At 68.4% G+C, this 55801-nt stretch carries 58 protein-coding genes, 1 tRNA gene and 2 pseudogenes (1 of these 61 cut by a window edge); 26 read left to right on the forward strand and 35 right to left on the reverse strand.

Translation table 11 applies throughout. The annotated features are described in order from the left end of the window. Window position 1 precedes the first annotated feature (1 nt). A pseudogene (locus IJ15_RS24810) lies at window positions 2-1976 on the forward strand (MMPL family transporter). A gap of 276 nt (window positions 1977-2252) precedes the next feature. After that, entirely contained in the window at window positions 2253-3773 is a 1521-nt protein-coding gene (locus tag IJ15_RS0102080) for a catalase (protein ID WP_031936690.1), read from the forward strand. A 95-nt stretch (window positions 3774-3868) separates the two neighbouring features. On the opposite strand, the gene IJ15_RS0102085 is transcribed toward IJ15_RS0102080, so the two are convergent. Further along, a complete protein-coding gene (locus tag IJ15_RS0102085; RefSeq protein ID WP_031936691.1) occupies window positions 3869-4726 on the reverse strand; it encodes a DNA-3-methyladenine glycosylase family protein in 858 nt (285 codons plus the stop codon). A 559-nt stretch (window positions 4727-5285) separates the two neighbouring features. On the opposite strand from IJ15_RS0102085, the gene IJ15_RS0102095 reads away from it, so the two are divergent. From IJ15_RS0102095 to IJ15_RS0102110, 4 genes are read left to right on the forward strand one after another with little or no spacing between them, the layout of a single operon-like run. Next, window positions 5286-7580 carry a sensor histidine kinase gene (locus IJ15_RS0102095; protein WP_231569389.1) on the forward strand — a complete coding sequence of 765 codons (2295 nt, stop codon included), beginning with the start codon at window positions 5286-5288 and terminating at the stop codon, window positions 7578-7580. Between the two features lie 2 nt (window positions 7581-7582). Then, the gene (locus IJ15_RS0102100) at window positions 7583-7996 is read left to right on the forward strand and encodes a roadblock/LC7 domain-containing protein (RefSeq protein WP_031936693.1); all 414 of its coding nucleotides are present in this window, start codon (window positions 7583-7585) and stop codon (window positions 7994-7996) included. Window positions 7997-8002: 6 nt separating this feature from the next. Beyond that, a complete protein-coding gene (locus IJ15_RS0102105; RefSeq protein ID WP_031936694.1) occupies window positions 8003-8392 on the forward strand; it encodes a DUF742 domain-containing protein in 390 nt (129 codons plus the stop codon). Window positions 8393-8398: 6 nt separating this feature from the next. Next, the gene (locus IJ15_RS0102110) at window positions 8399-8980 is read left to right on the forward strand and encodes a GTP-binding protein (protein ID WP_051918449.1); all 582 of its coding nucleotides are present in this window, start codon (window positions 8399-8401) and stop codon (window positions 8978-8980) included. A 61-nt stretch (window positions 8981-9041) separates the two neighbouring features. Here the strand turns inward: IJ15_RS0102110 and IJ15_RS0102115 are convergent, their stop codons facing one another. The 5 genes from IJ15_RS0102115 to IJ15_RS0102135 are packed head-to-tail and all read right to left on the reverse strand — an operon-like array spanning window position 9042 to window position 12117. Next, entirely contained in the window at window positions 9042-9716 is a 675-nt protein-coding gene (locus tag IJ15_RS0102115) for an alpha-ketoglutarate-dependent dioxygenase AlkB family protein (protein ID WP_031936696.1), read from the reverse strand. 29 nt (window positions 9717-9745) lie between these two features. Then, a complete protein-coding gene (locus IJ15_RS0102120) occupies window positions 9746-10465 on the reverse strand; it encodes a 2OG-Fe(II) oxygenase (RefSeq protein WP_031936697.1) in 720 nt (239 codons plus the stop codon). After that, window positions 10462-11061, reverse strand: a complete 600-nt coding sequence (locus tag IJ15_RS0102125; protein ID WP_031936698.1) for a methylated-DNA--[protein]-cysteine S-methyltransferase — start codon at window positions 11059-11061, stop codon at window positions 10462-10464. The genes IJ15_RS0102120 and IJ15_RS0102125 overlap by 4 nt, the downstream gene beginning before the upstream one ends. Then, window positions 11058-11567 carry an RNA polymerase sigma factor gene (locus IJ15_RS0102130; RefSeq protein WP_031936699.1) on the reverse strand — a complete coding sequence of 170 codons (510 nt, stop codon included), beginning with the start codon at window positions 11565-11567 and terminating at the stop codon, window positions 11058-11060. The genes IJ15_RS0102125 and IJ15_RS0102130 overlap by 4 nt, the downstream gene beginning before the upstream one ends. 46 nt (window positions 11568-11613) lie before the next feature. Beyond that, window positions 11614-12117: a methylated-DNA--[protein]-cysteine S-methyltransferase gene (locus tag IJ15_RS0102135; protein WP_081880537.1), complete on the reverse strand. Its 504-nt coding sequence runs from the start codon at window positions 12115-12117 to the stop codon at window positions 11614-11616. Between the two features lie 57 nt (window positions 12118-12174). On the opposite strand from IJ15_RS0102135, the gene IJ15_RS0102140 reads away from it, so the two are divergent. Both IJ15_RS0102140 and IJ15_RS0102145 read left to right on the forward strand, forming a co-directional pair. Further along, window positions 12175-12768, forward strand: a complete 594-nt coding sequence (locus IJ15_RS0102140) for a hypothetical protein (protein WP_031936701.1) — start codon at window positions 12175-12177, stop codon at window positions 12766-12768. A 111-nt stretch (window positions 12769-12879) separates the two neighbouring features. Beyond that, window positions 12880-13383, forward strand: coding sequence for an SRPBCC family protein (locus IJ15_RS0102145; protein ID WP_031936702.1), 504 nt, complete (start codon window positions 12880-12882; stop codon window positions 13381-13383). Here the strand turns inward: IJ15_RS0102145 and IJ15_RS0102150 are convergent. From IJ15_RS0102150 to IJ15_RS26890, 6 genes are all read right to left on the reverse strand, one after another. Next, complete coding sequence (locus IJ15_RS0102150; protein ID WP_031936703.1) at window positions 13380-14195, reverse strand: polysaccharide deacetylase family protein; 816 nt, start codon at window positions 14193-14195, stop codon at window positions 13380-13382. The two genes, IJ15_RS0102145 and IJ15_RS0102150, sit on opposite strands and share 4 nt — an antisense overlap. Before the next feature lie 36 nt (window positions 14196-14231). Next, on the reverse strand, window positions 14232-14747 hold the full coding sequence (locus tag IJ15_RS0102155; RefSeq protein WP_031936704.1) for an Lrp/AsnC family transcriptional regulator: 516 nt from the start codon (window positions 14745-14747) through the stop codon (window positions 14232-14234). A 7-nt stretch (window positions 14748-14754) separates the two neighbouring features. After that, a complete protein-coding gene (locus IJ15_RS0102160; protein WP_031936705.1) occupies window positions 14755-15606 on the reverse strand; it encodes a universal stress protein in 852 nt (283 codons plus the stop codon). A 99-nt stretch (window positions 15607-15705) separates the two neighbouring features. Continuing rightward, entirely contained in the window at window positions 15706-17166 is a 1461-nt protein-coding gene (locus tag IJ15_RS0102165) for a wax ester/triacylglycerol synthase domain-containing protein (protein ID WP_031936706.1), read from the reverse strand. Window positions 17167-17856: 690 nt separating this feature from the next. After that, complete coding sequence (locus tag IJ15_RS25945) at window positions 17857-17994, reverse strand: hypothetical protein (RefSeq protein WP_156111990.1); 138 nt, start codon at window positions 17992-17994, stop codon at window positions 17857-17859. Between the two features lie 61 nt (window positions 17995-18055). Further along, window positions 18056-18187 carry a hypothetical protein gene (locus IJ15_RS26890; RefSeq protein ID WP_269321464.1) on the reverse strand — a complete coding sequence of 44 codons (132 nt, stop codon included), beginning with the start codon at window positions 18185-18187 and terminating at the stop codon, window positions 18056-18058. Window positions 18188-18725: 538 nt separating this feature from the next. On the opposite strand from IJ15_RS26890, the gene hppD reads away from it, so the two are divergent. Continuing rightward, the gene (hppD, locus tag IJ15_RS0102195; protein ID WP_031936707.1) at window positions 18726-19901 is read left to right on the forward strand and encodes a 4-hydroxyphenylpyruvate dioxygenase; all 1176 of its coding nucleotides are present in this window, start codon (window positions 18726-18728) and stop codon (window positions 19899-19901) included. Between the two features lie 21 nt (window positions 19902-19922). Here the strand turns inward: hppD and IJ15_RS0102200 are convergent, their stop codons facing one another. Further along, on the reverse strand, window positions 19923-20735 hold the full coding sequence (locus IJ15_RS0102200) for a mycofactocin-coupled SDR family oxidoreductase (protein WP_031936708.1): 813 nt from the start codon (window positions 20733-20735) through the stop codon (window positions 19923-19925). Window positions 20736-20889: 154 nt separating this feature from the next. Here IJ15_RS0102200 and IJ15_RS0102205 point away from each other — a divergent pair. Then, window positions 20890-20963: transfer RNA gene (locus IJ15_RS0102205), tRNA-Met, on the forward strand. A gap of 80 nt (window positions 20964-21043) precedes the next feature. Here IJ15_RS0102205 and IJ15_RS0102210 read toward each other — a convergent pair. Beyond that, window positions 21044-21943 (reverse strand): hypothetical protein, encoded by a 900-nt coding sequence (locus tag IJ15_RS0102210; protein ID WP_156111991.1) that lies wholly within the window; start codon window positions 21941-21943, stop codon window positions 21044-21046. Window positions 21944-22208: 265 nt separating this feature from the next. Between IJ15_RS0102210 and IJ15_RS0102215 the strand changes: the two genes are divergently transcribed. The 3 genes from IJ15_RS0102215 (at window position 22209) to IJ15_RS0102225 (ending at window position 23855) form a co-directional block, all read left to right on the forward strand. Further along, a complete protein-coding gene (locus tag IJ15_RS0102215; RefSeq protein WP_031936710.1) occupies window positions 22209-22682 on the forward strand; it encodes a DUF309 domain-containing protein in 474 nt (157 codons plus the stop codon). A gap of 17 nt (window positions 22683-22699) precedes the next feature. Then, on the forward strand, window positions 22700-23344 hold the full coding sequence (locus IJ15_RS0102220; protein WP_031936711.1) for an LON peptidase substrate-binding domain-containing protein: 645 nt from the start codon (window positions 22700-22702) through the stop codon (window positions 23342-23344). 64 nt (window positions 23345-23408) lie between these two features. Beyond that, a complete protein-coding gene (locus IJ15_RS0102225; protein ID WP_031936712.1) occupies window positions 23409-23855 on the forward strand; it encodes an SRPBCC family protein in 447 nt (148 codons plus the stop codon). A gap of 1 nt (window position 23856) precedes the next feature. Here the strand turns inward: IJ15_RS0102225 and IJ15_RS0102230 are convergent, their stop codons facing one another. The 3 genes from IJ15_RS0102230 to IJ15_RS0102240 form a co-directional block, all read right to left on the reverse strand. Then, window positions 23857-24831, reverse strand: a complete 975-nt coding sequence (locus IJ15_RS0102230) for an alpha/beta hydrolase (RefSeq protein ID WP_031936713.1) — start codon at window positions 24829-24831, stop codon at window positions 23857-23859. Between the two features lie 86 nt (window positions 24832-24917). Further along, the gene (locus tag IJ15_RS0102235; RefSeq protein WP_031936714.1) at window positions 24918-26063 is read right to left on the reverse strand and encodes an alkaline phosphatase family protein; all 1146 of its coding nucleotides are present in this window, start codon (window positions 26061-26063) and stop codon (window positions 24918-24920) included. Between the two features lie 203 nt (window positions 26064-26266). Continuing rightward, window positions 26267-26908: a ScbR family autoregulator-binding transcription factor gene (locus IJ15_RS0102240; protein WP_081880539.1), complete on the reverse strand. Its 642-nt coding sequence runs from the start codon at window positions 26906-26908 to the stop codon at window positions 26267-26269. Window positions 26909-27178: 270 nt separating this feature from the next. Here IJ15_RS0102240 and IJ15_RS0102245 point away from each other — a divergent pair, with 270 nt between their 5' ends. The 3 genes from IJ15_RS0102245 (at window position 27179) to IJ15_RS0102255 (ending at window position 30731) form a co-directional block, all read left to right on the forward strand. Beyond that, entirely contained in the window at window positions 27179-28186 is a 1008-nt protein-coding gene (locus IJ15_RS0102245) for an NAD(P)H-dependent glycerol-3-phosphate dehydrogenase (RefSeq protein ID WP_031936716.1), read from the forward strand. A gap of 102 nt (window positions 28187-28288) precedes the next feature. After that, complete coding sequence (locus IJ15_RS0102250; protein WP_031936717.1) at window positions 28289-29773, forward strand: flavin-containing monooxygenase; 1485 nt, start codon at window positions 28289-28291, stop codon at window positions 29771-29773. 190 nt (window positions 29774-29963) lie between these two features. After that, window positions 29964-30731 (forward strand): dienelactone hydrolase family protein, encoded by a 768-nt coding sequence (locus tag IJ15_RS0102255; RefSeq protein ID WP_031936718.1) that lies wholly within the window; start codon window positions 29964-29966, stop codon window positions 30729-30731. An 83-nt stretch (window positions 30732-30814) separates the two neighbouring features. On the opposite strand, the gene IJ15_RS0102260 is transcribed toward IJ15_RS0102255, so the two are convergent. Next, a complete protein-coding gene (locus tag IJ15_RS0102260; RefSeq protein ID WP_051918450.1) occupies window positions 30815-32155 on the reverse strand; it encodes a M23 family metallopeptidase in 1341 nt (446 codons plus the stop codon). 194 nt (window positions 32156-32349) lie between these two features. On the opposite strand from IJ15_RS0102260, the gene aztD reads away from it, so the two are divergent. From aztD to IJ15_RS0102275, 3 genes are all read left to right on the forward strand, one after another. Then, window positions 32350-33591, forward strand: a complete 1242-nt coding sequence (aztD, locus tag IJ15_RS0102265; protein WP_031936720.1) for a zinc metallochaperone AztD — start codon at window positions 32350-32352, stop codon at window positions 33589-33591. Window positions 33592-33767: 176 nt separating this feature from the next. Next, window positions 33768-34247, forward strand: a complete 480-nt coding sequence (locus IJ15_RS0102270) for a 2-isopropylmalate synthase (protein ID WP_031936721.1) — start codon at window positions 33768-33770, stop codon at window positions 34245-34247. Between the two features lie 80 nt (window positions 34248-34327). Continuing rightward, window positions 34328-34945, forward strand: coding sequence for a lipocalin family protein (locus tag IJ15_RS0102275; protein WP_031936722.1), 618 nt, complete (start codon window positions 34328-34330; stop codon window positions 34943-34945). A gap of 131 nt (window positions 34946-35076) precedes the next feature. Here the strand turns inward: IJ15_RS0102275 and IJ15_RS0102280 are convergent, their stop codons facing one another. Further along, window positions 35077-36558: an SDR family oxidoreductase gene (locus IJ15_RS0102280; protein ID WP_031936723.1), complete on the reverse strand. Its 1482-nt coding sequence runs from the start codon at window positions 36556-36558 to the stop codon at window positions 35077-35079. A gap of 24 nt (window positions 36559-36582) precedes the next feature. On the opposite strand from IJ15_RS0102280, the gene IJ15_RS0102285 reads away from it, so the two are divergent. Both IJ15_RS0102285 and IJ15_RS0102290 read left to right on the forward strand, forming a co-directional pair. Next, entirely contained in the window at window positions 36583-37236 is a 654-nt protein-coding gene (locus IJ15_RS0102285; protein ID WP_031936724.1) for an alpha/beta hydrolase family protein, read from the forward strand. 137 nt (window positions 37237-37373) lie between these two features. Beyond that, complete coding sequence (locus tag IJ15_RS0102290; protein ID WP_031936725.1) at window positions 37374-38552, forward strand: baeRF11 domain-containing protein; 1179 nt, start codon at window positions 37374-37376, stop codon at window positions 38550-38552. Between the two features lie 13 nt (window positions 38553-38565). Here the strand turns inward: IJ15_RS0102290 and IJ15_RS0102295 are convergent, their stop codons facing one another. Next, window positions 38566-39309, reverse strand: a complete 744-nt coding sequence (locus IJ15_RS0102295) for a Clp protease N-terminal domain-containing protein (protein ID WP_231569390.1) — start codon at window positions 39307-39309, stop codon at window positions 38566-38568. Window positions 39310-39433: 124 nt separating this feature from the next. Between IJ15_RS0102295 and IJ15_RS0102300 the strand changes: the two genes are divergently transcribed. After that, on the forward strand, window positions 39434-40288 hold the full coding sequence (locus tag IJ15_RS0102300; protein WP_031936727.1) for an LLM class flavin-dependent oxidoreductase: 855 nt from the start codon (window positions 39434-39436) through the stop codon (window positions 40286-40288). A gap of 37 nt (window positions 40289-40325) precedes the next feature. Here IJ15_RS0102300 and IJ15_RS0102305 read toward each other — a convergent pair whose 3' ends face one another. Genes IJ15_RS0102305 through IJ15_RS0102340 form a run of 8 tightly spaced genes read right to left on the reverse strand, consistent with a single transcriptional unit; the run spans window position 40326 to window position 46861 of the window. Next, a complete protein-coding gene (locus tag IJ15_RS0102305; protein ID WP_031936728.1) occupies window positions 40326-41177 on the reverse strand; it encodes a hypothetical protein in 852 nt (283 codons plus the stop codon). Window positions 41178-41223: 46 nt separating this feature from the next. Beyond that, window positions 41224-41550 carry a cupredoxin domain-containing protein gene (locus tag IJ15_RS0102310; protein WP_031936729.1) on the reverse strand — a complete coding sequence of 109 codons (327 nt, stop codon included), beginning with the start codon at window positions 41548-41550 and terminating at the stop codon, window positions 41224-41226. Next, window positions 41547-41903, reverse strand: a complete 357-nt coding sequence (locus IJ15_RS0102315; protein ID WP_031936730.1) for a cupredoxin domain-containing protein — start codon at window positions 41901-41903, stop codon at window positions 41547-41549. Before IJ15_RS0102315 ends, IJ15_RS0102310 begins: the two co-directional genes overlap by 4 nt. 11 nt (window positions 41904-41914) lie before the next feature. Next, window positions 41915-43525, reverse strand: coding sequence for a multicopper oxidase family protein (locus IJ15_RS0102320; protein WP_031936731.1), 1611 nt, complete (start codon window positions 43523-43525; stop codon window positions 41915-41917). Further along, window positions 43522-44844 (reverse strand): hypothetical protein, encoded by a 1323-nt coding sequence (locus tag IJ15_RS0102325; RefSeq protein ID WP_031936732.1) that lies wholly within the window; start codon window positions 44842-44844, stop codon window positions 43522-43524. The genes IJ15_RS0102320 and IJ15_RS0102325 overlap by 4 nt, the downstream gene beginning before the upstream one ends. After that, window positions 44841-45515: a methylamine dehydrogenase light chain gene (locus IJ15_RS0102330; protein WP_197059719.1), complete on the reverse strand. Its 675-nt coding sequence runs from the start codon at window positions 45513-45515 to the stop codon at window positions 44841-44843. Before IJ15_RS0102330 ends, IJ15_RS0102325 begins: the two co-directional genes overlap by 4 nt. Before the next feature lie 58 nt (window positions 45516-45573). After that, entirely contained in the window at window positions 45574-46188 is a 615-nt protein-coding gene (locus IJ15_RS0102335) for a redoxin domain-containing protein (RefSeq protein ID WP_031936734.1), read from the reverse strand. 52 nt (window positions 46189-46240) lie between these two features. Further along, window positions 46241-46861, reverse strand: a complete 621-nt coding sequence (locus IJ15_RS0102340; protein WP_407983973.1) for a MauE/DoxX family redox-associated membrane protein — start codon at window positions 46859-46861, stop codon at window positions 46241-46243. Window positions 46862-47106: 245 nt separating this feature from the next. Between IJ15_RS0102340 and IJ15_RS0102345 the strand changes: the two genes are divergently transcribed. Together IJ15_RS0102345 and IJ15_RS0102350 are read left to right on the forward strand one after the other, a co-directional pair. Beyond that, window positions 47107-48576, forward strand: a complete 1470-nt coding sequence (locus IJ15_RS0102345) for an APC family permease (RefSeq protein ID WP_231569391.1) — start codon at window positions 47107-47109, stop codon at window positions 48574-48576. Then, entirely contained in the window at window positions 48576-49337 is a 762-nt protein-coding gene (locus IJ15_RS0102350; RefSeq protein WP_031936737.1) for an IclR family transcriptional regulator, read from the forward strand. The genes IJ15_RS0102345 and IJ15_RS0102350 overlap by 1 nt, the downstream gene beginning before the upstream one ends. 2 nt (window positions 49338-49339) lie before the next feature. Here the strand turns inward: IJ15_RS0102350 and IJ15_RS0102355 are convergent, their stop codons facing one another. From IJ15_RS0102355 to IJ15_RS0102370, 4 genes are read right to left on the reverse strand one after another with little or no spacing between them, the layout of a single operon-like run. Beyond that, window positions 49340-50326: a glycine betaine ABC transporter substrate-binding protein gene (locus IJ15_RS0102355; protein ID WP_031936738.1), complete on the reverse strand. Its 987-nt coding sequence runs from the start codon at window positions 50324-50326 to the stop codon at window positions 49340-49342. A gap of 1 nt (window position 50327) precedes the next feature. Beyond that, window positions 50328-51086: an ABC transporter permease gene (locus IJ15_RS0102360; RefSeq protein ID WP_031936739.1), complete on the reverse strand. Its 759-nt coding sequence runs from the start codon at window positions 51084-51086 to the stop codon at window positions 50328-50330. Continuing rightward, window positions 51083-52276, reverse strand: a complete 1194-nt coding sequence (locus IJ15_RS0102365) for an ABC transporter ATP-binding protein (protein WP_031936740.1) — start codon at window positions 52274-52276, stop codon at window positions 51083-51085. Before IJ15_RS0102365 ends, IJ15_RS0102360 begins: the two co-directional genes overlap by 4 nt. Next, window positions 52269-52925: an ABC transporter permease gene (locus IJ15_RS0102370; RefSeq protein WP_031936741.1), complete on the reverse strand. Its 657-nt coding sequence runs from the start codon at window positions 52923-52925 to the stop codon at window positions 52269-52271. Before IJ15_RS0102370 ends, IJ15_RS0102365 begins: the two co-directional genes overlap by 8 nt. A gap of 241 nt (window positions 52926-53166) precedes the next feature. Here IJ15_RS0102370 and IJ15_RS25440 point away from each other — a divergent pair. Beyond that, window positions 53167-53355, forward strand: a pseudogene (locus IJ15_RS25440) (transcriptional regulator); the annotation flags it as partial. Here the strand turns inward: IJ15_RS25440 and IJ15_RS0102380 are convergent. The 3 genes from IJ15_RS0102380 to IJ15_RS0102390 all read right to left on the reverse strand — a co-directional run bounded on the left by IJ15_RS0102380 (window position 53352) and on the right by IJ15_RS0102390 (window position 55305). Further along, window positions 53352-53747 (reverse strand): RNHCP domain-containing protein, encoded by a 396-nt coding sequence (locus tag IJ15_RS0102380; RefSeq protein ID WP_156111992.1) that lies wholly within the window; start codon window positions 53745-53747, stop codon window positions 53352-53354. The pseudogene IJ15_RS25440 and the gene IJ15_RS0102380 overlap by 4 nt on opposite strands. A 15-nt stretch (window positions 53748-53762) precedes the next feature. Next, a complete protein-coding gene (locus IJ15_RS0102385; protein ID WP_031936743.1) occupies window positions 53763-54113 on the reverse strand; it encodes an RNHCP domain-containing protein in 351 nt (116 codons plus the stop codon). Window positions 54114-54357: 244 nt separating this feature from the next. Further along, window positions 54358-55305 (reverse strand): NAD-dependent epimerase/dehydratase family protein, encoded by a 948-nt coding sequence (locus IJ15_RS0102390; RefSeq protein ID WP_031936744.1) that lies wholly within the window; start codon window positions 55303-55305, stop codon window positions 54358-54360. Between the two features lie 73 nt (window positions 55306-55378). Between IJ15_RS0102390 and IJ15_RS0102395 the strand changes: the two genes are divergently transcribed. Beyond that, window positions 55379-55801: the 5' portion of a TetR/AcrR family transcriptional regulator gene (locus IJ15_RS0102395; protein WP_031936745.1), read on the forward strand. The gene runs 177 nt beyond the window's last position; 423 of the gene's 600 nt are visible here — the first part of the coding sequence; the start codon lies at window positions 55379-55381; the stop codon falls past the right edge of the window.

Raw genomic sequence — 55801 nt, forward strand, 5'->3', positions numbered from 1 at the left:
AGTGGAGTCCTCCGGTGGCACCCCACCCGGCACGGCGTCGCGTCGCGGCTGGCCGGTCTTCACCGTCGTCGCGATTGCGATCGTCGCGTTCTTCCTGGGCGGGTTGGGTGGGTCGTTCCAGGGCAAGCTCGCCGAGGTCCAGAAGAACGACAACGCCTCCTACCTGCCGGGCTCGGCGGAGTCGACGATCGTCGCGAACGAGAGCGCGAAATTCCTGAACGTGGAGACCATTCCGGGCGCGGTGGTGTTCCACCGGGACGGTGGGCTGACGGACGCCGACCGGACCGCGATCGAGCAGGCGCGGATCTCGATGGCGTCGGTCGAGGGCGTCGACGGGGACGGCGTGACGCCCACCCAGATCTCCACCGACGGCACCACCGCATCGGTGTTCGTACCGTTGATCGCCAAACAGGACGGGACGGCCGTCCAGGGCAACGACCTGGCCGCCGCCGAGCAGGACGTCATCGCGGCCGCGCAGCACCCCCCTCACCGGCCAGAGTCAGGGCATCCTGTTCGTTCTCGTGATCGGTGCCGGCACCGACTACGCCCTGCTGCTGATTGCGCGCTACCGGGAGGAACTGCACTTCCACGACAACCGGTTCGACGCGATGATCAAGGCTTGGCGCGAGTCCGCGCCCGCGATCACGGCGTCGGCGGTGACCGTCATTCTCGGTCTGCTGTGTCTCGGCTTCTCCCAACTGAACTCGAACAAGAGCCTGGGCCCGGTCGCGGCCATCGGCATCGCGTGCACGTATCTGGTGATGATGACCTTCCTGCCGGTCACACTGTCGGCGGTGGGGCGGTGGGTGTTCTGGCCGCGGAAGCCGAAGACCGATGGTGCGACAGACCTTGCTACACACGGACTGTGGGGCAGGATCGCCGACGTCGTGGGGCGTCGCGACCGGACCGCGTGGATCGGCGCCGCGGCTCTCCTGGCGGCGCTGTTCGCGGTCGGCATCGGCAGCCTGCAGACCGACGGTCTCACTGCCACCGAGAACTTCACCAACGAACCCGACGCCGTCCGGGGACAGGCGCTGTACGACGCCAACTTCGATCAGGGCGCCGGCGCTCCGGCGGTGGTCACGACGAATGCGTCGGCCGTCGGCTCGGTCATCGCGGCCGCCGAAGGGGTCGAGGGAGTGCGCCAGGGTCCGGGATCGGTGTGTGTGCAGGTCGACCTCGGGAAGGTCAAGGCACTGCTGCAGAACTCGGGGGGCACCGTCGCACAGCAACTGCCGCCGGGGTGCCCACCGTCGCTGTTGAACGTCGTACCGATCGACGGGCGGACCGTTGTCAATGTGGCACTCGCCGATTCGTACGATTCGCCCGAGGCGCTGCGGACCGTCGAACGCCTGCGCGACACGCTGCACGCGGTACCCGGCGCCGACGCTCTGGTCGGCGGCAGTTCCGCCGCGACTCTCGACGTGCAGACCGCGTCGGTGCACGACCGGAACCTGATCATCCCGATCGTGCTGGTGGTGATCTTCATCGTGCTGGCGGTGCTGCTGCGGGCACTGCTGACACCACTCATCCTCATCGGGACGGTGGTACTGAGCTTCGCGGCGACCCTCGGGGTGTGCGGATTCTTCTTCACCCACGTCTTCCACTTTGCCGGAGCAGACCAGTCGTTCCCGTTGTTCGCGTTCGTGTTCCTCGTCGCCCTCGGCATCGACTACAACATCTTCCTCATGACCCGCGTCCGCGAGGAGACCCGCAAGCACGGCACCCGCTCGGGGGTGCTGCGCGGACTGGCCGTCACCGGCGGCGTCATCACCTCGGCGGGCGTGGTGCTGGCCGGTACCTTCGCGGTCCTCGGCGTGCTGCCACTGGTGTTCCTCGCCGAGGTGGGCTTCGCCGTCGCATTCGGTGTCCTGCTCGACACGATCATCGTCCGCAGCGTGCTGGTCCCGGCACTGTCGCACGACATCGGCAAGCCGATCTGGTGGCCGTCGAGGCTGGCGCGGGCCGAGGACTGAGCGGTTCGTGGCCGGCGTCGGCACGCCGGCCACATTTGCGCATCGGTTGACGGATCGGCGCGGAAGTGGTCGGGTGGTAATTGATGGAAGGCGCGCTCGGTACGCGCCGCGCGGGAGTGCGGTGGCCAATCCACGACACCGCACCAGCCCTTCTGCGCGCTCCGCCTCACCGGGAGCCCCTCCACCGGCGATGCCGTGCAGCCCAGGCAATTTCAAGGCATCGTCAGTACTGCAGCCTCTACTGCACGTCACCGTGACTCGTAGGGAAGGAATGAGATGTCCGATCCGAACTACACCACCGACGACTCCGGAATCCCGGTGCCCAGCGACGAGCATTCGCTGACCGTCGGACCCGACGGGCCGATCCTGCTCCAGGACTACTACCTGATCGAGAAGATGGCCCAGTTCAATCGTGAGCGGGTGCCGGAAAGGCAGCCACATGCCAAGGGCGCCGGTGCATTCGGCACCTTCGAGGTCACGAACGATGTGAGCGCCTACACCAAGGCCGATCTGTTCCAGCCCGGTAAGAAGACGGAGATGCTCGCCCGGTTCTCCACCGTCGCGGGCGAGCGGGGCAGCCCGGACACGTGGCGCGATCCGCGCGGATTCGCGCTCAAGTTCTACACCGAGCAGGGCAATTTCGACATGGTCGGCAACAACACCCCGGTGTTCTTCATGCGGGATCCGATGAAGTTCCAGGACTTCATCCGCTCGCAGAAGCGGCGGGCCGACACCAACCTGCGCGATCACGACATGCAGTGGGACTTCTGGACGCTGTCCCCCGAATCGGCGCACCAGGTGACGTGGCTGATGGGCGACCGCGGCATCCCGCGCTCGTGGCGGCACATGAACGGCTATTCGAGCCACACCTACATGTGGGTCAATGCCGAGGGCGAACGATTCTGGGTGAAGTACCACTTCAAGACCGACCAGGGCATCGAGTTCTTCACACAGGACGAGGGCGACCAGATGGCCGCCATCGACACCGACTATCACATGCGTGACCTGTGGGAACACATCGACGGCGGCGACTACCCCACGTGGACGTTGAAGATGCAGATCATGCCGTACGAGGAGGCCAAGACCTATCGGTTCAATCCGTTCGATCTGACGAAGGTGTGGCCGCACGCCGACTACCCGCTGATCGACGTCGGGACGATGAAGCTCGACCGCAACCCGGCGGACTATCACTGCGAGATCGAACAGGCGGCATTCGAACCCAGCAGTTCCGTGCCGGGCACCGGGCCCAGCCCCGACAAGATGCTGCTGGGCCGCTGGTTCTCGTACCCGGACGCGCACCGGTACCGGATCGGCTCCAATTACAAGGAACTGCCGGTCAATTCGCCGCACGCGGCGCCGCTGGGCTCGTACACCAAGGACGGGCACATGCGGCACCACAATCCGGGTGACCCGGTGTACGTGCCGAACTCCAAGGGCGGACCGCACGCCGACATCTCCGTCTCCGGCGAATCCCCGGGCTGGTACGCGGACGGCGAGATGGTGCACCAGGCGTACACGCTCCGCAAGGACGACGACGACTGGAGTCAGGCCGGCACGATGGTCCGCGACGTGCTCGACGACGCCGCCCGCGAGCGGCTGGTATCGAACATCGTCGGCCATCTGCTCAACGGGGTGACCGAACCGGTCCTGGTGCGGGCATTCGACTACTGGCGCAACGTCGACAAGACGCTCGGCGACCGCGTCGAGGACGGTGTCCGCGCGAAGCAGGGTGAGAAGGATCCTAAGGCCGCGGGGCAGTCGAATCCCGCGCGGTCGTCGGCCCAGGCGAAGGCTTGAGTGTCCGAGCGCCGGAACCCGAACTACTCGAGTAGTCCTACGTCACGCTGTCGGCGCTACCGGACCACCGGTTCGGACGCCATCGATCGTGACGGTCACAGGAACGCCTGGCTCGTCCACAGGTGGAACAGGGCGTAGGCCCGCCACGGCCGCCACGGCTCCGATGCCGCGGCGGCCTCGCGCGGCGTCTTCACCCCCAGCGCCCGCCGCAGCACCAGATCGCCGGACGGGTAGGCGTCACGGTCACCGAGGACGCGCACGGACAGGTAGTCGACGGTCCACGGCCCGATGCCGGGCAGCGCGAGCAGGCGGGCGCGGAACTCGTGCGGATCGACGCCCGGATGAAGCTCGAGTCCGTCGGCCGCGGCGGCGGCGAGCGCCTGCACGGTACGTGCCCGGGCGCCCGTGAGTCCGACGGCCTTCCGGATGACGAGCGGGTCGAGCTCTGCCAGTTCGTCGGGTGCCGGGAAGGCGACGAACCCGTCGAGGCCGGTCGGGGTGCCGAACGCCGCCACGAGGCGGGATCCGAATGTTCTTGCTGCCGAGAGCGATACCTGCTGACCCAGCACGGTGAGCACCGAGGTCTCGAAGCCGTCGACGGAGCCGAGCACCCGCAGTCCGGGCCGGGCGGCGACGTGCGGCGCGAGCAGCGCGTGAGCGGAGAGGGCCGCGTCGACGGTGTCGGGATCGGCGTCGAGATCGAGCCAGCGGCGGACCGCCAGTTCGACGTGCGAGACGTCGTCGGGGTGCGCCGCGTGGATCGTGGCGGCGACGTGGTCGGGGCCGTCGAACCGGACGCTCACCACCGCCGGCCCGTGCGGCGCGGGGACCACTCGTGTGTGTGTCCCGGTCTCGGCGTCGTGGCGTTCGAGCCCGTCCACCGCGTGCGCGGCGAGGGCGCCGCGCATGGGCGCCGTCGTGAAAGGTGGACGGAACGGAAGACGTCGCGTCACCGTTTTCACCGCCTCGCCGATCGGGGACGCAAAGAAGTGCGCGAGAACTACGACGCGTCTGATGCTCTTTCACACCAGAATCGTCAATTTCACTCCACATCTCGCACAGAAAGCTAGACTAATGCGCTGCCCCCGCCTCCGCCAGTGGCGTTCGGCCACCGAAACATGGAAGGCGTCGATCGCACACTTCGTGATCGACAATTCAGCCGTCTCCGCGAATGAACTGCTTCAGGACAGCATGGCGATCACCGCCGGCCTGTCCGACGCACGCAGCGCCGGCGCAACACGAAGTTGATGTCCAAACCCCAAGGGGCCGACCGGATCGAGAGAGAATCGCGACTGTGAGACCGAGGTATACATCTGAAATTCAGTCAGCTATATTGCCCCGATGTTGAAAGTGCGCCTCGGCATCCGAGCACGGATCCTGGCCATCGCATTGGTGCCTAGCCTGGCGTTGCTCGGAATTGGTGTAGGAACGGCGAGTTACCTGATTCGTGAGGGACAGCATTCCGAGCAATGGGCGGCAGCGAACCAAGAAGCTGTGAGTCATGCTCGCGATGTGGTTGCCTGGGTTGAACAAGAGCGGATGCTGTCGCTGTGGCAGTTGGCCGGTGAACAGGGCGATCCGGCCGCGCTCGAAGCGACTCGGAACAAACTCGATACCGCATTCGCGGAGTTGGCTCGCTACTCACCAAAGTTGGAGACCCTGTCGAAGGGCGCCATGGGTACCGACACGGGTGGGTTCGACACCCTGAGCGCCAGCCTGCCTCAGATTCGCGGTCAGATCGACGCGGGACGAATGTCGATCGAGGACACATTCGCCATCTACAACCGCATTCTCGATGCGGTTGCGCTCGGCAGCAACCTCATCACCTCCAACGCGCCCACCGCCGAGGTCGGCGTCACGCTTCTCAATGCTGTGCGCACCCTCTACGCGATGGAGGGAATGTCACGGTCCGCCGCGCTCACCGCTGCAGAGCTGAACGGACGGCTGGGCGACGGTCCGCTGAGCAGCGACTACCGAAACCTGGTCGGGTCCTATCGGATCGCACTTCCGCAGCTCGTCGCCGACCTGGGCGCGGATCCGGCCGCTGCGAAGATCCGGGCGGCACTCGAATCGCCCGGCTGGCAGCAGGTGGCCGCGATGGAGGACTACCTCATCAACCCGCCGAAGCCGGACAAGTACGGTGACGTCCCGTCACCGCCGATGACCTTCGCCGAGTGGAATGCCGCGCAGGAACAGATGTCTGCACCGGTGATCGACGCATGGAGCGAGCTGAACGACCGTGCGAACGAGATCGCTGCCGCCGACGGCAAGCGCACGGCGACCAACTCACTGTGGGCGGGTGCGGGTGTGCTCGGGATCGCGCTCGTAGCCTTCCTGCTGTCGCTGTGGCTGGCCAACCGGTTGATCGGGCGGCTCAAGCGCCTGCGCAACGAAACGCTGGACCTGGCAGAGGTCGAGCTGCCCGAGACCATGCGCAAGCTGGCCGCGGGCGAGCAGGTCGATCCCCAAGCTGCGCACCTCGATTTCGGCAACGACGAGATCGGCTCGGTGGCGAATGCTTTCAACCGCGCACACACGGCCGCCGTGTCTGCCGCGGTCACCGAGGCCCGTACCCGCGAGGGTGTGCGCGCGGTGTTCCTCAACATCGCCCACCGAAGCCAGATGGTGGTGCACCGGCAACTCGAGGTCCTCGACGAGGCGGAGCGAAACCAGGAGGATCCCGCCATGCTGGAGGCGTTCTTCCGACTCGACCACCTGGCGACCCGCGAACGCCGCAACGCCGAGAACCTCGTCATCCTCGGTGGCGGCCAGCCCGGCCGCCAGTGGCGGACTCCGGTGCCCCTGGTCGATCTGGTGCGTAGCGCGATCGGCGAGAGCCTCGACTACACGCGGGTGCACAACCGCCGCATGCCTCAGGTGTTCATCGTCGGCAACGTGGTCGCCGACCTCATCCACCTTCTCGCAGAACTGCTCGACAACGCGACGGCGTTCTCTCCCCCGCAGTCACGTGTCGAAGTGAGCGGCAACGTGGTCGGCAAGGGTGTCGTGATCGAGATCAGCGATCAGGGCATGGGAATGCCCGCGGAGGAACTCGCCCGCGTCAACGAGATGCTGCGCAATCCACCGGATTTCGGTGTCGAGACACTCTCGGAGACGTCGCGCCTGGGCTTGTTCATCGTTTCGCAACTGGGGATGCGACACGGAATCAGTGTGCAGCTGAGCGAATCCGAGTACGGCGGCATTCGCGCCATCGTGCTGGTGCCGAACTCGGTCGTCGCCCCCGATCCGACGCCTGCGGTCAGCGATGTGCCGGATCGGTTCGCCGACCACCGGCCGGAGGTGCGGGCTGCCGGCGGGCTGCCGGCCCTCGACTCTGCCGAATCAACCTCGGCTGCAGTCGGTGTTGCAACACTGGCACCCCCCATCTCGGCGCCCGCCGTCGAGCAGTCGGAGCAGCCGGGCGCCCCGGAGCGGGCGTGGGCGCACCTCGACCGCGTCGACAGCGCGCCGCAGTCCGAGCACACGAACTACTCCGCGACGACCGCGTGGCACGAAGCGCCGGCCCAGGCTGCCGAACCGGCGCCCCTCACCCCGCAGCCGTTGTCCGACAACGGCGGTGACGGTCGTCGGAGCCTTCCCCGCCGTCGCCGGCAGGCCAGTCTGGCACCGGAGTTGGCGTACGATCCTCGACCCGAGCCCGAAACGGAAGCGCAGCAGCCGCAGCGATCGGCTGAGCAGGCGCGAGATCTGTTGTCCGCCATCACGTACGGTACCCAGCAGGCTCGGCACTCGGCGCCCTCGCCCGAGTATCCAATCTGGGACGAAATGAAAGGTGATGGACGGTGAACGTGACGACTTCCAACTCAGGCGATCTGAACTGGCTTCTCGACGATCTGGTCAATCGTCTCGCCGGGGTGCGCTACGCGGTCGTGCTTTCCACCGACGGACTGCTGCTGGGTCGATCCACGACCATGAGCCGTGAGGACGCCGAGCACTTCGGCGCCATGTCGGCGACTCTGTACGGGCTGGCACGCAGCGCGGGACATCGCTTTCAAGGCGGCGGTGTTCGCCAAGCCGTCATCGAACTCGAGCAGGCGGTGCTGTTCGTGACGGCGGCCGGACGCAATGCATGTATTGCATTGCAGGCCAACGACACCGCGAACCTGGGCATGGTCGCGTACGAAATGAACATGACCGTGCAGCGTGTAGGTCGCTATCTGTCCACCGATCCTCGCCACAGCGCGACAGAGCGTGGAGCATAGATTGCCGTGACAGGTATTGGTCAACCGTTGTTCGACGATGCGGCCGGGCCTCTGGTCCGCCCATACACCGTCACGCGGGGTCGCACGATGGGTGGGGGACACGATCTCGACATGCTCACGCTCGTGGTGACCGTGTCCCCCACTCCGCGACTGCGGCACATCGAATCGGAGTACGCGGAGATCATTCAGCTGTGCCGTCTCGCGCAGTCGGTGGCCGAAGTCTCTGCGCACCTGAATCTGCCACTCGCGGTGACCAAGATCCTGGTCGGTGATCTCATCGCCGAGGGAGTACTGAACTTCCGTGCTCCCGCCAGCGCTGACTCCTACAACGACATCGCCGGGATCGGCGACGTGAACATTCTGCAAGCAGTGCTCGATGGAATCCGAAAGCTGTAGACAACCATGCATGACAATGCGTCCTCAGCCGACCTGGCTGCTTCGGTCAAGATCCTCGTAGCCGGCGGCTTCGGAGTCGGTAAGACCACGATGGTGTCCTCCGTGAGCGAGATCGCGCCACTGCGCACCGAGGAGACAATCTCCGAATTGTCCACCGGTATCGACGATTTGTCGGGCGTGGAAGGTAAGACCACGACCACGGTGGCCCTGGACTTCGGTCGTATCACCATCGATGAAAGCCTCGTGCTGTACCTGTTCGGCACGCCTGGACAGGACCGATTCTGGTTCCTTTGGGACGAACTGGTGCGTGGAGCTCTCGGCGCCGTCGTTCTCGCCGATACCCGCCGGCTGGAGAACTCGTTCGCTGCCATCGACTACTTCGAACGGCGCGGAGTCTTGTTCACGGTCGCGGTGAACTGCTTCGACAGTTCCCAGGCCTACACGATTGACGAGGTTCGCGAGGCACTCGACCTCGACGCCACGACCCCCATCGTGCTGTGCGACGCGCGCGACCGCGAATCGTGCAAGTCCGTACTGATCACGCTCGTCGAGCACCTGATTTTCCAGGCCAGCACCTCGGTGGCCTGAACCCACTCGACCCGACGAGTCAACCGAAGCGGGGCAGTGCCGGACGTGACGATCGGGTTCGTCAGCCCGTCGTCCGTCCGTTGTCCTCCAGACCGGTGACCCGCAGCGTGATGTTGAGCCGGCCGGACGCCAGTCCGCAGACGGGATCGGCGGTGCCCGGAAACACCTTCGGCACACCGTGGTACGCGAAGCGGGACGGACCGCCGAATACGAACAGGTCCCCCGACTGCAGTTCCACATCGGTGTACGGCTTGGTCCGGGTGTCGGGGTTGCCGAAGCGGAAGGTGCAGGTGTCGCCGATACTCAGCGACACCACCGGCGCATCCGTCCTCTCCTCCTGATCGCGGTGCATGCCCATGCGGGCGGTGTCGTCGTAGAAGTTGATCAGCGCGGCGTCCGGCTCGTAGGCGGCACCCGCAGCCGCGTCGTAGGCATCGGTGACGGCCCGTTTCCCCAACTGCGACAACCAGTCCGGGACCGGCAGCACCCGTCCGCCGCCGGCATCGTCGGCGATCCGGCTGTAGCGGTAGGGCTGCCAGTGCCAGCCGAGGCAGACGGTCTGCACCGACATTGCATGCCCGGTGGGCAGTCGGGCGGCGCGCATCGGCACCGGTCCGCGCGCCCACTCGCGGCACGCCTCCACCAGTCGGCGTTGCTCGCCGAGGTCGAGCCAGTCCGGGACCAGCACGGCGCCGTCGGCGACGGTCCGACGCGGGCGGGGCAGCAGTGCCGACATCTACCCACTTCCCTTCTGTTGCAACCGGCTCACTCCGCGTCGTGCAGGACGAGGCCGAGGGTGCGGCGGAGGCCGCTGCGCACGGTGCTGACACCGTGCCGCATCGGCGCCGCGGACCAGCCGCGCACCGACTGCACCGGCCGGTCACTGGTGGTGAACACGAACGCATGCCCCTGCCGCAGCACGGTGGCGGTGCCGCGGGACTGCGCGCGGGCGCGTTGCTCCACGAGCAGGAACTCGCCGCCCTCGAAATCGACACCCGGTTGGCCGAGCCCAATCACCACCTGCAGGGGAAACACCAACTCTCCGTACAGGTCCCGGTGCAGCGCGTTCCAGTCGTCCGGTCCGTAGCGCAGCAGCAGCGGGGTGGGCCGGCGCTGCCCGGCGGCGTGACACATCTCGAGCCACTCGTCGAGGGTGTCCGGCCACGGCGCTGGCCGGCCGAGCCGCCACGCCCACTCGCGGGCCACGGGCAGCAGTTTCACGTAGAACATCGATCGCATCTCGGCGATGGGCGCGGGCAGCGGGTAGTCGAAGTACCGGTACTGCCCTGCCCCGTAGCGGTGCCGCGCCATGTCGACGGTGGACCGGAACCGGCCGGCGTCGTCGTACAGGTCCGCCAGCTCCCGGCATTCGTCCCGCGTGAGCAGTGGCCGGGCACTCTGAGCGCCGCCGGACGTGTCGAGCTCGTCGAGTAGCGGAGCCCAGTCGACGGCGTCGACGCGGTCGGTCAGCGGCGCGGCGCTCATGCCGCCTCCAACGTCAGCAGCGCGCGTTTGGTCTCGACGCCGCCCGCGTACTGGCCCATGCTGCCGTCGCTGCGGACCACCCGGTGGCACGGCACGAACAGCGGCAGCGGGTTGGTGGCGCATGCGGAGCCGACCGCGCGGACGGCGCGGGGGCTGCCGGCGGCCTCGGCGACCTGCGCGTAACTGGCGGTGCTGCCGTAGGCGATGTCGGGCAGGCGGGTGAGGACGGTGCGCCGGAAGCCGCTCGACAGCCGCAGGTCCAGTGGGACATCGAAGTGGGTGCGCCGGTGCGCGAAGTACTCGTCGAGTTGCCGGGCGGCGGCGTCGAGCCGTCCCGGGGCCTCGAGGATGCGCGGGCTCACCTGCTGGGCCAGCATCGCCAGCACGGCGTCGTGGTCCTCGCGCGGGTAGGCGACGCGGACCAGGCCGATGTCGGTGGCGGCGAGCATCAGCCGTCCGACGGGGGTGTCGACGGTGCGGTAGGCGAGGTCGAGCAGGCCGTCGCGGTCGGCGGCGGCCGTCAGACGGGCGTGCAGGGCACTCAGTGCGTCGGCGGCGGCGCCGTCGTGTGCATCGGGGAACGTCAGGGCGCTCATCGTGCGACTCCTTCCTGTGCGAGCGGTTCGGTGTCGGCGGCCGGGTAGGTCCGTCGCAGCCGGGCGACGCCGTCGGACGCGGCCCGGCGGGCGGCGGCGGTGCTGTTGCCGAGGATTCCGGCGACCTCCGCGTACGGCAGGCCGGCCAGGTGGTGGTAGACCACCGCGGCGCGCTGGGTGAACGGCAGGTCCGCGAGCGCGTCCCACAGTTCGTGATTCCACGAGCCGGGTAGCCCCGTCGCGGTGGCCCGGTCCGGCAGCTCGTCGGTGGGGACGGGAACCCGCTGTCTTGTCCGATGGACGTCGACGGCCTTGCGGTGCGCGATGGTCACCAACCACGCCTCGACGTTGGCGCCCGGCGCAAGGTCCGGGTAGGCGCGCAGCGCGGAAAGGAAGGTCTCGGACCAGGCGTCCTCGGCGTCGACGGGCCCGAGCAGTGCCCGGCACACCCGCAGCACCACCGGCCCGTGCTCGGTGACGATCTTCTCGAACGGTTTCAGTGCCACACCCTGTAGACGCTCCGGGTCGCCGGAACGTGAGGTTCGATCCGCGTCAGAACAGTCCATCCTGGATTCCCACGGACGCCGGGCTCTCCAGGTCGAGCAGGAACTGCTTGCGCTCGAGCCCGCCGGCGTATCCGGTGAGCGAGCCGTCGCTGCCGACCACTCGGTGGCACGGCACGATGATGCCGATCGGGTTCCGCCCGTTCGCGGCCGCCACCGCGCGTATCGCGGCGACATTGCCGAGATGTTCCGCGAGCTGCAGGTACGTCCACGTCTGCCCGTACGGGATGGTGCGCAGTGCCGCCCACACCCGCTGCTGGAACTCGGTGCCCCGCGGCGCCAGCGGCACCGTGAACTCGGTGCGCTCCCCGGCGAAGTATTCGGTGAGTTGCGCGATCACGTCGTCGAAGCCGGTGTCGGTGCGTGGGCCGAACCGCTCGCGCTCGGGCAGGTGCCGCTGCAGGTGCATGTACAGCCCGCACAGGCCCTCGGAGTTGCGGACCAGCGTCAACGGCCCCACGGGCGAATCGACGACGGTGTGTTCGGCATCCACGGCTCCGATCCTCCCAGCAACCACCGACAGTCCACGAACCTCGGGCAGGATTGCAGGATGCCGCTTCTCCCCAATCCGCTCCAACTCGTCTCGACCGTGCAGAACGTGGCCCAGTGGTCGGTCGACACGGCCACGTTCGTCGTCGGCCTCCCCGCCCGGGTGTCGGCGCTGCTCGACGAGGCCGACGGCCTGGTGCGGCAGGTGTCGGGCGTGGTCGACGGCGCCGCTCGCGCGGTGGCCGCGGCGGACGCCGTGATCGCGGCGTGCGCGACCCTGGTCGACCGCACCGCGGTGGTCGCGTCCGAGACCGAGGTGGTCGTCGGATCCGCGGCCCGTTCGGCCGCCGTCGCCGACGAGCTGCTCGCGATCTACCGGCCCCTCGCCCTGGACGCGGCGCCGCTGGCGACCCGGTTCGTCGACGAGATCAGCGAGGACGAGGTGCACGCCGCGGTCGCACTGTTCGACCAGCTGCCCGAGATGACCGCGCGCCTGACCGCGCTGATGCCGATCCTCGCGACCCTCGACACCGTCTCCCCCGAGATCCACGAACTGCTCGAGGTGGTCAAGGACGTACGACAAGCGATCATCGGAGTTCCCGGATTCGGCTTCTTCCGGCGGCGTGGGGAGGACAAACTGGGAGAGGGCGAATGATCGGCGCTCCCGCCCGGAACCCCTGAACGGGAATTCAGTGCACGCTCCGGGCCCGGCACAGTGCCGTGAACTCCCGTTCGACGCTTCGATGGGAAGGGAAGGAAGAGCCAGATGGATCCGCAACCGCGAGGCACGCTCGTCCGCACGCCCGACGGCGTCGACCTGAGCATCACCCGCACGTTCGACGCTCCGATCGCCGACATCTGGGCGTCGCTCACCGAATCCGATCGCACTGCAGGATGGTTCGGCCCCTGGGAGGGAGAACCGGGCGCCGGCAAGACGATCCGCGTGCAGTTGGCGTTCGAGGAGGACACCCCGTGGAGCGAGATGCGCATCGACGCGTGCGATCCGCCGCGGCGCCTCGCGCTGTCGGTGACCGATCCGGGCGGGGCGTGGCGGCTGTCCGCCGATCTGCGTGAAGCCGACGGAACCACCGAGCTGATCCTCACGCATCTCGGCATCCCCGTCGACACGGTCAGCGAGGTGGGTCCCGGGTGGGAGTACTACCTGGACATGCTCGCCGCGGCGCGCGACGGCACGCCACTGCCCGAGTTCGACGACTATTTCCCGGCGCAGAGCGGGTACTACCGCGGGTTGGCCGACGATCTCGCCTAGGCGGTCGCCACGCTGCGGCGGAGGAACACGTCGTCGAGCGTGACCATCGACAGGTTCCGTTCCCGGATGATGTCGACCAGTTGGCCGTACACCCGGGTGACCGGCAGGTGGTTGGCGTGCCCGATCACGATCGACTGCGCGACGAAGTACTTGCGCGCGCACTCGAGCAGGTACTGCTCGGTGACGATCCCCGAGTCCGACAGCGAACCGTGCCACAGCGTCGGCACGGTGTAGCCGTGGTCGGCGGCGATCCGGTCGACGGTGGCGTCGCGGTACCCGAACGGCGGACGGTAGTACGGGGTGCCGTCGACGCCGAAGGTGTTGTGCAGGAACGTCTTGGTGCGCTGGAACTGTGACGCGGCCGCCCCGGTCGACAGTTTGGTCAGGTCGGGGTGATCCCAGGTGTGGCTGCCGAGTTGGATCTGGCCGCTCTCCACCAGCGGCCGCAGCGCGTCCCGGTGGATGGTCCACGAGTCGTAGACGGCGGTGACGAAGAATGTGAACCGGGCACCGGTGTCCTTCGCGAACTGGATGTAGGCGCCGACGACGTCGGGGCTGGTGCCGTCGTCCACGGTGAGGGCGATGTTGCTGCCCGGGCCGGGAATGGCGCTCACGACACCCGGCGGCAGTGCGATCCGCGCGGACGACGGCGGCGGACCCGGCAGCAGGGGCGGCGGTGGTGTCGTCGTGGATGGCACGGGTGGGGTCGACGACGGAGGCACCGCGATCTCCTCGCCGTGCGCGATGGTGCAGCCGGTCGTCAGCGATGCCGCGCCGGCCGCCAACACGGTGAGGAATCCTCGTCTGTCCACGCGGCGAAGCGTAGAGACGGCGCTGTCGGGCTCCGGTCAGCCACGCCGCTCGGTGACGTTGTCGTGATCTTGCGCGCGAACGGATTTCGTGAGCAACGGCAAGGTTCGGAACTGCACGATCTCCGACAGCACCACCACCGACACCGACCGGGCCACCGTCGACGAGTGGTGCAGTGCGATCAGCAGCGCCTGCAGGTCGTCGTGCGATGCGGCCGCGACCCGGCACAGGACGTCGCCGACGCCGGTGGTGGCCCACGCCTGGACCACCTCGGGATACTCCTCGAGTTCCCGAGTGAGCTGTCCGAGTGAGCCCTGCGCGATCTCCAGCGTGACGAACGCCTGGACCGGGTATCCGGCTGTGCGCAAATCGATCTCGGGCCCGTATCCGGTGACGATCCCGGCTTCCTCGAGCCGCCGCAGCCGGGCCTGGACCGTCGCACGGGCGACCCCGGCGCGGCGGGACAGTTCGAGGATCCCGATCCGGGGATCGCCGCGCAGGCGCGTGATCAGGTCGACGTCGAGCTCGTCGAGCCGGTGCCCGCCCCGATCCATGGCGATGTCACGGGGTGACGCGGGAGCGGGCGACGATCACCGGGCACTGCGCGTGGTACAGCAGCGATTGGGATGTTGAACCGAGGAGCGCGCTCTCGAAACCACCACGACCCCGGCTGCCGACGACCATCGAACGGGCGGTGGCGCTGAGCGCGACGAGGTGCTTAGTGGGGCCGGCCTCCGCGATCACGGTCTCGACCTGAACCGACGGGAACTTGGCGCCCAGGGTCGCGATCAATCGTTCGATCCGGCCGCGGGCCTCCTCGTCGGCTTCCTTGGTGCCGCGACGCCGGCGCGCGTGCACGGCCGTCATCTCGGTGTGCCGGATCGACGCCTCCTGCATCGCGGTTCCGACGACGATGTCGGCGCTGTCGGAATGGTCGACGCCGGCGACGACGGGACCGGAGGTGGGCGGGATCGGGCTGCCGTCGGCGCCGCGCACCACAGCGACCGTGCACTTGGCGTGATGCGCGAGTGAGAGGGCAGTGGAGCCGAGGACCATCCGTTCGAAGAAACCGGCCCCCACCGAGCCGACCACCAGCAGGCTGGCCTTCTCCGAGAGGTCGACGAACGCCCGATTGACCCGGCCGCGAAGCAGTTCCACCTCGATGTCGATGGTGTAGTCCTCGATGGTGGCGGCCTCACGCGCGGCTTTGAGGGCCTCACGTCCGGCGGCCTCTTCTTCCTCGAGGTCGTCGGCGACGAACGGGAAGTCGTTTTCGGTGTCGATGACGTGCACCAGTTTCAGCGGCACCTTGCGGGCGTGTGCCTCGACGGCCGCCCATTTGACGGCATGGATCGCGGCGTCGGATCCGTCGACGCCGACGATCACCGGCCTGGTCTCGTTCGCTGGTGACATCGTCCACTCCGATCGGGTCGCGTGGTGCGCTCGTTCGGTATCAGACTAGCGGCGAAACCCGACCGGCGGCATGAGCTTGGAATGGTGGGGCGGGGGCGTTCAGGAGGCGATTTCGTCCGACGGACCCCGATTCGTCCGACCCGTGGCCACCTTCTCGAACTCCGTGAGACTCGCTCGGATCAACTCGATGTATCTGTCGGTGTCGGGCATCATCGCGCGATCGGCCATCACCGTCAGTGTCAGGTCTCCACCGGCGGCGGCCGCCAGGAAGTGACGCAGCCCGTCGCCGTCCACCGGCGGCTGTCCACCGAACACAGCCACGGCCGGCGCACCGTTCAGCGTGAGGCTCTCGACCCCGAAAGCCACGTTGCTGATCATGGTGTGCCAATAGCGGAGCCGCTCGGGGTCATGGTTGGCGGCGCTACTGCCCGTGTACATGAACAGCCGCATCAGCGGCGCCGGCGCGGTCTCCATCGCAATTGCGGCCCGGCGAACCGCGGTATTCGAGGTGCGTGCCTTCTCGGACTTCGACGATTCGGCGATGCGCGCGACCCGCTCGAGCGGGTCCTCGATGTCGGTGTGCGTGTCGACGTTCATGATCGCCAACTGGTTTGCCGACTCCCACTTCTCCACTTTCCGCACGGATCGGGGCACCATCGCGACGAGCGAGCCCCGGTGCCGCTCGCCTTTCTCGGTAAGGTAGCGCGCGAGCGCATTTCCCACGACGGCGAGCAGGGCGTCGTTCACGGTTGCTCCGGGAACAGCTTCTCTGATGCGGCGCAGTGATTCCGTGGGCAGGGTGATCGGCACCATGGTGCCGGACCCGCTCACCTTGCCGTTGAATCGAATGCCAGGCTGTGCGATCCTCGCCGGCCACTCACCGGACCGCTCGGCATCACCCACGGCTCGCGCGGCGGCACGGTTGCCGGGCACATCCTTGGCGAACTGGATCAGCTGACGCGGAATGCCCCACAGCGATTGGACGAGTAGTCGCGCCCAGAGGAACCGCGCCAGGCGGGCGGCGGCCGGTGTGGCCGTCTGATCCGAGAAGACCTTCTCCACCATCTGCAGCACCCCCAGTCCGTCGCCGATGCTGTGGTGAGCCTTGAGCGCGACCGCAGTGAGACGACCGGGCTGATCGACGATCCCACTGACACCGGTGAAGAAGTGCAGTTCCCACGGCGGTCGGGTGAGATCCATACGCGTGCACAGCAACTCGGATAATGGCGCCTCGAGGGGCGCCCATCCGGGCTCGTCGATCGCGGTGACGCGCACGTGGGCACCCAGGTCGAGGTCGGGGTCGGAAATCCAGTGCGGATGGTCCAGGCCCAGCGGCACCCGCCGGATGCGGTGCGTGAACATGTGGTGGTGGCCGAGTCGCGCCCGGACCCACTCGATCGCGCTCTCCCGGGTGAACTCCGCGTTCAGGTACTGGGTGGTGTCGAAGACGTAGACGACCACGAAGTGCGCCAGATTGCCGTCAGTCTCCCCGTAGATGAATTCGGCATCCCGCGCCGGGATCCGACGCGTTCCCGCCGCGAACCAGTCGGCGACACTCATGCACACACTCTCCTTGAAGTCCTGCGATTCCTGACCGCACCGGGACAAGGGAAATACTGTTCGATTGGCAAACACGAAACCGAGGACCCCGAGCCCGCTACCGGACGTGAGATCCTCGGTTTCTACCCTGGAGCGCGGCGGCGCCATGCGCCCAATGTTCGCTCCGAGTCGACCGTCTATTACTCCACCGGCGGCGGGTTGATCATCTTGCTTCCCATGCCGACAAATCCGAAGAGTTGTGCGACCCACGGGATCATCGTCTGTATGTACCTCTGCAGCATCGTCTCAATACCTTTCGTCAGACGTAGGGAAGCTCGTTCATCGTTGAAAGTGTGTTCAGGTACTTGGCGAACACAACCACCAGATCGATCGAACCGAACTTTATGAGATCGGAACTGTAGGCGAGAGAATGATCGAACATGCTTTCCCTTTCTTGGTTACTGTCCGCCGAGGGACGCGAGGGCCGTGCCGAAAGCGCCGAGCGTTCCGTCGAGGCTTCCCGCTACGGCTGACGAACCCACGGGCCACACGGCAATCGCAGCGGTGACTGCCTTGCCCAGGACATCGCTCAACGTGTTGAACGGCCCCCAGTACTGCATATCCGATACGGACCCGAGGTCAACGCTCGTGACGAGATCGAGAATACTTCCCACAGTGCTTCACTCCTTGCGAATAGTCTGACTGGAGGCGTCAGAAGGGGCCCGGGATCGGCCAGGTCAGGTCGATCGACGCCGCCGATCCTCCGATCAGGGTGCCCGATAGGAATTTCGCGATGAAATCGATCATTCCTTCAGTGCCGAGCAACTCGGAAATTGAGCCCAGGTCCATCATCCGCTCCTTTTATGCCAGAGGTTGCAGCGATTGCCGCCGATCAGTACTTCTTCTGCATTCAGCTCATGTTGGCGGCCTCGGCCACCGAACCCAGGATGCCGGTGGCACCGGGCACGAACGATCCGTGAAAGGTACTGTTCAGCAGTCCGGTCAGCAACGCAGCGGTCGCATCCAAAAACATCACACTCATACGAAATCCCACCTTCTCGATCGGGGTTGGAACCACTCTGGGAACATCTGCACAGAGTTGCGACCGCCTTCCACACGGTTACGAAATCGAGCAGCACACAAACGCGGCGAAGCCTTATCCGACGGGACTCCGATCAGCCCTCTCGCGCTCCCTCAGCGGTCGTGATCGAATGGAAACTAGCGCAGACAGATCCGGATCGGGAGGCTTTTGACCGAAACATTCCAACGGTCCAATTAGTGCGCCATAACCGCAGGTCAGGGCTCCGCCAAAGCCCATCCTCCGACACGGAAGTCCTGGCCGGCCAACTTCAGACCCAAATTTGCACTGGAGTTCAGTAAGTCCGTTGGTCGACTGCGGAAAGAATGTGCTGCAGTGCAGATTCGAAGAGCGATACAGCAGTATCGGTGTACAAACTGCACACTCAACGCGGCATTCGCCGACACAGATTGCCCAGTCCGGACAGCCGATCCGGCCGAGGTTGCCTCCTGCGAGGTCGGCGCGGTGTGATCGACCCGTACTCGTCACGGGAGGTCCACTCATGACCGTCGGCCAGTCATTGACCCATCTCGACGACGCTTCCCTGCGCCAACTGCTCGGACTCGTCGAGCACGATCCGTCCGCTGATCCGTTTCCGGTGGTCGGGTGGGACGCGATCGTCTGGGTGGTGGGCAACGCGACGCAGGCCGCCGCCTACTACCGGGCGGTGTTCGGGATGGAGCTCGAGGCGTACTCGGGACCCGAGACCGGCAACCGCGATCACCGCGCCTTCGTATTGCGCAGCGGTGCCGTCCGATTCGTGCTCACCGGCGGCGTCGACCCGTCCAGCCCCCTGCACGACCATCACCGCCGGCACGGCGACGGCGTCCACGACGTCGCACTGGAGGTCACCGACGTCGACCGCTGCATCGCGCACGCGCGCAGCCAGGGCGCGCGGATCCTCGTCGAACCGCACGACGTCGCCGACGAGCACGGCACCGTCCGCACCGCGAGCATCGCCGCCTACGGCGAGACCCGGCACACCCTCGTCGACCGATCCCGTTACACCGGCCCGTACCTGCCCGGGTACGTCGCGCGCACCGGCACGCCGAGCGATGCGCCGCAGGTGATCCAGGCGCTCGACCACGTGGTCGGCAACGTCGAACTGGGCAGGATGAACGAGTGGGTGGACTTCTACCACCGTGTCATGGGCTTCACCGATCTCGCGGAGTTCGTGGGCGACGACATCGCCACCGAATACTCGGCACTGATGAGCAAGGTGGTCGCCAGCGGCAACCACCGCATCAAGATTCCGCTCAACGAGCCGGCCGTGGGCCGCAAGCGGTCGCAGATCGACGAGTTCCTCGAGTTCTATCGCGGCCCCGGATCGCAGCACCTGGCGCTGGCGACGTCGGACATCCTCGACGCGGTGGACCGACTGTCGGCGGCGGGCGTCGAGTTCCTGCCGACACCGGCGTCGTACTACGAGGATCCGGCGCTGCGGGCCCGGATCGGCGAGGTGCGCGTCCCCATCGAGGAACTCGAGCGCCGCGGCATCCTCGTCGACCGCGACGAGGACGGCTATCTACTGCAGATCTTCACCAAACCGATCGGGGACCGGCCGACGGTGTTCTTCGAACTCATCGAGCGGCACGGCTCACTCGGGTTCGGCAAGGGCAACTTCCAGGCCCTGTTCCTCGCCATCGAACGCGAGCAGGAGCGGCGCGGCAACCTGTGACTGCGCCGCCCCCGACACGCGTCAGATGGACGTGATGCCCAGATCCAGCGACATCTGCGAACCGGTGACGGTGCGCGACCGGTCGCTGGCCAGATACAGCACCACCTCGGAGATGTCGTCGACGCTGCACTTGCTCAGCCCCGCGAGCGGCCACTTGTAGTTGTCCAGGTAGCGCGGGAACTGGGAGAGGATCTTGCCGACGTTGGCGTCCTGGCCCATCGGGGTGTCCACCGCGCCCGGGTGGATGGAGTTGACGCGAATGCCGAACTCGCCCAACTCGATCGCCGCGGTCTTCGTCAGACCCACCAGGCCGTGCTTGGCGGAGGTGTAGTTCGACGTGCCCGGGCTGGCCTTGAGGCCGGCCGCCGAGCTGACCACGATGATCGAGCCGCCGCGGCCGCCGTCGATCATCGCGGGTGCCGCGGCCTTGAGGGTGCGCCACACACCGTTGAGGTTGATGTCGACCATCGTGGTCCACTGCTCCTCGGGCATCTCCCAGAAGCGGTTCCACGTGGAGATGCCGGCGTTCGCGACCACGATGTCGAGGCGACCGAAGCGCTCCACACCGGCGTCGACGGCGGCCTGCAGCGCGGCCTGGTCGCGGACGTCGCCGATCGCGGTGACGATCTCGCGGCCCTCGGCACGCACCAGGCGGGCGGTCTCCTCGAGATCCTCGGGCGTGGCCGCCGGGTAGCCGACGTCGTCGGAGACCGGTGCGCAGATGTCGAGCGCGATGATGTCCGCACCCTCCTGTGCGAAGCGCACCGCGTGGTTGCGCCCCTGTCCGCGTGCCGCGCCGGTGATGAAGGCGACCTTGTTCTCGAGCAGTGCCATACGAATCCCTCCGGATCCCTCGTCGTGCAGTCTCTCCGCAGATTAAGGCGGCGACTCAACCTCGCGGGGCGCCGTTCCGGTGACCGGGAACACAGCCGCGGATCGCCTCGATGGTAAATCGGCCCCGAAACATCGTGTAGTCTGAAATTACCGACGCGGGGTGGAGCAGCTCGGTAGCTCGCTGGGCTCATAACCCAGAGGTCGCAGGTTCAAATCCTGTCCCCGCTACAAATGAAAGACCCGGTATCGCAGCAGCGATACCGGGTCTTTTGCTTTGCCGCGATTCGCCCACTGCAACGACCCTGGATTCACCCGAACTGGGTGCGGACCACGACGTCGTTGTCGTCCAGCCACGCGTGCACGACGCCGTCGAGGGTTCGGGGCTGGTAGTCGCCTCGGACGAACCGGAACTTCGCTGCCCTTGCATACAACACGTTGGTTGCCTCGATCTCTTCGACAGAGCGCCCGCGCAGGCTGGCCGCGAGATAGCGCGCGTCGTCGCGAAGGCGCCGACGCCGCGTCGCCATGAGTCGGACGGCCAGATCACCCTCGTCCTGCCATTCGCCGATCTGCGCCTCCGACCGCCAGCCTGCGGCCCAGAACCCGTGCGGTGAGCCCCACCAGGCGACGGTTCCGAACTCCTCCCGAGGGTCGGGCTCGTACGGATTCGCGTCGACCCCGATTCCAGATTTGCACGCGTCACGTCCATCGCAGAACTCGCACTTCTCATCGGCGTTGTGCATCTCGTACCAGGGATGCAACCCGAGATGAACAACCCTGGTGGTCCCCCACTTCCAAGATCGAGCGACGCGTTCGGCATGCGCCCTCGAATCGAAGAGCCAGCGATCAGCGTCTCCGCCGCGCACCGAACTCCCGGTCATCGTGCGCAGCAACGCAGGGCTGTAGATCGCCTCGAGGCGGAAGTTCACCAGACGCGCGCTGGGCATCACCATGCGGATCAACTGGCGCCCCCTGGTCTGCCGCCGCATCCCCACGACGTAGACGTTGTCGCCACCGTCGCCCCACGTGCTCGGAAGAACCCACAGCTTCGTCCCGGGCACGAAGTGTCGCGTCCCCGGCCGCTTCCGGTCATCGTATTGGCGCATGAACACGTCGCGGCTGAGATTGGCGACCATTCCCCACGCGAGCACGTCCGCCCCGGTCTCGGGTGACGAAGCGCTGATCGGCTCGACACTTTCAGGTGGCATGGTCGTGCAGCATGCCGCATCCTGGCGACACGTTCACACAGGTTTTCCGGGCAACACACACGAGATGCGCACCGAATGAGTGTGTGAGGCCGACAAAAGGTGTGAGACGTCGGCGGTGAGCGCTGTCCGAACGGCAGCCCAGAACGCTCCCGCGCCCGGATTGACCTCCCGCGCCCCCGATCGCGCGCGCCGGAGACGAGTTCGGGCGCGGCAGCCGGCGGACTGCCCCTCCCGCCGACACCCCCATCGGCGCTAGATTGCTTGTATGGCCGACCGCGATCGGGACACCCTCGGCAAGCCCCGCAACGCCCGGCCCCGGGACCGGCTGGGCCGGCCGCTCGAGTGGGGCGAGGAAGGGTTTCCGACGATGCCCGACGATCTGGATCTGGATCCCGGTGAGGCGATCACCGAGGCGCAGCGCCTGCTCGACCACAACCTGCCGTTCCACGCGCACGAGGTCCTCGAGGCGGCGTGGAAGAAGGCGCCGGCCGAGGAGCGCGGGCTGTGGCAGGGTCTGGCCCAGCTGGCCGTCGCGGTGACCCATCAGATGCGCGGCAACCCGGCCGGGGCCGTCTCGCTGCTGAGGCAGGGCCGGCACCGCATCGTCCCGTTCGAGGACAACCCACCGCACGCCCTCGACATCACCGGACTGGTGGCGTGGGCAGACCATCTGATCGTCGAACTCGACCGCGACACCCCACCCGATACGGTGCCCGTTCCCCGTCTCCGGATGCCCTGATGGCCCATTCTGGTCAAATGACCGTTCTGCCGATGTTCCCCCTCGGTGCCGCACTGCTGCCCGGGGAACGGTTGCCGCTGCACGTGTTCGAGCCCCGCTTCCAGGCGCTCGTGCGCGACTGCCTAACCGCGACCGAGGGTCCCGTGTTCGGCACCGTGCTCATCGCCCGCGGTCACGAGGTGGGCGGCGGCGACGTCCGCAACGACGTCGGCACCGCCGTGCGGATCGTCTCGCACGTCGGGATCGGCGACGGCCGCTGGGCGTTGGACTGCGTCGGCGAGGAGCGGATCCGGGTGCGGCACTGGCTCGGTGACGACCCGTATCCGAGCGCCGAGGTCGAGCCGTGGCCGGTCGGCGCGTCCGGCCGCGTCCCGGACACGCAACTGCAGCACATCACCGACAAGATCACCGAGCTGTACATCCTGCTCACCCGCATCCGGGAACTGCGCGACGATCCGCCGCCGGCGCCGCCGCGCATGTTCGACGTCCTGGAGCAGCCCGGCGACCACCTGTACGCGCTCGCGTCGTGGGTGCCGATGGGTGCGGCCGACAAGTTCGCGGTGCTGGCCGCCGAGTCCGCCGACGACCGGCACCGGGCGCTGATGGACGCGATCGACAACGCGCGGGAGATCGCCGAATTCCGACTTTCGGGACGCCGGTGACGGGGGTCACATCCGGGGTGTACTAACGTCCGATCCCGGGAGTCCAGGGGGAGGGAGAACAAACATGATCCACGTTCGACACACGGCGGTGGCGGTCGTTCCCGTCGATCTCGCTTTCGCGCACATCGACGACTACCGGAACGTGCCCGACTGGATGTTCGGGGTCAGTCGCTTCGACCCGATCGGCAGCCTCGACCAGGGCCTGGGCGCGACGTACGACGCGACGATGCAGCTCGGTCTCAAGGCGCTGAAGTCGACGGTCGAGGTCACCGAGTGGGAGCAGGACCGGCTCATCACGCTGTCCTCGGTCTCGGGATTCGGTAACCGGTCGATCTGGCGGTTCACCCCGGTCGACGACCGCCGCACCGAACTGTCCGTCGACTTCGGCTACGAACTACCGGGCGGGTTGGCCGGCAAGGCGATGGGCAAGCTGATCGAGCCGTTCGTCGTCACCGCGATCCGGCAGACCGAGGCCAGCCTGCGCAGGCAGATCGAGGCGCTGGGACGGTAGCTCAGGCCGCGTGCCGGCCGCGGTGTCCCAGTGCGCGCCGCACGAAGTCGAGGCTCAGCGCGATCGTCATCGCGCTCTCCTTCAGCACCGTGCCCATCACCGGGTAGGCGTGGATCTGGCCACTCCACACGTGCGTCTCGACGGCCTGCCCGGCGTCCTCGAGCAGCGCGGTCATCGTTTCCACGTCGGGCCGCAACAGTTCGTACTGCGCGACGCTGAAGAACGACGGCGGATACAGGTGCGGGTCGGCCTCGATCGGCGAGTCGGCACCGACGATGGGGTCGGGGCCGGACACCCACTTGTCCTTGAGCTTCTCGACCTGACTCATCGGCAGGTAGGCGTCCCGGCGCATGTAGTCGGGGTCGTGCTTCTCGAGGGCGAGATTGAGCAGCGGCGAGTAGCCGATCACCGCGGCCGGCGTGATCATGCCGCGGGTCGCGGCCAACTCGGCCACCTTCATCGCGAGGTAGCCACCCGCCGAGTCGCCCGCGACGATGATCTTCGTCGGGTCCGCGCACGTCCCGAGCAGTTCGGTGTACGCGGCCATCGCGTCGTGGATCGAGGTGCCGATACCGCCGTACGGCAACTGGCGGTACTCCACCGAGATCACCGGGATACCGGCCCGCGCGGCGAGGACCGCACAGAGGCTGCGGTGAGTGGCCAAGCCGCAGAACACGAATCCGCCGCCGTGGAAGTACAGGATGGTCGCGCCGGCGAGCGCGTCGGACGCCTCGCGGTGATGCCGGATCAACTCGCTCGGCACACCCCCGAGGGTCATCGGTTCGATACGCACGCCGCGGGGCCGCGGAAGTCGGTCGACCACCTTCTCGAGATGCCCGAGCACGGCGATGCCGCGATCGGTGGTGGGCCACGCCGCGAACAACGGTTTGACGAAGATCCGGGCGATCCAGAACACCAACCACGCCCGCAGGCTCACCTTCCAGTGCCTGATGATCGTCGTCTCGCGCGTTCGCATCCTGCCCCCAGTCGTCGGTTCGGCACGGGTGGTCGGACCCACCCCGCCCGCCACCCTAGAGACGAATGACGCCGCGCGCAGGGACATCAGATCTGCAGCAGCGGCACCAGCAGTTCATCCTCGGTGAGGGCACCGTGCTGACCCGCCAGCATCGACATCCGGGGTTCGGCCTCGGTGCGCACGATCGCGGACCCGCCGCGAGCGATCGCCACGACATCCCCGATCCGACGCCGCGCGGGTTCCGACGGGTCCGGGCCGAGCAGGCCCGCGGCCACGACGTCGTCGCGGGTCCCCACCCACGCCCGCTCGCCCAGTTCGCCGCGCCACCGCCGCAGCACGGCGTCGGCGCGGCCGGGTTCGGTGTGGACGTAGCGGCAGCGGGCCTCGCCGGTGAGGGAGAGGACACCGTCGGACAGCGCGGCATTGCCGTCGACGTCGATGCGGTCTGCGGCCGCCACCGGAACCATGCCGTGATCGGCGGTGACCAGCAGGTTCACGTCGGAGCCGAGATGCGCGACGAGGTCCTCGACGAACCGGTCGACGATCGTCATCTGCGCCACCCAGGGATCGGTGCCGGGACCGTACACGTGGCCGAGGGTGTCGATCTGGCTGAGATAGCAGTAGACGAGGGTCCGCTCCGCCGCGTTCGCGGCGTACACCGTCGAATGCAGCAGGTCCCCGTATGCGACGGTGCCGACGAAGCGTGCGCCGCGCAGCACCGCCCGCGTGAGCCCGGTGCCCGCGAACTCGCGGGGCAGCACCGTGGTGGTGACGACGCCGTCGGCCACCGCCCGCTCGAACACCGGTCGCGACGGCTGGATCCGTTCCGGCACCACCTGACCCAGCATGTCGCGGTGATCGCCGACGCGCTGCCAGCGCAGCCAGTTGAACGGACCGCCGGCCTCCTCGACGTCGGAGACGTACCCGGTGATGCCGTGCCGACCCGACGGCAACCCGGTACCGAACGACGCCAGGCTGGTCGCGGTGGTGGTCGGGAACCCGGCCCGGATCGGACGCCCCACCGCCTCCGCGAGGAACGGCGCGGCATCGACATTGCGGCGCAGAAGGTTCCATCCGAGACCGTCGATCAGCAGCACCACGGTCCGGTCTCCCCTGGCGAGGCCGAGCTGGTCGGTCTCACCCGGCACCCCGAGGGAGGCCAGGACCGACGGCAGCACGTCGGCGAGCGTGGGCTCGGCGTACACGTCGCGCAGAGGTAGGTCGTTCGACACTGGGCACCCGCTGTCGTCTCGATGATCAGGTTCGCCTCGTACCCCTCCGACTGTAGGCGTGCCCCGCATCGATCGAGGCCCGGATTGTCACGTCGGATCGCTCATGCCCGGCGATTCCCCTCGGCACCGTCCGTGAGGTGGTGCAGGCGTTGAGCTTTGAGTCGACGCCGCCGAGGCGGATCGGGCACCGGACGCCGACCGCATCACGCGTTCGTCGGATTCCACCGGGAGTGAAGGTATCGGTCGATCTTGTGGCGACGACGCGGTGCGACGACCGCCGGCAGGATGAACGACAGCATCTGATCGAGTCGGGCCTCGAGATCGGTGCGGCCGGTGAGCACGTTCGACACGAGCTGGACGCCGGTGAAAGCCGCGACGAAGTAGCGTGCAATCGTTCCGGGGTCGACCGTGCCGACGACGTCGCCCTCGTCCACGGCCGCACCGAACACGTGCTGAAGACCGTCGATCCAGTCCTGATACGGCGTCGACATTCCTGCCGAGGCACTCATCTCGAGCGTCAGGCGGATGCCGGCCCGCACGAGCGGGTCCTCGACGATCTCGCGCGCCATCTCGTACGAGAGCATCACCACCTGCTCGAGCGCCGGCGCATGTGTCGCCCGGATCGCGGCGACGGTGTTCATCGAGATCGCATGCTGTTCCTCGATGATCGCGACGGCCAGATCATCCTTCGACTTGAAATGGAAGTACAACGCACCCTTGGTGAACCCCGACAGGTCGGCGATCTCGGCAAGGCTGGCGCGCTCGTAGCCGATCTCATCGAACCGCGTGGCCGCGGCACGGATGATCTCGTTCCGAGTCGCGATGGCCCGCTCCTGCTTCAGCACTCGGCCGCTTCCTCTCCGTTCGACTCCCATCGGGCGCACTCGACATCGCGCGGTTCGGGCGTCCAGCTTCATCGGCGCTGCCACTCTACGGGCACTGGCCCGTCCGGCGGTGAAGTCACCCCGAGCGGGTGCCCGATACATCCCAGCGGAACGTGCTCGTGGCAGCGGCGGCACGGAGTTCCCGAATCGTCCGCCGGGGACCCGACCGGGGTGCCAACCTGGAACCATGACCGCATTTCTCGCAGGCTCCCCCCGATCGGGTGATCACTGATGGCCCGCCCGGTTCGCGTCGTCGTCCTCGGGTCCGGGTCGTGGGGCACCACCGTCGCCAAGCTCGCGGCCCACAACACCCCCACGCTGCTGTGGTCGCGCAACGCCGAGACGGCCGACGAGATCAACACCGAGCACCGCAACTCGCGCTACCTCGGCGAGCACGAGCTGCCGGAGAGCCTGCGGGCGACGTCCGACATCGTCGAGGCCGCGAACGAGGCCGACGTCCTGGTGGTGGGGGTGCCGTCGCACGCGATCCGCAGCACGCTGAGCCTGATCGCCAACGACGTCCGCGCGTGGGTGCCGGTGCTCTCGCTGGCGAAGGGTCTCGAGCCGGGTACCCGGCAGCGGCCCACCGAGGTGATCTCCGAGTGCCTGCCCGGCCACCCGGTGGGGCTGCTGGCCGGCCCCAACATCGCCCGGGAGATCGCCGACGGCCTGGCCGCCGCGTCGGTCGTCGCGACGCAGGACGAGGACGTCGCGACCGCGCTGCAGCCGCTGTTCGCGTCCAAGGTCTTCCGCGTCTACCGCAACACCGACGTCCTGGGCTGCGAGCTGGGCGGCGTGCTCAAGAACATCGTGGCCATCGCGTCGGGCATGGCCGACGGTCTGGGCGTCGGCGACAACACCCGCGCGATGGTCCTCGCCCGCGGTCTCGCCGAGATGACCCGGCTCGGGGAGGCGATGGGCGCCAACCCGCGCACCTTCGCCGGACTCACCGGTGTCGGCGACCTCATCGCCACGTGCATGAGCCCGGCGTCGCGCAACCGGCGTGTCGGCGAGGCCATCGCGCGCGGGCTCACCGTCGACGAGGCCGTGGAAAAGCTGGGGCAGGTGGCCGAGGGCGTCAAGACTGCGCCGACGGTGATGGAACTGGCCCGCGACTACGACGTCGAGATGCCGATCGCCGCCGAGGTGGAGGCCGTCGTCGCCGGACGGAAGACTCCCGAGGACGCCTACCGTGGCCTGCGGAAAGTCGCCCCCGGTGGCGAGGACGAGGTGGCCTGACCCGGCCGACCGATTTGTCTTGAACACCGTTCAAGTTGCACACTGCTGACGTCAGGCGGTGAGGGGAGGCGCTGCGCGAAACCTCACGGATCGGAACGCAGCGTGTCGCAGGAGCAGGTTCGTCGCACCCGGGTGCTGATCGTCGGCGCGGGATTCGCCGGACTCGGCATGGCCCTGCAACTCGCCCACCGGGGCGAGCGCGACTTCCTGATCCTCGAGCAGGCCGACGCCGTGGGCGGCACGTGGCGGCAGAATACCTACCCCGGCTGCGAGTGCGACATCCCGTCGGTGCTGTACTCGTACTCGTTTGCCCCCAAGCAGGATTGGGCGTCGTCGCACGCGGCGCAGCCGGAGATCCTGGACTACCTGTCGGAGTTGACGGAACGCCACGGACTGGGTGACCACCTGCAGTTTGGCACCGAGGTAGCCGGGGCGCGGTGGGACGAGACCGACTGCCGCTGGCACGTTTTCGACAGCACCGGACGCGAGTTCGTCGCGCAGTACCTGGTCGTGGCGTCGGGTGCGCTCAATGTGCCGCGCATCCCGCGCATCTCCGGCGCCGAAACGTTCGCGGGCACCAGCATGCACTCGGCGGCCTGGAACGACGACGTCGACCTCACCGGCAAACGGGTGGCCCTGATCGGCACCGGCGCGAGCGCAATCCAGTTGGCGCCGCGCCTTGCCGAACGCGCTGGCACTCTGCACATCTTCCAACGCACCCCGGCGTGGATCCTGCCGCGACGGCAGTTTCGCACCGCGGTCGCTCTGAGCCGACGGAGTGCGCTGGCACGCAAACTGTTCCGCGCAGCCACCTACTGGGGCGCCGAGGCGCTCGGCGTCGGCCTGAGCCGTCCGCGACTGCTCGAGCGCACCCAGAACCGCGCCCTCGCACACCTGCGCAACCAGGTGTCCGACGCGACTTTGCGTGACGCGCTCACCCCCGACTACCGAATCGGCTGCAAGCGGATTCTGCGCTCCAACGACTTCTACCCGACGCTGACCCGCCCGAACACCACGCTGGTCACCGATCCGATCACCGCGATCCACCCGAGCGGGATCGAGACCGCCGACGGCACCCACCACGACGTCGACGTCATCGTGTACGCCACCGGGTTCCGGGTCGCGGGCGCGATGAACCGCATGCACCTGATCGGCCGCGACGGCGTCAGCCTGCTCGAACGCTGGCAGCGCCACGGCGTCCGCACCCACCTCGGCGTCACGATGTCCGGGATGCCCAACGCATTCTTCCTGTCCGGGCCCAACACCGGCCTGGGCCACAACTCGGTGATCGTGATGATCGAGGCGCAGATCGCGCACACACTCGACGCGATGCGCCTGGCCGAGGAGAGCGGCGCGGGTGCCGTCGAGGTCCGCGTCGACGCCCAGGATGCGTTCGATTCGTCTCTGCGGGAACGACTCTCGCGTGGAGTGTGGAGCACCGGCGGCTGCTCCAGCTGGTACCTCGACGCCCGCGGATCCAACCACGCGCTGTGGCCGGGGTCGTCCTGGGACTACCGGCGCCGCACCCGCGTCGTCGATCCCGCCGACTACGAGCTGCTCGGCACCGACTCGGAAGCGGCGGCCTGACGCGGCCGAGAAAATGGTTGGACGCGGTTCGACACCGGTTGTTAGCGTGTCGGCGACCGTGACTTCACACCAGGAGGTGAGACCCATGTACGCAACGAACATGTGGGTGCTCCCACTCGTGTGCACGGTCGGGCGATTGACGTAGGTGTCGCCGGGAGCGCCGAACGAGGCAATCCCGAAAGGCCACACCATGCAATTCACTTCAGAGACATCGTCGAACGGTGTCGTCGAACGCACTTTCACGCTGGGCGAGATCACCGGCGCGCTCTGGTCTCCCGCATCCGCATCCGGATCCGGTGGCGGGCCGCTGCTGCTGTCGGGGCATTCCGGCGGCATGCACAAGAGGGCGCCGGGACTGGTCGCCGGCGCACTGCACAGCGTCACCGCCCACGGGTTCACCGTCGCCGCCATCGATGCACCCGGGCACGGCGACCGACCGCGAAACGCCGAGGATCAACGGCGGGTCGACGCGATCCATCGGGCCCGGGCGGCGGGCGAGCCCCTCGCCCCGATCGTCGTCGAACACAACCTGTCGGTGGCCGAGCGCGCGGTACCGGAATGGCAGGCGACCCTGGACGCGCTGCAGGCGCTGCCCGAGATCGGCGCCGACGCGCAGATCGGCTACGGCGGAATGACGTTGGGGGTCACGACCGGGCTGCTGCTCGCGGCGGCCGACTCCCGGATCGCCGCGCTGAGCATCGGCGCGGTGTTCGTGAACGACGCCCTGCTCGAGGTGGCCCGACGGATCACCGTCCCGATCGAGTACCGGATTCCGTGGGACGACGAGGAGATCGACCGGGCGTCCGCGCTCGCCCTGTTCGACGCCCTCGCCTCGACGGAGAAGACCCTGCACACCCATCCGGGCAGGTACTTCGAGGTGCCCGAACACGAGCGCGACAGCTCGGCCCGGTTCTTCGCCCGCCATCTCGGTCGGACGGCCGGCACGGCTTCGGACTGAGGTGAGGCGGTATCGGCGTCCGGCACCGCGCCGGATGCCGATACCGCCACCACTCGACGTGCGGAGCACCGGCGGCTACGGGGTCAGTCGTGTGACGGGAAGCCGACGATCGCCAGGTTGAGCGGAAGCTGATCCTTGCGCGGTTCGGCGGTGGCGAGCTTGTCCTGAAAGAACCTGCCGGAGACGTAGTCGTCGGCGTCCAAGAGCTCCTGCACGGGGACCTGCCCCGAGTACTCGAAGCTGTCGAACACGTACGGGAGCGAGTCCGCGGACAGCAGGCTCGGGCCGTTCATCAGCTGGAAGTGCAGGTGCGATGCGTTGGCATTGCCGGTGTTGCCGAGCTTGGCGAGCTGGTCACCCTTCTTGACCTTGTCGCCCGGCTTCACGAGCAACGAGCCCTCGATGAAGTGCGCGTACAGCGCGTAGACGCCCCCGCCGATGTCGAGGACGATGTGGTTGCCGTCCACGTTCTCGACCGTGAGCTTCGCGGCCAGCTCCGGGACCGACGCGGGCAAGGTGCCCGGGGCGTTGGCCTGCACGTTGTCGAGCGTGGCGACGACCGTGCCGTCGGCCACGGCGTACACCTCGGACCCGTAGTCGACGTAGCTCTCGTTCTTCGTCTTGTCGCCGGTGTAGAACTCGCCCTCGTCGTTTGCCCGCTTCCAGTCGATCGCGAACCTCTGACTGTTGTTGAGCTTGCCGTTCAGCGGCAGCGGCGACGACCGGTGCGGGAGCCCGGGCAGGCAGCAGCCGTTCAACGCCACCCAGTTGTCGCCGCGCAACGGCGGCGAGATGACGCGCGGCGATCCACCGTCGATGTCCAGTGGCATCGCCAAGTAGTCGACCGGCGCGGGTTCACGCGCGGCCGGCGACGCGGCCGCCTTGCCGTACAGGTGATGCAGCACGCTCTTCGGCGCCTGATCCAGCGAATCGAAACTGAAGTCGAGGAACAGGATTCGACTCTCCTGCGGGGGAACAGCCGTGGAGGTCGCCGGGGGCGCGGTGAGCATGCGAAGCCGATTGCAGTCGCCGACGCCGCAGTTCGGATCGACCAGCGCGGTGCCGGAGAACGACGCGACCACCCTCGAGGTGTCGGATCCGTCCACCACGTCGACCCTGTCGAGTGTCGCCGGGACCGACGTCGCGTTGGTCAGTTGCAGGTCGTAGGCCACGTGATACTTCCCGTCGCTGCCCAGGAACGGAAAGGTGGGGTCACCGATCGGTGAGAAGACCAGTCCGGTGTACGCATCCGGCACAGGGATATTCGTGGGATCCGCCGCCGTCGTCGACGCCCCGTTCGCCGTAGCCGCGTCCGGAGCGCTCTCACCGGACGCGCATCCGGCCACCAACAGCGACAGCGCCACCACGGCGATCGCGCCCGATCGAATGGACCGTGTGATCGTGGCAGGCAACGCAGTGTTCATTTCCCGTCCTCAGTCTCGGTCGAGCCCCGGGCGAGCATCTGGTGTCGCAAGGCAAACGGTAACGCTCCGGGCGCCCCATTGTTCGAGATTGTCACGTTCGCGCGCCTTCCCGATGCCCTAGGTGCCCCGTCACATGCACGAATGCAGATTATAGACTTTGACAATCATTTGCATTAGCCGATAGACCTTGCGGCATGATCCGCATCGACCCCACCTCCCGACGCCTCACCCTCGCCGCCTCCGTCGCCACGTGCGCGGCCCTGCTCGCCGGCTGCACGTCCACCGCCGACGGCACCACCACCGAAAGCGCCTCCGCGACAGCCGAACCGTCACAGGTTCGCGCCGCCACACCGCGCCTCGCACTCACCTACGACGGCGGGCTCCTCGTGCTCGACGCCGAAACCCTCTCGGTGGTGGGCGAATCCGAGCTCGGTGGGTTCAACCGCCTCAGCCCGGCCGGCGACGAGCGGCACGTGATCGTCGCCGCCGACGGCGGCTTCCGTGTCCTCGACACCGGCACGTGGTCCGAGGCGCACGGCGACCACGCGCACCACTACACCGCGGCGCCCACCCTCACCGACATCACCTTCGCCGCCGCCGAGCCCGGCCACGTCGTCCGGCACGCGGGCCGCACCGTCCTGTTCGACGACGGCACCGGACGCATCGAGTCGTTCGACCCCGCCACCCTCTCCGACGGCAAGCCACAGACCACGACGTTCACCGTCCCCGTCGCGCATCACGGTGTCGCCGTCGAACTCGCCGACGGCGGGCTGATCACCACGCTCGGTGACGCGAAGACGCGCACCGGCATCGTCGTCCACGACGCCGCCCGCACCGAGATCGCCCGCAGCGAGCAGTGCCCCGGCGTGCACGGGGAGGCCGTCGCCGCCGGCGAGGCCGTCGTGTTCGGCTGCCAGGACGGCCTGCTGATCTACCGCGACGGCACGATCACCAAGGTGACCAGCCCCGACCCGTACGGCCGGATCGGCAACCAGGCCGGCTCCGAGGAGTCCGTCGTGGTGCTCGGCGACTACAAGTCCGACCCGGACGCCGACCTGGAGCGTCCGCAGCGCGTGTCGCTCACCGACACCGTGACCGGCGAGCTGCGCCTGGTGGACATCGGCACCAGCTACACGTTCCGGTCGCTGGGCCGCGGACTGTTCGGCGAGGCCCTGGTCCTCGGCACCGACGGCGCGCTTCACGTACTCGACCCGGACACCGGCGCGACAATCCGGACCGTCCCGGTGCTCGACCCGTGGACCGAGCCGCAGGAGTGGCAGACGCCCCGTCCGACGCTGTTCGTGCAGGGCCTCACCGCGTACGTCACCGATCCCGCCACCCAGCGGATCCACACCGTCGACTACGAGAACGGGCAGGTCACGACCAGTGCCGAACTGCCGCAGGTGCCCGACGAGATCACCGGCGTGCGCGGCTGATCCCCGACCCCGGGGTTGCGTGTTCCCGGGAGTCGCGCTTAGACTCCTCGGTCATGCAGCGCATCCAGGTAGTAGTTCACCGCCGTAGCGGGGTCTGATTCGGACCGACCCCTCGCTGCGGGTCGTTGAGCTATCTACTTGTCGGTCCTTCCTTCACTTCAGGAAGACCCCCGAAAATGCGCACCTCCCAGGCTTTCGCCACCAGCACCGCATCGTTCTCCGACGATCCGTTCTCCCTCCGTTTCGGCCTCCCGCTGCCGCGCGACCTGCGTGCCCAGGCGCAGGGTCTGACCTGGTCCGAGTTCACCGACCGCTTCGCCCCCACCGGCGGTCCCGTCCGGCTGGGCAGCTGGACGTCGGAGCACATCGGCGCCGGTCAGCACACGTTCACCGCCACCCTCGGACTGGGCGACAGCATCTCGTCCGCGTCGGCGACCGCCACCGGCCCCATCGCAGCACTGACGTCGATGCTGTACGACGCCGGTTTCCAGCTCGAGATCCTCTCGTTCCACCAGCAGCGGACCGACGCGGGCACCGCGACGTTCCTACTGTGTGAACACGACGGTGAGCGCCGCTGGGCGATGGCCATCGCCGACGACTGCAACGCGTCGGCGCGGGCGGCGATCATCGCCGGCGCCAACCTGCTGCACCGCTGAAAAAGTTGATCTTCCGGACCGATCCGGACGGGAGGCGGCACCGAATACCGAGTGACCGCCTCCCCTCCGAAAGGACCGCCATGCCCGCCACCAGGAAGATCGCCGCCGCCCTGTTCGCGACCGCCGCATCGGCACTGCTCGCCGCGGCACCCGCATCGGCCCAACCGACCGGCTCCGCAGATCTGTGGCAGCCCCTCGCGCCGATCCCGTCGCTCGACGTCGACCGCTACATGGGCACGTGGCACCAACTCGCCGCGGTGCCGCAGCCGTTCAACCTGAACTGTGCACGCGACACCCGCGCCACCTACGGCGTGATCGACGCGTCGAACGTCAGCGTGAACAACACGTGCACCACGTGGAGCGGTGGAACCAACGGCATCGTCGGCAACGCCCGCGTCAACGATCCGGTCACCAACGCCCAACTGCACGTGAGCTTCCCGTCGGTCCCGTTCCAGAACTCGCCTGAGGGCCCCACCAACTACGTCGTCACCTACCTCGCCGACGACTACTCGTGGGCGTTCGTCGGCGACCCGGCGCGCGTGTCCGGCTTCGTGCTCTCGCGCACGCCGTCGGTGAGCGCCGACGGCTGGCAGCAGATCCGCAGCGTCGTCGAATCCCGCGGATACAACTCGTGCCTGGTGCTCACCTCGCCCACCACGGGTGGACGTTCCGACATCACGCCGCTCTGCGCGGTGTGACGAGATCCCGACCACCCCGGACCACCACGCCCGGCTCGCGCCATCGGCCTGAGCGCCCATTCTCTGCTCCTGCACGCGGGATCCCGCGGATCAGGGCTGGGAGTGGGCGCTCAGGCCGAGTGGCTCGGTGCCTATTCGGCCGCCGCACGCTCCCGTGCCGCGGCACCGGTGATGTTGGCGAGCATGCCCTTGAAGATGATGCCGTGGAACGGCAGGATCGAGTACCAGTAGAGCCGCCCCGCAAGACCTTTCGGGAAGAAGACGGCCCGCTGCTCGAGCCGGGATCGGTGCGGCCCGTCGGGGCTGACCCGCCACTCCAGCCAGGCCCCTCCCGGTGTCCGCATCTCGGCGCGCAGCCGCAGCAGCCGCCCGCGGTCGATCTCCTCGACGCGCCAGAAGTCCAGAGGATCGCCGGTGTTGAGCCGGCGGGCGTCACGGCGGCCGCGGGTGAGTCCCACACCGCCGACGAGTCGGTCCAGCCAGCCCCGGATCACCCACGCGAGCGGGAACGAGTACCAACCGTTCTCGCCGCCGATGCTCTCGAGCACCTGCCACAGCGTGTCGGCATCCGCGTCGCATCCCGCACTGCGCTCGTCGGTGTACACCACTTCCCCGGCCCAATTCGGATCGGACGGAAGCGGATCCGACGGCGCCCCCACCGGTGATGCGCTGGCCCAGTTGGTCTCCACCTCACCGTTCCGGATGCGCCGCAGCGCCAACCGGACCGCCTGCCGATACGGCGTCAGCCCCTCCGGCGGAACGGGGATCACGTCGTCGATGTCCCGATTCGCGGCCACGGCGTCGTTGTGCAGCGACTCGATCAGCGCCCGCCCCAGCGAACTCGGGATGGGCGTCACCAGCCCTATCCACAATCCCGCGAGCCGCGGAGTGAGCACCGGCAGCACCAGGACGCGGCGCCGGCGCAGACCCGCCACGTCGGCGTACACCCTCATCATGTCGCCGTACGTCAGGACGTCGGGGCCGCCGATGTCGTACGCACGACTGCGCGGCAACGGGGCGTCGGCCGCCGCCACCAGGTAGTAGAGGACGTCGCGCACCGCGATCGGTTGGATCCGGTTGTTCACCCACTTCGGTGTGGTCATCACCGGCAGGCGGTTCGTCAGGTGCCGGATCATCTCGAACGACGCCGATCCGGATCCGATCACGACCCCGGCCTGCAGCACCATCGTCGGGATCCCGGACTCCACGAGAATGCGCCCCACCTGGGCACGCGAGCGCATGTGCGGCGAGAGTTCGGTGCCCTCGGGGTGCAGTCCGCCGAGGTAGACGATGCGTCCGACGCCGCTCGCCTTCGCCGCGGCCGCCAGATTGGACGCCCCGATCCGCTCGGTCTCGACGAACTCCGCCGAGGTCCCCATCGAGTGCACGAGGAAGTAGACGACGTCCATGCCGGCGGTGGCCGCCATCAGCGAGTCCGGATCGCCCAGATCCCCGCGGACGATGTCCACCTGCTTCGCCCACGGCACGTCGCGTAGCTTCTCCGGCGAGCGCACCAGGACCCGCACGTCGTATCCGGCGGCGAGCAAGCGCGGGGCGAGTCGGCCACCGATGTAGCCGGTGGCCCCGGTTACCAGCACCCGCCGTCGCTGCACCGTTCCACGGTAACCTCGATCGTCATGAGCGCGCTCGCCGAACCGGTCCTCCTCGACACCGACGGGGTGTACGGCTACCTGCACCGACCCGCCGCCGACGCGATCGCCGCACTGGCGCTCGCGCACGGTGCCGGCGGCAACTGCGACGCAAAACTTTTGCAGGCCATGGCATCCGGATTCGCCGAACGCGGCCTGGTGGTGTTGCGCTACAACCTCCCGTTCCGGCAGCGGCAGCCGTCGGGCCCGCCCAACCGAGCGCACGCGGCCACCGACCGGGACGGCATCGCCGCGGCGGCCGACGCGATCCGCGCGCTCACCGACGGCCCGACGATCCTCGCGGGCCACTCGTACGGCGGCCGCCAGTCCACGATGCTGGCCGCGGAGCGTCCGGACATCGCGGACGGGCTGGTACTGCTGTCGTATCCACTGCACCCGCCGGGCAAACCGGAGAAGCAGCGCACCGAACACCTGCCGCAACTGCGCACGCCGTCACTGTTCGTGCACGGCGACCGGGATCCGTTCGGCACGCTCGACGAGATGCGGGACGCTCTCGAACTGATCCCCGCCGAGCACCGCCTCCTCGACGTCGAGGGCGGACGGCACGGCCTCGACCCCGACCGCGCCGACGTCGTCGCCCGAACGGTCGACGCGGCCATGGACCTGTTCGGTATCGGCTGATCGTCTGGTACACAACAGCATCCGCCGTGTCGGATCGGCACGTCCGGATCGGGCGGCAACCCTACCCCGCAAACCACTGCCGCGACGTGACCGCGCTGGGTAGTCTGAAAAGCGACCAACTACCGGGAGGTCGAGGAATGCTCTACAGCGATATTCCGAGTCATGCCGAGGTTCGCCGGCTCGCCGAGGTCGAGGGCGGGACCTGCATCTCCATCTACACGCCCACCGAGGACGACATCCACGATCCGGGCAAGAGTCGGATCGAGTTCGCGAATCAGGTGAAGTCCGCGCTCGAACAGATAGACGACCACAAGGAACGGGTGGCGTTCGAGCAAGCGTTCGACGACCTGATCGAGGACGAGGCGTTCTGGTGGTACCAGGCGAGGACACTCGTCGTGCTCGCGACAGCGGACCGGCTCCGGCGGTACCGGCTCCCCAACCGACTCGGAGCGTGTTCCATCGTCAGCGACCGCTTCTACATCAAGCCGCTGCTGCGAACGGTCACCTTCCCGCAGACGGCATACGTGCTGGCACTCGCCGAGGGCTCCGTCAGGTTGATCGAGGTCACCGCCGATCAACCGCCGACGAGGGTCGACGTGCCGGGGTTGCCCAAGGACGCCGCGAGCTACGCCGGAGTGTCGTCACTCGGCCGGACGACCGGCGGCCGCGTGCACGGTCGCGGCGGATCCGCCGCGGGCTCGGGAAGCGGGCGGGCGGCGCCGGACCGCGCACCGGGGCGCGTGCAGGGCGAGGAGGGCCGGAAGCTCCGCGTGCGCGAATATGCCCGCGCGATCGATCACGAACTGCGCAGCGTGCTGACCGGACGCGACATTCCGCTGATCCTGGCCGCCGCCGAACCGACGTCCTCGATCTACCGCTCCGTGAACAACTATCACAAGCTCCTCGACGAAGGCATTCAAGGCAATCCGGAGGAAACGACGGACGAGCAGATCGCCGAGGCCACCCGCAAGATCCTCGACGGGCACTACGCCCAGCAACTCGCGGACAGCCGCAAGCAGTTCGACGATCTCCGATCGAAGGGCCGGGCGCAGGTGGAGATCTCCGACGTCGCGCGGTCGGCGACGTTCGGTCGGGTCGAGACACTGTTCGTCGACATCGAGGGCATCGTGCCGGGCACGGTCGATCCGGACACCGGCACCGTCGAACTCGCCGAACTCAACGGCAACCACGAGTACGGCGTGGTCGACGAGATCGCCCGACGGGCACTGCTCACCGGCGCGAAGGTGCTCGCCGTGCGTTCCGCCGACGTGCCCGACGAGGTGCCCGCCGCGGCGATCCTGCGGTTCGCCCAATAGGGTCCGGTCGGGGCTACTTCCCCTGTTCCTGCGCGGCGAGGAGAACCGCGAGCGTCTCCTCGATGTAGGTGTCGACGGCGGTCTTGTCGACGCCCAACTCGGCGAGGACGCCCGCCCGGTCCTCGAGTTCGAGCAGCGCGAGCAGCAGGTGCTCGGTGCCGATGTAGTTGTGCCCCAGCCGCAGCGCCTCCCGGAACGTGAGCTCGAGGGCCTTGCGGGCGCCGGCGTCGAACGGAATGAGATCGGGCACCTCGGCCACCCCGGCGGGTAGCACCGCGGTGGCCGCATCGCGGACAGCACTCGGTTCGATTCCCTGCGCGGCAAGAGCTTTCACCGCGATCGATTCCGGCTCCGACAGCAGCCCCAGCACGACGTGCTCCGGCGTGATCTGGTCGTTGCCCGCGGCCCGGGCCTCGTTCTGCGCCGCCATGACGACGTTGCGGGCGCGCGGCGTGAACCTGCTGAACCCCTGACTCGCGTCGAGGTCGGACGGTTCCCCGGGCCCCTTCGGCACGAAACGCTTCTGCGCGGCCTGCTTGGTCACCCCCATGCTGCGGCCGATGTCGGTCCAGGATGCACCCGAGCGTCGGGCCTGGTCCACGAAGTGCCCGATGAGGTGGTCGGCCACCTCGTCGAGGTGCTCGGCGGCGAGGACCGCGTCGGTCAATTGCTCGAGGGCATCGGTGTGCACCTTCTTGATGGCTTCGATGAGATCGTCGAGCCGCACGGGGTTCGACATGCGCGTCGGATCAGTCATGCGACAACCGTAGGTTGACGATCCGATGCCGTCAACCCCGGGTTGTCGATTCTCCGGGTACCCAACTTCCCCGCTCGGCACCTATCGTGAGAGGGACCGATCGTCGTCGACGAAGGAGTCCGCAATGCCCGACTACGGCAACGACATCCGGTTCGGCTACTTCCTCGTTCCCGATGCGGACGCCGCGCAGGGAATCCTCGACACCGCGGCGGTGCTCGACCGCGTCGGGTTCGACCTGGTCGGCATCCAGGACCATCCCTACCAGCGACGCTTCCTCGACGCGTGGACGCTGTTGTCCGCCATCGCGACCCGCACGGAGAACCTCACGGTGTTCCCGGACGTGGCGAGCCTGCCGCTGCGCCCGCCCGCGGTGCTGGCGAAGGCGGCGGCCAGCCTCGACCGGCTCACCGAGGGCCGCGTCGAGCTGGGTCTCGGCGCCGGCGCCTTCTGGGATGCGATCGCCGCGATGGGCGGCCCCCGCCGCACACCGGGTGAATCCGTGCAGGCGCTGCGCGAGGCGGTGTCGGTGCTGAAGCTGATGTGGAGCGGCGAACGCGCCATCCGGTTCGACGGCGACTTCTATTCGGTCGACGGGGTGCATCCCGGTCCTGTGCCGGCCCACCCGATCGGCGTCTGGATCGGCGGCTACAAACCGCGGATGCTGCGACTGATCGGCGAGATCGGTGACGGCTGGCTGCCCTCGCTCGGCTACATCGACGACGACGGGATCGCCTCGGCCAGTGCGGCGATCGACGACGCGGCCACCGCCGCCGGCCGAGATCCCGCACGAATCCGTCGAATCCTCAACGTGGGCGACGAGATCCCGCGCGACGACCTGCCGCGGCGGCTGACCGCGCTCGCGCTCGACTACGGCATCGACACGTTCGTCCTCGGCGGCCCCGCCAGCGACGAACAACTGACCTACCTCGCGCAGGAGGTGTTCCCGCAGGTGCGGGACGGAGTCGCGGCCGGACGTTGAAGACGCGGGCCCGGCGAAGGGCCCGCGTCTCCCACTGTCACACCAGTGCGACCGCGGCGAAGGCCGCGAGGGCGACGAGGCCCGCGCCCGTGACCACCTGGACCCGGCGGTCGACGACGCACATCGCCGACAGGAACCCGGGCATGGATCCGCCGCGACGCGTGTGGACGATCGCGAGCAGGCTCGGCATGCAGCGACCGAGGCTCACCAGCGTGAACAGTGCGGCACCCAGCGCGGGCGATCCGGCGGCGACCACACCGAGCGCCAGCAGGTAGTAGGCGCTGGACCGGATGAAGATCACGAAACCCGGGCCGATCATCGCGCCGAACAGCAGCGAGACCTTCCACGGCGCCATCGACCGGCGCAGGTGCCGGGGCAGCTGACGGCGCCGCATCGGAGCGGGCAGCGTCACCAGGCCCATCTCGTGCAGGCCGTACGCCAGCGCCATCACCGCCCAGATCCCGACCGCCCACGCGATCGGGACCGCGCCCGCCGCGACGGCGCCCAACGCACCGAGCAGGGCGCCGGTGGGCGCACCCGTCGCGATCGAGCCCAGCGCGTGCCAGCCCAGTCGTCGCACCGGCGTCGACGAGCCCTTGCGTCCCGGCTGCTTCGGCGCCGCGACGACGCCCGCGACCGACATGCCGCACGTCGACCAGTTGGCGGCGAGTGCGGTGAGCGCGCCCGCCCCGACCACCGCCGCGATCAGGGCCGAGCCCGCCGCCGGGGCGCCGAGCGCACCGACACCGGCGCCGACCACGGCAGCACCGCCGACGAGCGCCGCACGGGCCGGCATCGACACCGCCTTCTGCAGCGTGGGCCGGATCTCCGGGACGTCGGTCGCTATCGGAGCGTGCGCGAGCGACTCGCGCGTGAGTGTCTCCGTCATCGAAATCCTCTCCTTCTCTTCTGATGTAGCGGAATTGCTTTGTGCGTCAACCTGTCACGGTGATCGTCCCGGTCATGTAGCGATGCACCGAGCAGTGGTACTCGTACACGCCCGGGGAATCGAAGGTGTGTTCGTAGCTCCCTTCTCCGGTGATGCCGCTGTCGAACACGCCGTCGGATCCGACATGGTGGAGCAGGCCTCCGTCCTCGAACCGCCACAGCACCGTGCCCCCGACCGGCACGGTGACGTCCATCGGCCCGAAGTGGACGTTGCGGATCACCACGACGGCGTCCGGGCCGGCATCCGGCGCGTCCGCGCACCCCGCGGCCAGCGACAGCAGTACGGCGGGCGCGGCGCACCACCGCCGGTTCATTCCGTCACGACGACGGTGCCGACCATCATCGGGTGCGGCGTGCAGTGGTAATCGAAGGTGCCCGCGTCGTCGAAGGTGAACTCGTACGTGCCCTCGGTCAGGAGCTCGCTCTTCAACTGCCCCTCCACGGAGCCCTCCCCGACCACGTCGTGCGGCAGTCCGGAGTCGTCGAACTTCCACTGCACGGTCTGACCCTTCTCGATGGTGACCTGGGCCGGCGTGTAGGACATGTTCTTGACCTCGATCACCGCGGCCGGCGCACCGCCGCCCGCATCGGCCTCCCCACTGCTGCAACCGGTGATCAGCGCGCCCGTCGTGATCAGGCCCGCGGTGAGTGCGACGAGTTTCTTCATGATCGGTCCTCTCACCGGATGTACCGCAGGTTCGCGGTCATTCCGGCCTCGAAGTGGTAGGCGTTGTGGCAGTGGAACATCCACTCGCCCGGATTGTCGGCGTCGAACTCGATCGCCAACTCGGTGCCGGGCAGCACGTTGACGGTGTCCCGGCGTAGTCCCCCGTAGGCGGGGACGGCGAACGTGTGCCCGTGGGTGTGCATCGGATGCCACATCGACGACGAGTTCACCATCGTGATGCGCACCCGCTCGCCCTGCTTCATGACGAGCTTGCCTGCGTCGGCACCGGCCATGCCCCACACGTACCGGTCGCCGGCCTGGATGAGTTCGACGCGGTAGTTCCGATCCGGGCTGCGGTCCTCGAGTCGCACGGCATCCACGGGACGCAGCTCGCTCTCCGGCACCAGTCGCCCGGACAACTCCGGAACAGTCCCGCCCACATCAGGATTCGACAGTGGGACGGCGTCGGGTGTGCGCAGGACCGTGGACGCGTAACCGTCGCGGCCCTCGACCTTCGCCACCACCGGCCACGCGCCCGACCGGACCGTGACCAGCACGTCGACACGCTGCGCCATACCGACGATCACGGTGTCGGCGGGGACCGGACGGACATCGAAGCCGTCCACGGCCACCACCGTCAGCTCGTGTCCGGCAACCGCGAATCGGTACGGAGTCTCCGCCGCCGCGTTGATGATTCGCAGCCTCAGCCGCTGGCCGACCGACGCCTCGACCACCGCCGGATCGTTCGGCGGACGGCCGTTGATCAGGTGCAGCGGATACGCGATGTGCTGCGTCATGCCGCCCAGCGCCGCCGAGTCGCCGTGTCCCCGAGACACCAGGTCCTGCGCGACACCCATCTCCGCGTCCGAGTGCGCAGCCGCCGGTGCCGCACCGCCACCGTGTCCACCGTGCCCGCCACCGTGGCCACCGGAGATCGCCGGGTTGAGCGCCATCAGAACCGCCTCCGGCGTGGTTCCCATCCCGTCGATCCAGTCGTCGAGAACCAGCACCGCATCCGCGTCCGCGCCCGTCCGGTCGTCCGGGTCCTCGATGATCATCGCGCCGAACAGGCCCCGGTCCGCCTGCAGGCCGCTGTGCGAGTGGTACCAGTGCGTACCGGGATCCGGTGCGACGAAGTCGTATTCGAACGTCCCGCCGTTCGCGGTGATCGCCGACTGCGTCACCGGCGCCGCACCGTCCATGTCGTTCCGGATCCGGATGCCGTGCCAGTGCAGCGTCGTGTCCGCCGGCAGCCCGTTGCTCACCGACACCTGCACCCGGTCGCCTTTGCGCAGCCGCAGCTCCGGGGCCACGGCCGCACCACCGTAGGTCCACGTGTCCACCAGCCGCCCGCCGAGATCGACCGTGCCTGCGGCCGCGGCGAGTGCGAATGCCGCCGTCGCCCCGCTCGTGACGCGCGCGGCCTCGGCACGGGCGATCTCGGGATCCGTCGGCAGGATGTAGTCGAGGTCGTCCGGCGTCGGCCCGGCCGACGCACCGGAGCTACTGCACCCGACGGCACCGAACCCGAGCGCGCCGAGGCCCACCGCCCCGACCCCCAGGGAGCCGAGGCGGAGGAACCGCCGGCGATCGAGCATCCCGCCACCGATCGGTCGCGTCATTCGAGCACCTGGGGGGTGAGCAGGGTGCGGATGTTGTCGACGGTCCCGGTGACCTCCACGGAACTGACCTGGCTGCCGTTCGCGGCGTCGATACCGACGATCCTCTGCTTGGACTCGCCGTCCACCTCGGGACCGCTACCGACCACGTAGAGCGTCCGGCCGTCCACCGAGTACGCCATGCTGTCGATGCCCTCGAGCCCCAGCGTTCCCAGGTCGAGGGTCTTGACCGGCGCGAAGGTCGCCGCGTCGTGCAGTTCGATCTTCACCACGTCGCCGCCGCGCGCGGAGTGCGGGTGGATCTCGCTGTCGGTGTACTCGATCGCGATGCGGGCGCCGGTGTTGTCGATGGCGTTGCCGGCGAAGCGGCCGCCCATCTGCCCGGCATTGCCGATCGGGGCCACCTTCGACGACGGCAGTCCGTTCGCGAAATCGAACACGTACACGTCGCCGTTGGCGCCGACCAGCAGCGCCTTCTTGGCCTCTGCCGCCCACGTGACCTCGCGGGCGCTGACGAAGTCGTCGGGCAGCACCTCGGCGCGCTTGGTCTCGGTGGGGACGCCGGCGTCGTCGATGGAGATCTGGATCAGCTCGCGGGTCTCCTCGCACACGCTGTAGAGCTCGTGGCCGTCGAGCCACGTGAACGGTCCGCACCCGATGATCTGGAGGGCGCCGCTCTCCTTCTTCGCCGCGAGGTCGACCACCCGCACTCCGTACAGGCCGTCGTCCCACGTGACGAAGTACTTGCCGTCCGAGGTCACCGCGCTCGACCCCGGACGCGAATGGACACGCGCGTAGTCGGGAAGAAGCGCCTCCGAGGGCTCGAGCAGGTTGCCGGAGTACGTGCTCACGGTGAAGTCCGCTGCCCCTCGGGAGCCCCGCGGCCGCCACACCTCGGCGGCGAGAACCGCCGGGTCGCTGGATGTCTCGCCGACGAACCCGTGGATCACCGGATCCCAGATGCCCGGCCCCACCACGAACCGGTTGCCCGCGACACCGGTGACCGGGTCGACGGTGTTGACGCCGATCTCGAGCCGGCCGGACCCACCGATCACGGCCAGCACTTCGGTCCGCTTGATCGGATCGATCTCGCTGACGTGCAGCGGTTCGGGAATGGTGGTGCCGATCTCCTGGTCGTCGTGACCGAGCGAGATGCCCTCTCCGGGTGCGGTGTACGGCACGCTCGGATAGGTGACCTCTCCGGCGGCGGCCGTCGTGTCGCCATCGGCGTCGTCGGACGAACAGGCGGCCAGCGAGAACACGAGGGCGAGCGGGACCACGGCCGCCGCGCCCCGGGCGGCCCGACGCGAAACAGTCGTCATGCTCCGGCACCGACCTTCGGACGGGCGGCGGGACGCGTCTGGCAGTCCTCACCGATGATGGGGGCCATGGTGCAGGTGTACGACTGCGACTCGTCGGACACGCACCAGATGATCTCCTGGTCGTAGCTGCCGGAGACGGGGTTGTACATGATCGCCTGCATGTCCGGCTCACCACAGAAGGCGTTGGAGCAGGACGGTGCGCCGCAGCAGTCGTAGTACGCGATGAGGTATGTCTTGCCGGTGTCGGGGTTGGTGCAGCACCCCACCCAGAATTCGGCGCCAGGCTTGCTGCCCGGGGCACAGGTGGTGACGCCACCACCGTTGCACGCGGCGCACGACGTGCCGTCCATGTTGCACCAGCGCCAGTACTCGCACTCGGCCGGATCCTTACCGTCGAACACCGGCACGAGCGGGTCCTTGTCGGGCGTCGGCGCGGGCGGAGGTGCGGCCTCCTGCGCGAACGCGCTCCGGGTGACCGGCAGCGAACTGATCAGCGCCACACCGGAAACGCCCATCGTCCACCGGCCGACCCTGCTGATCATCGACCGCCGCGACACCTGCTCGGACATGCGACGGCCGGCCCGGCTGACGAGACTGCCGCCGTCGCCGGCCATCCAGGCGGCCTGCGCCTTCACGGTCTCCTCGTCGACGGGATACCGGTTCTCGTACATCTCTGGATCGTGTATCGGTTTGTCGGACATGGTTTCTCTCCGTTCTCGATGGGGGATGTCACGCATGCGCGGCGACGTCGGCCTTCGCCTGCTGGTGCAGATGCTGCAGCGACGGCACGCCGGATTCGAGTGCATTGAGCAGACTTTCGACCTGCGCCATGTGGTTGCACAGGCCCTTGGACCGGATCTTGCCGTGCTCGTCGAGGATGACGCCGTACGGCGTCGTGCCCACCTGGTAGGCGATGCCGACGTCACGACCGTCGACGTAGCTGAGCTCGCTGCCGATGCCGGATCCGGCGAGGAACTGCTCGTGCTCGGCGGGCGTGCCGTCCGAGATGATGACGACCTCGAGATCCGTCTCGGCCTTCGCCATCGCGCGCAGGCCCGGCAGCAGGCTCTTGCACGTGGAGCACGTCGGCGCCGTGAACAGCAGCAGCTGCGGCTTGTCGCGGTGCCCGCCCACACCCACGGTGCGCCCCTGGTGGTCGGTTAGACCGCGGAACGACGGGGCGACCTGCTCCACCTTGGGACCGGTGTCCATCATGCGGGCGCCCAGCGGACCGAGGCGCACCTGCACGCGGCCGATCTCCCGCGCGAGCGCCAGCACCATGAGGAACAGGACCGCGACGGCGCCCGCCAGAACCACGATCGCGATGAGGAGGAAGGTGTTCATGTTCGATCCTTGTCGTCGGGACAGCCGTCGGAGCCGTCGTCGGAAACAGTCGTCAGTAGCGTGAGATCGCCGATGCGACACGCAGTTCGATGGAGGCCCTGGTCAGGTGCTCGTCCACCGGCCGGCGGCCGAGGTGCACGATCGAGCGCAGCTGCACGGCGGCCACGACCGCGGCGAGCACCACGAGCACCGACGCGACCGCGAGGAGGTGCTCACCGAGCGCCGGCGGCCGGTGAGGGGTGGCGGCGAGCGCGACGGCCACGGCGGCCAGCGCACCGGCCCGCAGGGCGTGGAACCACCCGATCCGCGGCGACTCGCCTTCCTGACCGAAAGCGAAACAGCCGCAGTCGAGTTCGCGTCTGCCGCGCAGCAGGTTGACGGTGAGACCGACACAGAAGCCGACGAACAGCACCGACGCGGCCGACGCGGCCACCCGCGGGGCGAACCCGGCGATCAGGGCCACGCCCAGCGCGATCTCCACCGACGGCAGCGTCGCCGCGACCAGTCGCTCGAGTGGTGCCGGGAGAATTCGGTAGCCTCGGACCACACGCAACAGCCCGTCCCGATCCCGAATCTTCGGCACACCCGCAAGCAGCAGGATGCCCCCGACTGCCGACGCGATCATCGTCCACAGCATCCGTCGATCCACCTCCTTCTCCACTGGTGGATCCATCGTGTCCGGGCGATGAGTCGCTCTCGCGACGGTGACGAAACGTTCCGTCGCACCGCGAGTGGGGGCGCCGAGGACGGATTCCCACTTGCGAATCGCGCATTGTTCGCGAAGGTAACCGTTACGAAACATGCCGGGGCTAGCTTGCGTTTCGTACCACCGGGCGTACAGACGGGACGAGACTCGTGACAGCTGCACTCCGGGCAGCGATTGCCCGCGCACAGGATGTGGAAAGTCCACTCGAGCAAGTGCATTCACCGCTACGCGCGCTCGGGCGCCGGCGGCTGTCGCTGATCGATCTGATCGGCCAGTCGCTGTCGACGATCGCACCGGCGACCGGCATGGTGTTCATCGCGTTGTGGATCACCACCCACGATCCCGGCCTCGGTGGCGTGCTCGTCATCGCGCTGACCACGGCCGCGGTCGGGTTGGTCGCGCTGTGCATCGCCCAGTTCACGCGGCGACTCGCGGCCGCCGGTTCGCTCTCCAGCTTCGTCTTCCAGGGGCTGGGCGTGCGCGCGGCGCTGGTGACCGGGACGGCGCTGATCGTCGGCTATCTCGGCATCTCGATCTCGGTGATGTCGCAGGCCGCCCGCAGCCTCCTCGACATCGGCGATCTGCTGGGTGTTCGGTTCGGCGGTCCCGGGCCGTGGGTGATCACGATCGGGCTGATCGCGGCGGCCGTCGGCGCGATCACCGTGCGGGGCGTGCGGTTCGCGACGCGCGCCATCCTGATCGTCGAGGCCGTCTCGCTCGTGCTGATCGTCGCGATCATGCTCGGCACCCCGAGGGACGCCGAGCCGACGAGCCCGCCGCCCGAGACGCCGCTCGGCCTGTTGCCGTTCCTGGCGATGCTGACGGTGTTGTCGATGGCCGGATTCGAGAGCGCCGCCTTCTTCGGCCCGGAGGCCAAGCGGCCCCTCGTCGCCGTCACCCGCACCGTGCTCGTCTCCCCCGTCGTGGTCGGTCTGCTGTTCGTCTTCGCCGCCGGCGCCTCCCTCCTCGGCCACGGGTCGGTGATCGTGGGCGCCTACTTCGACGGCACCGCGTCCGGGGCGTCCTGGGGCGTCGTCCTCGCGGTGAAGGCGGGCATGACCTGCTCGTGGCTCGCGTCCACGCTCGGCTGCGCGCAGGCCGGGTCACGGCTGCTGTACTCGATGGGAGTCGAGCGCGTCCTCCCCTCCGCGCTCTCGCGCGTGCACCTCCGGTACCGCACGCCCTACGTGGCGGTCGCGCTGTTCGCGTCGGCGAGCCTGACGGGTGCGGTGTTCTACGCACTGTCCGCGCGCGCCGACTCCGCCACCTTCGACGGCGTGGTCGAGGTGGGGCTGGTGGCCGCCTACACGCTCGTCGCGTTCGCGTCCCTCCGCTTCCTGTACCGCATCGGCGAGGACACCGGCGTGACCCGGGCCGCCGCGGTGTTCGTCACCGTGCTCGGCGCCGGACTGCTCACCTACATCGCGGTCGACGGCACCACCCACGACGTCTGGATCGTGCCCGCCGCCCTCGCCTTCGTCGGGTCGTCCGGCATCGTGTGGCACGAGGTGCTGCGCCGGGCGCGACCGGACAGCCTCGCCTCGGTCGGCGCCTTCGATTCGGTCGAGACCACCGACATCCTGCCCGGTGCAGGCGTTCTCGTGATCGACGAGGACGGTCGACGGCGCATCGTCGCGAACGGCGGCCACGACGTGCGGCAGGCGCGGAACGGTGACCGCTGATGCCGACGCGCACCTCCGTCCACGGCGACGACACCCACTTCAGCGGGCAGCAACCGCAGGCGGTCCAGAAAGCGCTCGGGATGCTCGAGGCGGTGGCGCAGCTGGGTCCGGGCACATCCGCGAAGGAGATCGCGCGGTTCGCGGGTGTCCCGGCCGCCACCGCGTACCGCATGCTCAATCTCCTCGTCGCGGAGGGCTTCCTGGTCCGCGTCCCCGACCTGTCCGGCTTCGCGCTGGGCCGGCGGACCGCGGAACTCGCGCAGGCCGCCGCGGCGACCGGCCCGTCACCGTCCCTTCACGCGTCGGTCGAGGAGCTGCGGTCCCGGACCCGATTCGCGATCCACGTCGCGTCGTTCGCGGGCGGCCGACTGCGCATCGTCGACCGCGATCCCGACCACGAGATCGCGGCGGTCGGCACGCTGTCGAAGCACCTGCACGCCAACGCGCTCGGGAAGGTGATGCTCGCGTTCCTCCCGGGTCAGGGTCATCCCGCGCCCGAGCTTCGACGACTCACCGAGCACACCGTCTGCGATCCCGACGAACTGGCAAGGCAGCTGCGGGCCGTGGTGTTCGACGGCTTCGCCCACGAATGCCAGGAGTCACGGATCGGTCGTGCCGCCCTTGCGGTTCCGCTCCGCGACGCGTCCGCACAGGTGGTCGGTGGCCTGTATCTGCAGGGCGCCGACGGCCGTGTCGGGCCGAACGACGCCCTGGTCCGGTTCCTCGTCGACGGTGCGGACCGTCTCACCGGGATGGTGTGACCTCAGTCCCCGGCGGTCACGAACCCCTGGTCCACCAGCCACTGCCGCGCCACGGCCGCCGGGTCCTTGCCGTCGACGTCCACCTGACGGTTGAGTTCGGTGATCGCCTCGTCGGTCAGTGCCGCCGAGATCGGCGCCATCACCTCCGCGACCTCCGGGTGTTCGCTCGCGAAGTCCTCCCGCATCGTCAACGCCGGGTTGTACTTCGGGAAGAACTGCCGATCGTCCTCGAGCACCACCAGATCGAGGGCAGCGATCCGGCCGTCGGTGGTGAACACCTCGCCGAACTTGCACTGGCTGCCGTCGGCCGTGGCCTGATAGATGATGCCGGTCTGCAGGATCCGCCTCTCGGCGCGGGCCGGGTCGAATCCGTACGCCGCAGCCATACCGGGGAAGCCGTCCTGCCGGACGTTGAACTCGGTCTCCACACATGTCACCGCCGCGGCCGGATCCCGTTGCACCAGAGCCGCGTAGTCCGACAGCGTGCGCACGCCAGTCCGTTCCGCGGTCTCCCGACTGGTCGCCAGCGCATACGTGTTGTTCATCGGCGCCGGGTCGGTCCACACCATGCCGTTGCGGTCGAGGTCCTCGTCCCGCACGGCCTCGAACTGGGCCCGCGAGTCCGGGATCGGCTGCTCGTGGCCGAGGTAGTTGATCCACCCGGTGCCGGTGTATTCGTAGCTCACGTCGATTTGTCCGGCCACCTGCGCGTCGCGGGTGCTGTTGGATCCCTGGATGTTCGTCAGGTCCCGGACGTCCGCGCCGGCCGCCGCGAGCGCGAACTCGATCATGTAACCGAGGATGATCTGCTCGGTGAAGTCCTTGGAGCCGACGGTGATCCGGGTGCCGTCGAGTTCGGGCACCGGTTGGATGCTCGCCGGGCCGACCTTCAACGGCAGGGCACCACCGGACTCCAGACCGCACGACGCGAGCAGGGTGGTGGCGAGCACCACCGCGGTACCGGCCAGGACACGTCGCAGCACCGTCATGTCAGCGCAGTCCCTTCGGTCCCAGGTACGTCTCGGCGAGCGCCCCCACCCAGTCGACCAGCAGCGCCAGCGCGACCGCCAGCACCGCGCCGACGACGAGGGTCACGTTGTCGCGCAGCTTGTATCCGGTGTCGATGAGGATGCCGAGACCGCCCGCGCTCACCAGGAAGCACAGTGTCGCGGTACCGACGGCGAGGACCAGCGAGGTCCGCAGGCCGGCCAGGATGTACGGCACCGCCAACGGGAACTCCACCCGCCGCAGCACCGCGAGCGCCGACATCCCCTGCCCGCGCCCGGCATCGACCAGCGCCGGATCCACCTCCTGATACCCGAGGATCGTGTTCCTCAGCACCGGCAGCAGGGAGTAGAACGCGATGGGCAGCACGCCGATCCAGAAGCCCGTCGTCCGGGTCGCCAGGTAGAACAGCACCAGCAGGCCGATCGCCGGGGCGGACGCGCCGATGTTCGCGATACCCACGAATACCGGTGCCAGCTTGGTGAATCCGGGCCGGGTGACGAGCGTGCCGAGCGGCACCGCGAGCGCCAGCACGATCACCACCACCACGACGGTGATGAGCACGTGCTGCCACGTGAGGGTCGCGATGTTGCCGATGCTGATGCTCGCCTGCTGGGTGGCGGTCAGGTCGCGGGTGAAGGCCCACCCCAGCACACCGCCGACCAGCAGGAGCACGAGCAGCGGCTGGACCAACAGCCGGGCACGCTCGGCCCGTCGTGCGGCAGCCGTTGTCTGCGTGGTCATTTCGACGGGTCCTGGGCTGCCGAATGGTCGTCGGCGTGCTCCTCGCGCATCTCCTGCAGCGCCTGCACCAGGGTGTCGATCGTGATGAGCCCGACGAACTCGCCTCGCCGCCCGGTGACCGCCGCCGACGCACTGCTCTGCACCAGCAGCGCCTCGAGCGCGTCCTGCAGCGTCGACTGCACCGAGACCAGTTCACCCACCGGTTCGCCGATGTCCTGCAACGACGCCGCCGTCGCGAGCTGCGTCGGGGACACCCACCGCAGCGGACGGTCGCGGTGATCGAGGATCAGGCCCCAGTGGGCACCCTGTTCCGCGAGCGCCCGGCGCAGGTCGGCCACGGAGCCGTCCCGGTACGCGGTGGGACAGTCCGTCAGCTCGACTTCCCGGACCCGGGTGAGCGTGAGCTGTTTGAGCGAGGCGTCCGCGCCGACGAATCCGGCAACCATGTCGTTGGCGGGATTCGCCAGGATCGCCTCCGGGGTGTCGTACTGCATGATGTGGGACTGGCTGCCCAGTACGGCGATTCGGTCACCGAGCTTGACGGCCTCGTTGAAGTCGTGGGTGACGAACACAATGGTCTTGCCGAGCTCCGACTGCAGGCGCATCAGCTCGTCCTGCAACAGTCCGCGCGTGATCGGGTCCACGGCACCGAACGGCTCGTCCATCAGCAGCACCGGTGGATCCGCCGCCAGCGCTCGCGCCACCCCGACGCGCTGTTGCTGACCGCCGGACAACTGACGCGGGAACCGGTCCCGGTAGGTGTCGGGATCGAGGCCCACCAGGTCGAGCATCTCGTCGGTGCGCTCGGCGATGCGTTTCTTGTCCCACCCGACCAGACCCGGAACGGTCGCCACATTCTTGGCGACCGTGAGGTGCGGGAACAGCCCGGCCTGCTGGATCGAGTAGCCGATGCCGCGCCGCAGCCGGTCCGGGTCGATCGACAGGGTGTCGCGGCCGGCGATCGTGATCTTCCCCGAGGTCGGCTCGATCAGCCGATTGATCATCCGCATCGTGGTGGTCTTCCCGCAGCCCGACGGCCCCACGAACACCACGATCTCGCCGGCCGGAATCGTCATCGACACTCCGTCGACGGCGGCATCGCCCTGCCCGGGGTACTGCTTGACGACGTCGTCGAGCACGATCTCGACGCCCTTGCCGGTCTGTTCTTCGGCGGGTAGCAGGTCAGTCACGGATCCCCCTCGAGGTAGTGAGGCGCCCGACGAGGACCAGCAGTCCGTCGAGGACGAGCGCGAGAATGACGATGAGCACGGTTCCCGTCAGCGCCTGCGGCACCGCGTTGGGGCTGCCGACCCGGGACAGCCCGGAGAAGATCAGGTTTCCCAGGCCCGGGCCCTTGGCGTAGGCCGCGATCGCGAGGATGCCCATCAGCATCTGGGTGCTGACCCGGATCCCGGCGAGGATCGACGGCCAGGCCAGCGGCAGTTCGATGCGGCCCAGGACGCGGACCCGGTTCATCCCGACCCCGCGGGCGGCATCGGTGATCGCGGGATCGACCGAGGCCAGGCCGATGATCGTGTTGCGGATGATGGGCAGCAGCGCGTACAGCACCAGCGCCGTCACCGTGGGCGCGACGCCGAGCCCGAGAATCGGAATGAGCAGGCCCAACAGGGCGAAGGACGGCAGTGTCAGGATCGTGCTCGCCAGCCCGGTCGCGACCGCCGAGCCGATGGGACTGCGATAGACCGCGATGCCGATCAGCACCGCGATGACACCGGCGATGACCACCGACTGGACGACGGCGCTGACATGCAGGTACGAGTCCGTCAGCAGCTGCTGTCGCCGCTCGAACACGAAATTCCACAAGGTCTGGAAATCCAACCCCAGGCCCTCCCTTCTGCCGTACGGAAGGGCGGAAACGCCCACCCGGACAGTCCGAGCAGGCGTTTTCCGTTTAGATACCGCACTGCGCTTGCCGTCCACATTGCCCCTATCGGGCGGGTTCTGCACGGCAATCGGGTCAGAGCGTCGGCTTTCGTGTCCGGCGATCAGCGCCCCGGCCCCCGATGTCAGGCCGTCGGCACCTTGTCCAGGAAGCCGAGTACCTGACTCAGCACCCGCAGCGGGCGGCCACGCGCTGGTGGTCCCGCTGCGGGTGCGGACGCCCGACGGCGAGTTGTCGTTCTTCAGCACGAAAACGGTGTTCGGCACCCCACTGGACGTGACGGTGGCCGAACTCGCGATCGAGGCCTTCTGCCCCGCCGACGACGCGACGACGGCACACCTGACCGCGAGCCGAAACCCGCGCTAGCCGAACAGGACCCCGGTACGCGCGATCGGGCGCACCGCGATCCGGACCAGCGCCAGCGAATTGTCGTCGCCGGCAGTCCGGTTCGAGCCGATCCAGCCGCATCCGGCGCAACGATGGATGACCACCCATTCGCCGCCGTCACGCACGCTGATCGAGATCGGGTCCATCCGTCCCCGACACGACGACGCCCGGTCACCGGGCACGTCCCGGTCCACGTGCCGACTGCACAGACAGTGCGGACAGTGGTTGCGATGGGCGGTACCGGGAGCGTGCATCGGCACGTCCAGCCCGCACCCGACGCACCGGAACGACGAACCCCGCCGCGCCGGACCGTCCCGGTGCACCGGCTTGCCGCGCTGCGGTCGTCCGGTTCCGATGTTCCTGCGTGCCATCTCGATCACCCCGCGCTACAACTGTGCGAGGTGCTCGAGCGGGAACGGCGGCTGCGCCAACGGTTTCACCGCGATCCGCACCAGCAACAGCTGGTTGTCGTCGCCGACAACAGGATTGGCCGACAGCGTCTCGCAACCGGTGCACCGGTGGATCAGCATCCAGTCGCCGTCGCGAAGCACGGCGATCGCGATCGGATGGGTACGCGCGCCGCACCGCCGCTCAGCGGTCGAGCCGTGCCTGCCCGCCAGACAGTTGGGGCAGTGCGTGCGCGGGTCGGCGTCCGGCGTCGCCGAGGACACGTCGAGTCCGCAGCGTATGCAGGTGAAGGTCGAGAGATGGGAAATTGGTGTGCCTCGATGGGACACGCGGATTCTCCTCCGTGAGATCGATTGAACGGCAGCGATTGCCGAGCATGTCGATCCCGCGAGAAGCTCACACCGGACTACAGACCCGATGTCGTCTTCGGATCACCGGCCTGAGCGGTTCACGGGAACGTGAAGGTACTCGGCGGTTGTCCGGGGCATAATTCACCACTTCCACCTGTGCAGAGACCGGCCCTGTGCCGGATGCCGTGAACCCTAGGATCCCGTCGACGGCCGCGCAACCGGATTATCGGAAGACGCGTTCGGTGACGCCGAACTGCAAGTGCGCCATCGCCACCCGCGCATCCTCGAGCTGCGCACGATCGTGCAGCCATGTGGGTCGTCCGATCGGCTCGTCCGCCAGTCCCCGCACCGCCCACGCCGCCACGGCCGCCGTCGCGTCCGACTGCCCGCTGCCGCTCGCCCACAGCGTCGGCCCGTCGGCCGCCCGTGCCTGCACGATCCACCGATCGCTCCCCCACATCCGCGCGGGCGCCAGGCCCCGCAACACCGGGGTCCACGTCAGCGCCGCCAACCCCAGCGTCGCGACGCGCGAATCCAACCGGAGATAGGTCCGGACCGGCGCACCCAGGGATTCGGTGAGGACGTGCTGATCGGCGAAATCCGTTCGGAACGAGGGAAACGCGCGATACTCCGCGGACACCTCCGGCGGCACCGGTATCGCGCGCGCCCGGGTGTAGTTGCGGACCCGGCCACCGTCCGGATCGTCGAAGTGGGTGCCGAGCAGGCTGTAGGTCCAGGCCGCCGCGGCGGGGCCGTGATGCTCGCCCGCTCCGAGCCCGACGAGGATCTCGACGGCACCGCTGCTCGATCCGGCCGCAGCGACGGCCAGCATTCCGGTGAGCCCGGGCGCCAGACCCACCCCGAGCAACACCGGACCCTCCACGGCCTCGAGGTCCCGCGCGTACGGCGTGGTGGCCGTGATGTCGACGAACGTCGCCCCACCGCACACAGCGGCCCGCGCCACCCGCACGTCCTCGGCGCCCGACGCGTTCACCACGACGTCGACACCGCCGGCGGCGTCCTCGACCGCGGCGAGGTCGGCGAGGTCGAGCACCCGGTCGGCGCGCGCCGGATCCCTGCCGGCCGCGACCGTGTCCACGCCGGAGTCGCGCAGATACCGCACCAGCGGCGTGCCGACCGCGCCGTAGCCACCCAGAACCAGTGCCTTCATCCCTGCCACCTCTCGCCGGTCCACTCAACTAGAGTTGGACTCTAGAGCGAAACTCTAGAGTTAGAGTTCGGGGGTGGCAACCAGTAGTCAGCAGCGTCCGGCGCGGGCGAAGATCCTCGACGCAGCGAGCGCCCTGTTCACCACCACCGGGTACGCGGCGACGACGATCAAGCAGATCGCGGCCCGCGCCTGCGTCTCCTCGCAGAGCGTGTACTTCGTCTTCGGGAACAAGCGCAGCGTCCTGTCCTCACTGCTGGACGCCTCGGTCGCCGGCGACGACGAGCCGGTGGCGACGCTCCAACGCGAATGGGTGGCCGATGCCATCGCCGCCCCCGATCCGTCCGAACAGCTGCGGATCCAGATCCACCACGCCCGGCTGATCCTCGACCGTGTCGCCGACACCCTGCTCGCGGTCCGCGCGGCCGCCGCGGCCGACGCCGAGGTCGCCGAACTGTGGCGTACCAATCTCGACCAGCGGCGCACCGTCCAGCAACAT

Source organism: Prescottella defluvii (genome assembly GCF_000738775.1).
Taxonomy (GTDB): Bacteria; Actinomycetota; Actinomycetes; order Mycobacteriales; family Mycobacteriaceae; genus Prescottella; species Prescottella defluvii.

Coding starts and splice junctions, on each gene's coding strand:
- IJ15_RS0102390 (WP_031936744.1), bottom strand. CDS start 55,305: ATGAAGGCACTGGTTCTGGGTGGCTACGGCGCGGTCGGCACGCCGCTG.
- IJ15_RS0102210 (WP_156111991.1), bottom strand. CDS start 21,943: ATGCCACCTGAAAGTGTCGAGCCGATCAGCGCTTCGTCACCCGAGACC.
- IJ15_RS0102145 (WP_031936702.1), top strand. CDS start 12,880: ATGGATCCGCAACCGCGAGGCACGCTCGTCCGCACGCCCGACGGCGTC.
- IJ15_RS0102355 (WP_031936738.1), bottom strand. CDS start 50,326: ATGACGGTGCTGCGACGTGTCCTGGCCGGTACCGCGGTGGTGCTCGCC.
- IJ15_RS0102245 (WP_031936716.1), top strand. CDS start 27,179: ATGGCCCGCCCGGTTCGCGTCGTCGTCCTCGGGTCCGGGTCGTGGGGC.
- IJ15_RS0102330 (WP_197059719.1), bottom strand. CDS start 45,515: ATGTACGAGAACCGGTATCCCGTCGACGAGGAGACCGTGAAGGCGCAG.
- IJ15_RS0102200 (WP_031936708.1), bottom strand. CDS start 20,735: ATGGCACTGCTCGAGAACAAGGTCGCCTTCATCACCGGCGCGGCACGC.
- IJ15_RS0102310 (WP_031936729.1), bottom strand. CDS start 41,550: ATGAACCGGCGGTGGTGCGCCGCGCCCGCCGTACTGCTGTCGCTGGCC.
- IJ15_RS0102220 (WP_031936711.1), top strand. CDS start 22,700: ATGACCGTTCTGCCGATGTTCCCCCTCGGTGCCGCACTGCTGCCCGGG.
- aztD (WP_031936720.1), top strand. CDS start 32,350: ATGATCCGCATCGACCCCACCTCCCGACGCCTCACCCTCGCCGCCTCC.
- IJ15_RS0102300 (WP_031936727.1), top strand. CDS start 39,434: ATGCCCGACTACGGCAACGACATCCGGTTCGGCTACTTCCTCGTTCCC.
- IJ15_RS0102110 (WP_051918449.1), top strand. CDS start 8,399: ATGCATGACAATGCGTCCTCAGCCGACCTGGCTGCTTCGGTCAAGATC.
- IJ15_RS0102275 (WP_031936722.1), top strand. CDS start 34,328: ATGCCCGCCACCAGGAAGATCGCCGCCGCCCTGTTCGCGACCGCCGCA.
- IJ15_RS0102260 (WP_051918450.1), bottom strand. CDS start 32,155: ATGAACACTGCGTTGCCTGCCACGATCACACGGTCCATTCGATCGGGC.
- IJ15_RS0102290 (WP_031936725.1), top strand. CDS start 37,374: ATGCTCTACAGCGATATTCCGAGTCATGCCGAGGTTCGCCGGCTCGCC.
- IJ15_RS0102350 (WP_031936737.1), top strand. CDS start 48,576: ATGCCGACGCGCACCTCCGTCCACGGCGACGACACCCACTTCAGCGGG.
- IJ15_RS0102155 (WP_031936704.1), bottom strand. CDS start 14,747: ATGGATCGGGGCGGGCACCGGCTCGACGAGCTCGACGTCGACCTGATC.
- IJ15_RS0102315 (WP_031936730.1), bottom strand. CDS start 41,903: ATGAAGAAACTCGTCGCACTCACCGCGGGCCTGATCACGACGGGCGCG.
- IJ15_RS0102335 (WP_031936734.1), bottom strand. CDS start 46,188: ATGAACACCTTCCTCCTCATCGCGATCGTGGTTCTGGCGGGCGCCGTC.
- IJ15_RS26890 (WP_269321464.1), bottom strand. CDS start 18,187: ATGAGTGTGATGTTTTTGGATGCGACCGCTGCGTTGCTGACCGGACTG.
- IJ15_RS0102140 (WP_031936701.1), top strand. CDS start 12,175: ATGCCGCTTCTCCCCAATCCGCTCCAACTCGTCTCGACCGTGCAGAAC.
- IJ15_RS0102305 (WP_031936728.1), bottom strand. CDS start 41,177: ATGACGGAGACACTCACGCGCGAGTCGCTCGCGCACGCTCCGATAGCG.
- IJ15_RS25945 (WP_156111990.1), bottom strand. CDS start 17,994: ATGGACCTGGGCTCAATTTCCGAGTTGCTCGGCACTGAAGGAATGATC.
- IJ15_RS0102160 (WP_031936705.1), bottom strand. CDS start 15,606: ATGTCACCAGCGAACGAGACCAGGCCGGTGATCGTCGGCGTCGACGGA.
- IJ15_RS0102255 (WP_031936718.1), top strand. CDS start 29,964: ATGCAATTCACTTCAGAGACATCGTCGAACGGTGTCGTCGAACGCACT.
- IJ15_RS0102165 (WP_031936706.1), bottom strand. CDS start 17,166: ATGAGTGTCGCCGACTGGTTCGCGGCGGGAACGCGTCGGATCCCGGCG.
- IJ15_RS0102340 (WP_407983973.1), bottom strand. CDS start 46,861: ATGGATCCACCAGTGGAGAAGGAGGTGGATCGACGGATGCTGTGGACG.
- IJ15_RS0102225 (WP_031936712.1), top strand. CDS start 23,409: ATGATCCACGTTCGACACACGGCGGTGGCGGTCGTTCCCGTCGATCTC.
- IJ15_RS0102325 (WP_031936732.1), bottom strand. CDS start 44,844: ATGACGACTGTTTCGCGTCGGGCCGCCCGGGGCGCGGCGGCCGTGGTC.
- IJ15_RS0102125 (WP_031936698.1), bottom strand. CDS start 11,061: ATGAGCGCCCTGACGTTCCCCGATGCACACGACGGCGCCGCCGCCGAC.
- IJ15_RS0102380 (WP_156111992.1), bottom strand. CDS start 53,747: ATGGCACGCAGGAACATCGGAACCGGACGACCGCAGCGCGGCAAGCCG.
- IJ15_RS0102270 (WP_031936721.1), top strand. CDS start 33,768: ATGCGCACCTCCCAGGCTTTCGCCACCAGCACCGCATCGTTCTCCGAC.
- IJ15_RS0102080 (WP_031936690.1), top strand. CDS start 2,253: ATGTCCGATCCGAACTACACCACCGACGACTCCGGAATCCCGGTGCCC.
- IJ15_RS0102230 (WP_031936713.1), bottom strand. CDS start 24,831: ATGCGAACGCGCGAGACGACGATCATCAGGCACTGGAAGGTGAGCCTG.
- IJ15_RS0102295 (WP_231569390.1), bottom strand. CDS start 39,309: ATGACTGATCCGACGCGCATGTCGAACCCCGTGCGGCTCGACGATCTC.
- IJ15_RS0102360 (WP_031936739.1), bottom strand. CDS start 51,086: ATGACCACGCAGACAACGGCTGCCGCACGACGGGCCGAGCGTGCCCGG.
- IJ15_RS0102285 (WP_031936724.1), top strand. CDS start 36,583: ATGAGCGCGCTCGCCGAACCGGTCCTCCTCGACACCGACGGGGTGTAC.
- IJ15_RS0102120 (WP_031936697.1), bottom strand. CDS start 10,465: ATGAGCGCCGCGCCGCTGACCGACCGCGTCGACGCCGTCGACTGGGCT.
- hppD (WP_031936707.1), top strand. CDS start 18,726: ATGACCGTCGGCCAGTCATTGACCCATCTCGACGACGCTTCCCTGCGC.
- IJ15_RS0102320 (WP_031936731.1), bottom strand. CDS start 43,525: ATGACGCGACCGATCGGTGGCGGGATGCTCGATCGCCGGCGGTTCCTC.
- IJ15_RS0102115 (WP_031936696.1), bottom strand. CDS start 9,716: ATGTCGGCACTGCTGCCCCGCCCGCGTCGGACCGTCGCCGACGGCGCC.
- IJ15_RS0102215 (WP_031936710.1), top strand. CDS start 22,209: ATGGCCGACCGCGATCGGGACACCCTCGGCAAGCCCCGCAACGCCCGG.